Below are 52,855 nucleotides of genomic sequence, written 5' to 3' on the forward strand. Positions count from 1 at the left end.
CGCCCCCGGCCGCCAACACAGACCCCCCCCTCCCCCACCCGTGGGGCCCTCCCCGCCCGCCCCGGTTGCGGCCCCGCAGGTGTGTTCTCTGCACGTCATCCAGGCGTGGCGTGCGGCCGCGTCAGGAGACGACGTCCCGGACCGGCTTCCCCTCCAGGTGCTCCACCACGTTCTGCACCGCCGCCAGCGCGATACGGACGAGGGTTTCCCTGGTGACGCCTGCGACGTGTGGGGAGAGCACCACGTTCGGGGCCTTCAGGAGGCGGAGGGCGGCGGTGGGGGGTTCGGGGTCGAAGACGTCGATTCCGGCGCCCGCCAGGGTGCCTGCCGTGAGGGCGTCGGCGAGGGCGTCCTGGTCGATGAGGGCGCCGCGTGCCGTGTTGATCACGAAGGCCGTGGGTTTGAGCAGGGCGAGACGGGGTGCGTCGAGGAGGTGGTGGGTGTCCTCGGTGAGGGGGGCGTGCAGGGATACGTAGTCGGAGGTGCGCAGCAGCTCGTCGAGGGGGACGTGGCGGGCGTTGCCGAGGCGGGCGGCCACCTCGGGGGCGACGGGGTTCGGACCCGCGTACACGATGTTCATGTCGAACACGACGGCGCGGCGGGCGACTTCCTCGCCGATGTGGCCGAGGCCGACGATGCCGAGGGTCTTGCCGGAGAGTTCGGTGATCGACTGCTGCAGTCGGGGCAGCGCCCAGTCCGCCTCGGTGAGCGCGGTATGGGCGGGCACGAGCTGCTTGGCGAGGGCCAGCATGAGGGCGAAGGTCTGCTCGGCGACGTTCTGCTTCTCGGCGCCGCTGGAGCCGATGTTGCACACGTGCACGGAGTGTTGGCGGGCCGCTTCCAGGTCGACGTAGTCGAAGCCGTGGCTGGCGCACTGGACGAGTTCGAGGTCGGGGGCGGCGGCGAAGTGCTCGGCGGTGACGGGGCCCAGGCCGGTGATGATGACGTGGGCGGAGCGCAGCGCTTCGGGGTTCTCGTCGGTGGTCTCCACGACGGTGACGTGGGCCTGCTCCGGGAAGACCGACGCGAGCGCCGCGCCGACGGAACGGCCGCCCACGTGGGGCGAGATGACGGCGAGAACGTTCTTGGTGTTCGTCGAGTTCGTCGTGTTGTTGGTGTTCGTGGTCATGCGGGGTCCTCGGTCAGGTCGTCGGGGGTGAGGCTGGCCGGCGAGGCGTGGCCCGACAGGGCCAGGGTCAGGTCGAGTTCGGCGAGCAGGCAGCGGAGCACGTGGTCGACGCCCGCCTGTCCGTCGAGGCCGAGACCGTACGCGTACGGGCGGCCGACAAGCACCGAATCGGCGCCCAGGGCAAGGGCCTTGACGATGTCGTCCCCGGTGCGGATGCCGCTGTCGAAGAGGACGGTGAGCCGGTCCCCGACGGCCTCGACGACGCGCGGCAGGGCGTCGGCGGCGGCGACGGAGCCCGCGACCTGGCGGCCGCCGTGGTTGGAGACGACGACGCCGTCCATCCCCGCGTCGGCGGCGCGGTGCGCGTCGTCGGGGTGCAGGATGCCCTTCAGGACGATCGGGCCGTCCCAGTTCTCGCGGAGGAAGGCGAGGTCCGGCCAGGTCTTGGCGGGATCGGAGAACATCCCCACGAAGTGCATGACGGCGGCGTTCGGGTCCTCGTGGACGGGCTTGGCGAGCCCGGCCTGGAAGGCGGGGTCGGTGAAGTAGTTGGCGGTGCCCACGCCGTGCAGGAACGGCAGATACGCCTGGTCGAGGTCGCGGGGCCGCCAGGCGAGCAGCGGGGTGTCGAGCGTGACGAACAGCGCGCTGAACCCGGCGGCCTTCGCCCGGTCGAGGAAGCTCTTGGTGACGTCGCGGTCCTTGGCCCAGTACAGCTGGAACCACCGCTGCCCCTCCCCCATCGCCTCGGCGACCTGCTCCATGGGCGTGCTGGAGGCGGAGGAGAGGATGAACGGGATGCCCCGGGCCGCGGCGGCGCGCGCGGCGGCTGACTCCCCCTCCGGGTGCATGATCGACAGGACGCCGACGGGGGCGAGGGCCAGCGGCGCGGGCAGCCGGTGGCCCAACACCTCGACGGACAGGTCGCGTTCGTGGACGTCGCGCAGCATGCGCGGCACGATGCGGCGGCGGCGCAGGGCCTCCCGGTTGGCGCGGGCGGTGCTGCCGTCGCCCGCGCTGCCCGCGACATAGCCGACCGGGCCGGGACCGAGCCGCTGCTCGGTGAGCTCCTCCAGGCGGGTCAGGTCGGTGGGCAGCCGCGGCACCGCCCCGGTCATGCCGTTGAGGTAGATCTCGTACTGGAAGTCAGCCCAGTTCGCCGCCATGCAAGGGTCCCGTCTCTCGTCACTGGTCTTCACGCTGGGACTGCGATCTGCGATCTGCGATCTGTGATGTGCGATGTGCGATCTGCTGGCCACGATCCTGCTCACCCCGCTCCCTCCCGTCCATGGCCGTGCGCACCCCTTTCCGATGGGACTATCACTGTGTGATGAACAAGCGCGACCAGATCCGCCGGGAACTGCTCTCCGACCCCGCCGTCGTCGCGGCCGTCGTGGAAGCCGTGCACGAACGGGTTCCCGCCTACACGGCACTCGACGGCAGCCGCCTGCCCGAGGTGCGCGCCATCACCGCGTGGGGCCTCGAACGCCTCCTCGACCTGTGGGTCACGGAGGGCGAGGTCAGCCGCGACGACCTGCGCCGCTTCCGCGGGATCGCGGCGGCGCGGGCGGCGGACGGGCGGCCGCTGCCCGCCGTCCTGCGGGCCTACCGGGTCGCGGCCACGGTCCTCGCCGACCAGGTCGCCGCCCGCGCCCCGCGCCTCCCGGCCCGCGACGCCCTCGCCCTGGCCCGTCTCCTCCTCGCCGCCGTCGACACCATCTCGGAGGAGATGACCACGGCGTACGCGGCCACGGCCGACCGCCTCACCGCGGACCGCGACCGCGCCCTCCACCTCCTCCTCGACGACCTGATCGCAGGCCGCCACGCCTCACTCGGGGCCCTCACGGACAGAGCGTCCCGCCTGGACGTCCAACTCCCCGAGCGCTACTGCCTGTTGGCGGCGGAACCGGGCGCACCGGACGAGCCGGAGGTGTCGCTCGCGGCGGCGATGGGGCTGCTGGCGGGGCTGGCCCCGCGGGCCGCGACCGCCCCCACCCCCGACAGCGCCCAGCCTCCCGGCCCCACCGTCGCACTGGCCACCACCCACGGCTCGCGTGCCGTCCTGCTGCTGCCCGCCGGCGCCGCCGAGGCCGTGCCCGGCGTCCTGCGGGCGCAGGGCTGGCGGGGGTGCGTGATCGCCGGCGAGAGCCTCGACCGGGTCGCCGTCGCGCACCGGCTCGCGGCCGGGGCCCTGGACACCGCTCCCCCGCACGCCCACCGGGCCGACCGGGTCCTCACCGACGCCGACGCACACGTCCTCGCGCTGCTCGCCGGGCACCCGGTGGCCGGGCCCGAGCGGATCGGCCGGATCGTCCTCGGTCCGCTCGCCGAACCCGGCCAGAGGCACCTTCTCGACGCCCTCACGGCCTACATCGACACGGGCTCCGCCAACGCCGCCGCCCGCGCCCTGCACCTCCACCCCCAGTCGGTCCGCTACCGGCTGCGCCGTGTCCGGGCCGTCACGGGCCGCGACCCGCAGGACCCGTGGCAGCGGCTGACCTTCGACATCGCCCGCACCATCGCGTCGGGCGCACGGCCGGGTGGCGCCGCACGCCGGTGAGCCGCCCGTGGTCCGGCACCGGGCTCATCACCATCACGGGCCTTATCAAGAGGTGATGAAGCCCGTCAGCCGACCGGGGCCGACCCAGCCGGGGCCGGTCCGACCGGGGCCAGCCGCCACAGCGACGTCACCTCCGCCGCACGGGCGACGCGCAGCGGATCGTCGGGGTCGGGGTCCACCGCGCGCGGGTGCCGTGGCCGGACGTCGGACCGGTCGACGACCCGCAGCCCCGCCCCCGCCACGGCGTCCAGCAGCTCCCGCCGCGTCCGCAGCCCGAGGTGCTCGGCCAGGTCCGAGAGGATCAGCCAGCCCTCGCCGCCCGGTTCGAGGTGCGCGCTGAGGCCGTCGAGGAAGGCGTGGAACATGCGGCCGCCCGGATCGTAGACGCCCTGTTCCAGGGTGGAGCTCGGACGGGCCGGAATCCAGGGCGGGTTGCAGACGACGAGTCCGGCACGGCCCTCCGGGTAGAGGGCGGTGTCGCGTACGTCCACGCGGTCCGCGAGCCCGAGCCGGTCCATGGTGGCGCGGGCGCAGGCCAGGGCGCGCGGCGAGATGTCGGTCGCCACGACGCGGGCGACGCCGCGGCGGGCGAGCACGGCCGCCAGTACCCCGGTTCCCGTTCCCAGGTCGAAGGCCGTACGGGTGCCCGGGCCGCCGCTCCGCACAGCAGCGGGCAGCGGTGCCCGGGCCACCAGGTCCACGTACTCGCCCCGTACCGGCGAGAACACTCCGTAGTGGGGGTGCACGCGGGCGCCGAGCGCGGGCACCTCAACTCCCTTGGTACGCCACTGATGTGCGCCGAGCACACCGAGCAACTCGGTGAGCGCGACCCCGACGGGCTCACCCGGCGGCGGCCCGTACGCCTCGGCGCACGCCTGCCGGACGTCGGGCGCCCGCCGCAGGGCGAGGGTGTGGTCACCCTCGAGGAGGACCAGGAGCATGCCGAGGACGCGGGCGCGGTGGCGGCGCGCGCGGCGCTGGGCGTGGAACACCTCGGCGGGGCTCGGCCCCTCGCCCGTGCCGGGCCCCGCCGCAGCGGCCCCGGCCCCCTTCCGGTCCACGCGCCGCGCCAGCGCGCTCAGCAGCTGGCGCGCCCCGTGATAGTCGCCCCGCCACAGCAGGGCGGTGCCTTCGCAGGCGAGGCGGTAGGCGTGGTCGGCCTTCATGCGGTCGTCGGCGACGACGACACGGCGGGGCGGGCGGGACTCGTTCTCGGAATGCCAGCGGGCGGACCGGGCGGCTTCGGCCTCGGTCCAGTGGAACCTGGACACCAGGTACTCCTCGTGATCGACGTGATCGAACGTGCGGGGCACGAAGAGCACTTCGACGGGAGCACACGGAACCACCCGGCGCGGGGGCCGGTTTCGCGGGCGTGCGAAAGGGGTGGGTCAGAGGGAGTGGTGACGGCTCCGCGTCGAAGCGCTCGAGGAGCGGTCGTCCAGGACCATCCCCTGGACCACGCCTGCGACGATGCCGTGCGTCACGAACTGCCCTTTCAGAGAACCACTGAACTTCAGCGAAACGAGAAGACGAAGAAGCTTTCCGGACCTTCTCACGAGGGTCGGGCGCCGGGCAAACCTCTCACCCCGCTCACCTCTCTCGCTTCTCACAGCCCGAGCTGCGCCCGCCCCCGCTCGTTGAGGTCCGCGGTGCGGGCGCGGCCGGACCAGTTCGCCTCGTAGTCCTCGGGGGCGAAGTCGCCGGGGCTCGTGCCCCGCAGGAAGCGCTCGCCGCACTCGCGGGCGTACGCGGCGTTCTTCTCGCAGTGCGGGGAGGCCGGGATGTACATGACGTTGCCCCAGCGCTCGGGGTTGCTGCCGTCGGCCACGGAGTGGACCAGGTCGCCGTGCCACCACACCGTGTCGCCGGGCTCGACGGCCGGGATCGGGGTGAGCGCGGGGAGGAGCACGGAGTGGTGGAGCTCTGTGACCGGCAGGGCCTGGCCGTTGACGGCACCGCACAGGTCGTCCTCGGCGATGTCGTCCTGCAGGGCGCGCAGCAGCATGTACGCCATGGCGGAGGGGATCGGCACGACGTTCAGGACGCCGTCGGTGGGGCGCATCTCCGAGAGCGCGGTCCAGCCCTGGAAGGTACGGAACGCCGAGCACATCACGGTGGAGGGGAACTCGTCGACCTCCGTGCGGTGGGCCCCGTCCCACGGGTCGTACGCGCTGACGTTCCCGGAGAACACGTGCCGGAACACCCGCTGGTACGCGGGCAGCAGCCAGCGCTCGACCGAGCCCGAGTCGGTGTGCGGGGACAGGCCGAGCGAGGCGGAGCCGGGCTCGCGGCGGCGGATGCGGTCCGGGTAGCCGGTGTCGCGGTCGGGGTCGAACCAGACGCGGCCCTCGGAGGCGTGCTTCCAGAAGGAGTTGAGGAAGGAGCGCACGGCGCTCATGCGGTCGTCCTGGCGAGCCTGCATCTGTGGCTTCGACCAGTACACGGGGTAGATCTGCGGGCGGCTGGAGGCCAGCCCGGCGAAGACGTCGTCGGCGGGGCCGCGGTACGCGGCGGCGAAGCCGTTCTCCCCCAGGTACGCGGCGAGTTCGGCGTCCCACGCCTCGGCGCGCTCGCGCGGAAAGGTGCCCCTGACGACGGCGCAGCCCCGGCGGCGTACCGCCTCGACCGTCTCGGCGGGCACCGTCCCGGCCGCGATGTCCGCGTACCGGACGACGGGGAAGACCTCCCGGCCCGCGTCCCGTTCGGCGACGACCGCGGCGACCTCGGACCGCATCAGCGCCTCCGCCTCGGCCAGCGCGGCGGCCGGGTCACCGAGCCGGGCGCGCAGCTCGCGCTTGGCCGCCGTAATGGCCGCGGGCATGTCGGCGGGGACCGGGGACGGGGTGCGCGGCGTCGTGGTCGCGGGGCTCATGAGCTGCCTCCACCATTTAGTAAGGAGTGGTAACTAGAACCATTGATACGCTGCCCGGACCCCGTTCCGCAACCCCCTGGGGACCGCCGTGACCGCCCGTGAACCAGCCGCCCCACCCCCCGGGTCCGCCCCATCGGCCACCGCGCGGAACGGCGCGGCAAGCCACCCTGAAGGCCCCGCGGAAGGCCGCCCCGAAGACCGCGCTCAAGGCCGCGGCGACGGCCGCTCCCTGCCGCGTCTCGCGCTGCTGCGCGACATGACGGACCGTGCCGTCCTGGACCGGGTCCTCGCCGTCGGCCGCACCACCCGGGCGGCCCTCGCCGAGGAGACGGGGATCTCCAAGCCGACGATCTCGGAGTCGGTGCGGCGCCTGGCGGCCGCGGGGCTGCTGCGGGCCACCGGCACCGACGACACCGGACGCCGCGGCCGGGTCGCCACCTTCTACGAACTCGCCCCCGACGCCGGGCACGTCCTCGCCGTCGAGGTCAGCCAGCACGGCGTCCGCACCCTGGCCGCGGACCTCGCCGGCGCCGACCTGGGCGCGCAGCACCTGACCACGCCGGCACCCGGCGACACCGCCGCCCTCGCCGACGCGCTGCGCGCGGCGGTGCGCGACGCCGGGGCCGAGCACGCCGCGCACGGGCCGCTGCGCGCCCTGGCCGTCTCGGTGGCCGGCCCGGTCGCCCCGCAGACCCGTGCGCTCATCTCGCTGCCCGACTCCCCCTTCCCCGAGAACACCCTTGATCCGCAGGACGTCCTCGCCGAACTCGCCCCCGCCACCTGCCTGGTGGACAACGACGTCAACTACGCGGCCCTCGCCGAACGCAGGGGCGGCGCGGCGGCGGGCGCGCACAGCTTCCTGTACGTGTACGTGGGTGCCGGGCTCGGGCTCAGCCTCTACGTCGGGGACCAGCTCATCCGGGGCGCCCACGGTCTGGCCGGGGAGATCGGCTATCTCAACACCACGGGCTCGAACCCCCCGGTGTTCCTCTCCCACGCCCTGGCCCGGCAGGGCTTCGGGCGGCCCGGGAGCGCGGCCCTGGACGTCGAGGCGGCCGTCGGCGTGCTGGAGCGCGCGGCGGCGGGCGAGGCGGAGGCGGTGGCCGCGGTCGAGGTCCTGACCGGGGCGGTGGGCCAGGCCGTGGCGGCGGCCTGCACCATCGTCGATCCCGAACTCGTCCTGCTAGGCGGCCCGTTGGGCGGGCGCCGGGAGGTGCTCGGGCCGATCCGCGACACCGTGGCGGGTGCGGCGTTCGCCCCCGTCCGCGTCGAGCACGGCAGCGTCACGGACTCCCCCTCGCTGCGCGGTGCGCTGCTCGCGGCGGCCGACGCGGGGCGGGCGGGACTGCTGGGCTGACCGAGGCCCTGCACCGTGACGACCACCGGCCTTTCGGCCGCGCCCTCACGCAGTCACCCTGACGGCCCATCATGCCTGCCCGCCGATTCCCCCCTTTCCCCCTTTCCCCCTGCCCCCGATCCCCCGAGTCCCTGAGTTCCCCGAGTCGTCCCTGAGTCCCCCTCAGATCCCGCTGTCGCTCCCCCAGTTCCCCGGTTCCCCCAGTCCCCCCTGGTCCTCCTCGGCTCCCCCGGGCGCCGGCTCCCCCTCGTCCTCCCCTCCGTCCGGTCAACCCATCAGCAGCGGGCCGGCCCGGATACCCGTAGCGGATCCGGCCCTCTTCCGGGGACCGTTCGCGTCAACTGAGCGGGGCTCTGCGGTACTTGTGTCACTCTGTGCCATGCAGGTGCTCCTTCATTGGGGGCACTGGGGCTGTCCGCCACTGTCCGGCCTGCAAGTTCCGACGGTGGCGGGCAGTCGGGCGGCTAGCGGTTGGCCAGCCGTTCCTGACGCCGTCTGCGCTCGACTCGTTTGCCGCGCACCGGCATCGAGCCGTACTCGAGGAAGCGGTGGCGCACGGCGAACGCCACCGCGGTGAGGGGCCCGACCAGGCTCGCGACCACGCCCCGGTGTTCCCACACCAGGCCCGTGACGACGATGCCGGCCATCCAGAACAGGCTCTCCACGGTCCACCGGGGAACCGGGGGGCGGGCCCGCCTGGGCCCGCCGGAGCAGCGGAAGTCCGGTGGCGCGGCGCTGAGGGGCCGCTCGGGCGGGCTGCCACCCGCCCTGAGGCGGGTCACTTCCTCCCGAACGTAGATGCGTCGCTGGTCTCTGAGGCTCGCCTGCTTGTAGATGCGGTTCAGATCGTCATCGAGGCGGAATCCATGGTCACCCCGGCGGGTGTCCGTGCACTGCCCCTGCGGCAGCCCTTCCTCGGCCATCTGCATCAACTCCTTCTCATGACCTTGGAGAGGAACTCGGTCAGTTCCTCGACATCGACGCCGACCTTCATGAGGTCCCGTCTGGCCTTGCAGTAGTACGTCCGCAGCGCCCCCTGGCCCACGCCGAGGACCCTCGCGGCCTCCTTCCAGTCGAGATCGAAGACGGCGCGGGCGTGGAACGCCTCGCGGCGGCGCGGAGGCAGCCGGTCCACCTCGTACAGGGACTCCACGAGCGCCTTGCCGCTGCCCCGGCCCCCCACCTCCTGGGCGCCCGCCCAGGTGCCGAAGATCGGCGCGAGGTCCTCGCAGTTCGGCCGCGTGTACCGGGGGTCGGGCAGGTTGTCGCGGTAGTCGGCCGCCAGGTCCATGACGGCCTCGTAGAGGTGGCGCCGGATCTCCTCCGCGCGGTAGTCCTCCCAGCGGGCGAAGACCTCCGCGACGGCCTGCAGCGTGACCCGCTCGCTGTCGACGAGGAGGTGCCCGAACTCGCGGTATGCCTCGCGCTTCAACCAGGGGAAGAAGTCGTCGAGCAGTTCGTCCTGCTCCGCCTGTACGTCCGGCGGGAGCGGGGCCCGCCGACGCGCGGGCAGTAGCCGCTCGCCGTCGCCCGATTGCGGTTCAGGGATCACGGCGGTACCTCCTTGACCGTTCCCGTGCGCCGCCGTGACGCCCGGTTGGTCCCAGAAGGTAGCGGTGGTCTCCGCGAGGTGTTGCTCCGTCAGATATATGCACCGCGCATGTGCGTGGGGTGCGGGGCCACGTACGGGGGACGCGGCGGCGGGCGCCCATGTCCCCCGTACGGGCACGTCAGCGGCAGCGCAGGCGGTCGCCCGTCACCGGGGCGCCCTCCACACTGCTGCGGTCGTACGTCACCTTCGCCACACGCTGCGGCGCGGCACCCAACGCGACCCGGAACTCCCGCCCCTGGCCCGGCACTTGGTGCAGCCGGGCGCCGGGGAGCGCGGTGGCGAGGGTGGCGGCGTAGCGCTCCATGGCCGGGTCGTACGTGATGACGGTCGGGCCCTTGGCCGGGGAGCCCTGCCGCGGGATGGCGGTCACGTCGAAGCCGTCCGCGCGCAGGGCCTCGGCGGTGGCGGCGTCGTCGACGCGGACGCGCACCCAGGCCGGGGGCATGTCGACGGGGGCGGGCTCGGCGCCGGTGCGCGGGGTGACCAGGGGGCGGTCCTCGCGCAGGGCCGTGAACAGTGCGCGGGCGCGGGGCGCGTCCCACAGCAGGGTGGAGCCCCAGTCGGGGACGCGGTGGTCGAAGTCGGAGATCGGCACGGTCGCGAACTCGGTGCGCTCGGCGGTGAGTTCACGCATCGACCAGGCGAGCGCGGCCAGCTCGCCCGGGCCGGTGTGCGGGTCGGTGCGGACGTGCTCGTACAGGGCGCGGGCGGCGTAGGCCGAGGCGTAGGGGTTGCGCAGCGCCCCCGCGTCGGCGAGCCGGTCGAGCATGCCGAGGACGAGCCGCTGCTGGCGCCGGACGCGGCCGAGGTCGCCCGGCGGCGAGACGTGCCGGGCGCGCACGTAGCGCAGCGCCTTGCGGCCGTCGATGCGGTGGGTGCCGGGGGCGAGCTTGAGCCCGGAGCCGAGGTCGCGCAGCGGCTTGTCGGTGCAGACCTGGGCGCCGCCGAAGCGGTCGACGGCGCTCGCGAAGCCGCGGAAGTCGGTCTCCAGGTAGTGGTCGACGCGCAGCCCCGTGGCCCGCTCCACGGTGCGCACGGCGAGGTCGGGGCCGCCTTCCTTGTACGCGCCGTTGATCTTGCCCGAGCGCGCAGGAGCGCCCTCGGGGGCGGCGAAGGGAACGTACGAGTCGCGCGGGATCGACACGACGCTGAGCCGACGCCGGTCGGCCGCGAGGTGCACCAGCATCATCACGTCGGTGCAGTTGCACTCCTGGCCGCCTACGTGGAAGTGCTGGATCTCCTCCTTGCTCATGCCGCTGCGCCGGTCGAGCCCGACGACGAGGATGTTGGTGCCCTTGCCGCCGCGCGGGGCGGGCGGGTCGGCGGGCGCGGTCGCAGCGGCGACGGACGCGCCGCAGACCAGCGCGGTCGCCAGGAGCGCGGCGACGCCCCGGCGGCGCGGAATCCGGTGGCGCCTGGAGGGAGTTGGCGGCGGCGGGGCCATCTGCGTCGAGGTGGGTGCGGGCGGGGTCGGCACGGGCGCCTCCGGCTGGTCAGCGGGTTCTGCGTGGCCGCAGGCTAGGCCCGCGCCCTCCTCCGGTTCGCCCTCCGCAGCCCCCGTGTCCGCCATTTCACCGGCTTGCGCGTACCAGGTCCGCGACACCGCGCCGGGGAGGCGGGGGCGCCGCACGCCCCCGCAGGCCCCCGCACGGCTCAGAGGGTCTTGACCGTGCCGCCGTCGATGACGTGGTCGGCGCCGACGATGTTCGCCGCGGCGTCGGAGAGCAGGAAGGTGATCAGGGCGGCGACCTCGTCGGGCTCGGTGATCCGGCCAGAGGTGATGCCGAACACCTCCGGTATCTGCCGCAGGAACGCGCCGTGCTCCGCGCCCGCCCCGGCCGCGACCTTGCCGCCGAAGCCCTCGGGGTCCTCCCAGATGGCGGTGCGCACCACGCCGGGCGAGACGGTGTTGACGCGTACGCCGCGCGGCCCGAACTCCTCGGCGAGGGACTTGCCGAGCGCGGCGAGGGCGGCCTTGGCGGCGCTGTAGGGGGCCGGACCTGCCGCGGGCAGACGGGAGTTGATCGAGGAGACGTTGACGACGGAGCCGCGCCGCTCGATCAGCCCGGGCAGCGCGGCGCGGGTGACGCGGACGGCGCTGAGCAGGTTCAGCGCGAGGACGGCCTCCCACTGCGCGTCGGTGGCGTCGAGGAACCCGACGGGCTCGACGTCGTCCCCGCCGCCGACGTTGTTGACCAGGAGGTCGATGCCGCCCAGCTCCGCGTGGGCGGTGTCGATGAGGGCGGCGACGCCTTCGGGGGTGGCGAGGTCGGCGGCGACGGCGGCCGCGGCGACCTCCTTGAGCTCGGGGGTGACGGTGCGCGCGGCGCCGACGACGCGGACGCCCTCGGCGGTCAGGGCCCGGACGGTGGCGAGGCCGATGCCGCGGCTGGCGCCGGTGACGACGGCGGTCTTGCCGGTGAGGTGCAGCTGCATGGTGCGGTGCTCCGACTTCTTGACGTAATTATTGACCTAGAGGTACAGAAAATGGGTACGGGTGCCCCAACCGCCGTACAGGAAAAGGGTGTCGAGGAGGCTTCCGCCTTCCGCCTTCCGCCTTCCGCCTTCCGCCTTCCGCTACAAAGCGTCGAGCAGTGCGTCGACCGCTCGCGTCAGCCGGTCGGGACCCTGCTCGACCCGGGCCACGAGCCGCAGCCCGACGAGGGTGCTGAGGATCAGGCTGGCCTGGGCGCGGGGGTCGCGCCCAGGGGTCAACTCCCCGGCGCGCTGCCCCTCTTCGACGGCGGCGCGGAACGCCTCCTCGGTGCGGTCGAACATGCGCCGCACCAGGTCGGTCGCCTCCTCGTCCGAACTCCCCATCTCGGCCGCCGTGTTGACGGCCAGGCAGCCCCTGCGGTCCACGTCGGCGAGGTCCATCTCGACGAGGAGCAGCAGGGCCTTGCGGAGCCGGGCCCGGACGGGGCCCGGCTCTTCGAGGAGTTCGATGAGGGCGAGCGCCTGACTGTCGCGGTAGCGGCGCAGGGCCAGGTGGAAGAGGGCGTTCTTGCTCCCGAAGGCGTTGTAGAGGCTGCCCTTGCCGATACCCAGCGCGTCGACGAGGTCCTGGGGCGTCGTGGCCGCGTACCCCTTCCGCCAGAACACCTCCATGGCCTGCTCGACGGCTGCGTCCGGATCGAACTGCTTCGGCCTTCCCATGACCGGAACAGTAGCACTATTGTTGACCTGTAGGTCAAGAACTCTTCTCCGTACCTCTCATGCACTCTCGCGCTCCACCGGGACCCAGAGCTCCGCGTCCGCCTCCGTGCCGTCGTCCGACAGGCTGGTCCGCAGGATCTCGGGGCCGGACCTGCTGCGGTACGGGTTGGAGGGGAACCACTGCGTGAACACGTCCCGCCACAGGTACTGGAGCGTCTTGGGAAACTCCCCCGAGCTCTCGAAGACCGCCCAGGTCCCGGCGGGGACGACGAGCTCGTCCAGATCCTCCGGGGCGGGACGCCCGCTCAACACCGCGTGGTAGTAGTCGAGTTCGGTGCCCTCCTGCCGGGAGGCCGCGAGGTCGTCGCTCACGGAGACGATGCCGCGCGGCTCCTGGTCGCCGAGCGCCTCGATGCGGCGCAGCGTGTCCTTGTCGACGCTCCGGATGAACGACGCGATCTGCGGGTTCACCCCCTCGTGGACGAGCGGGACCCGCGCCTTCTTGCCGACCACCCGGAACTCCGGCTTCTCCACGATCCGATAGCGCATGCTGTCGCTCCCTTCGACGATGAGGCGGAAGGACATCCGGGGCTGGGAGCGCAGCGCCGCGCCGGTCCGGCGGGCCTCCTGCGGCCCGACGCCGTGCAGGGCGCGGAACGCGCGCGCGAACGCCTCGCCGGAGCCGTAGCCGTGCGCGATCGCGATGTCGAGCAGACCCCGCTGCCCCGCGAGCACCTCGGCGCCCGCGACGGTCAGCCGCCTGCGCCGGACGTACTCGGACAGCGGGATGCCCGCGAGCGCGGAGAACATCCGCCGGAAGTGGTACTCCGACGTCACTGCGATCCGGGCGAGTTCGGCCCCGTCGATCGGCTCGTCGAGGTGGTCCTCGATGTACTCCATGGCCTGGTTGAGGCGGTCCAGCACTCCAGGCCCTCCTTCCTGATTACGTCCACCACGCTAGGAAGGATCATCTTCGCGGACCCGACATGCTGTGCCCGGTGCGGTCGGGTGCCGCCGGGTCCGCTGCATGTGTCGCTCAGTTCGCGGCCGGCTTGAATTTCTTCGCTCGCGCCTTGAACGTATTCTGGGCAAGGAGCAGGTGATCCGCTATCGAGTTGGCGGAAACCTTTGTCGGCCACGTGTTCATCATCGCGTACAGGAAGCTCTCGAACTCGGGCGGGAACTTCACCTTTTCCGCATCCAGCAACCCGGGCTTCTGACCGGGGGGAAGCGCCGCATTCTCTTCCCTCTTGGCCAGCCACATGCTCTTCATGGACTCGGGTATGGCCGCTTCCAGCCGCTCGGCCGCACCTTGGACCCTCTTGAGCGGGCTGGCCAGCTTGCCCTTGCCGTCGAGCTTTTCGATCTGCTTGTCCAGTGCGCCGGCAGAGATGTCGAGGCGGGTCATGACCAGCTTCTTCATCTCGAAGTCACCCTGCGTCAGGTCCCTGATCTTCTGACGCAGGGCATCAGGGAATTCCTTCTCATACCGACCGCCCTTCCCCGTACGGGCTTCGACCTCTGCCCAGAAATCTTCTCCTGCCGCGCTGCGCAATTCGGGTACCGTCTCCTCCTCGAACGCCAGCCTCCTCGCCTCGGCCCTCGCCTTCAGCTCCGCATCCCGTTCGGCCTTCAGCTCCTTCGCGCTCGGCCCCTGAGCGCCCATCGGGTTGCCGATGCGGAGCGCGGAGGTCTGCGACACCAGTCCCGACTCGTCGATGTCCTCGGCCTCGCTGTTGGAGGGGGTGTCGTCCTTCACCAGGATCTCGGTGCCGGACGGGATCACGCGGACGGTCTCGCCCTTCTTGTTCTTCTGCTCCGGCACCGTGTACCGCTGCTCCGTACCACCCCCGGCTCCCCGCTCGGGTTCCTCGAGGCCGTGGCCGGCCGGTGCGGGGGTCGCATGCCGCGGCGCCGACGCGTACATCAGGCGCTCCGGGTCACCCATGTGCTCGCGCAAGTGCTCGCCGACGTCCGCAGTCCCCGACTCGTCATACCCGGAGAGGTTCCGGATGCCGCTGTCCTCTGCTTCCTTGTAGAGCTGGTTCCCGCGGCGGTTGTAGACCAGATGGAGACCGACCTTCTCCTCGAAATAGCGCAGCATGGCGAGACAGGCGTCGCACGGCCTTTTCGTACCGCGGATGTGGATGGGGTCATGGGGCGTATCCGCGTCGAATTCCGCGTTCTGCAGGAACTGCAGCAGCTTCTGCTCCGCATGCAACTTCTCCGCCCCATCACCGTTGTGCACCAGGTAGGCGTAGCCCGAGAATTTCCCCGGTGCGAGCAGATCGGCCAGATATTTCCGGTACGACGGGTTCTTCGCTTTCTCATTGGAAACGTCGACGAGGCGAATGTGTGAGGTCGCGCGCAGCGCCTTCAACGTGGCGTTGTCCCGCTTGAACCCGCCGCTCTCCGCCTCGTCCACGTCCATGGCATCCGGGTCCACCGCCTCCAGGGCCCGCACCTGTGCCATGAATCCCTCACGGACCTTCAGCAGGGCCTGCCGGTTCCGCCGGGTCCCCTCCTCCTTCAGCACCTGCCTGCTGCTCTTCGGCGCGCCGTCCTCCGCGTCCTTCTCGGTGCGGCGGCGCTTCGAGTCCTTGTCGGCACTCGCCCCCGCGGCCCGTTTGCCCTTGCCCTTGCTCGCGTCGGCCAGGGCGGGCACATCCTCGGCCTCGGAGTCCGACTCGCTGTCGTCCGATACGCCTTCCTGGTCGCCGAAGTCCGTCGTCAGCAGCTCCTGAAGGGCGTCGCCGCCCACCACGTCCCCCTCGTCGCCGCCGCCACTCAGTTCCCGCAGCATCTCGAAGAACCGCCGCATGGACTGGTTGTAGTTGCTGGCGAAGACCAGGTGCCCGTTGGCCGTCGCTGCCTGGATCTCCTGCTCCACGACCGCCTGAGCGGACTTCCTCGCCCCGGCATCACCCGACGCGCCCGCCTTCTCCTTGCCCTTGCCCCCGGCCGACGCCGCCCCCTCCCTTTCCCTTCCCTCCGCGTCGTGCACGGCGGCGAGCGCCTGGCGGACGATGTGCCGCAGGCTCTGCGCCTCGCGCTCTTTCGAGTAGTCGCGGGTGTAGCGGATCGCTATCTGCTTGACGAGCCGGCCCCACTGCTTCTTGTTCTGCTTGCACGTGCAGAGCTCGGCGAGCCGGTCGAGTTCGGCCAGGATCTCCGTGCGGCTGGGGGCCTTGCCGCTCGCCGCCGCCGGGGGCTGCGCGGCCTTGGAGCTGCTGCCCCTGCTCGTGGAGCCTTTGTCCCTGGAGGACTTGCTCTCCTTGGAGGACTTGCTGTCTCTGGAGGACTTGCCCGAGGACTTGCTGTCCTTCGAGGACTTGCTCGAGGACTTGCTGCTCTTGGAGGACTTCTCGTCCTTCGCCCGGGCCACGACCAGGCCACCCGTGGGGACCACGGAGCGCTGCGCGGGCATGCCCAGGCCCCCGCTGTCCAGGCCCCCGCTGTCCATGGCTCCGCCGGGCCGGGCCGGCGGGCGCGGGCCCCTCGACGGCGGGCTGCTCGCCCCCGCGGCGAACGCCGCACCGTTGGCCACTGCCTTGCGCTCGGAGCCCTGCCCCGGGTCGGTGACGGTGACGCCCGAGCTGTTGGTGTTCCCCGTCTCCTTCAGCCCGGAGAGGTTGTCGCTCACGTGACTCAGCTCGTGGCCGACGATGTCCTTCTTCTGGGCCGCCTGCGGTGGCAGGAAGATGTGGTGGCCGATCGTCATCGCCTCGGCCCCCATCGCCGCGGTGGCCCGCTGAGCGACGGTGTCGCTGTGGACGCGGGCCGGTGACAGGTCGGTCTGGTAGAACGCCTCCGCCTCCTTGCGGACCGGGTCGGCGATCGGCTGGCTCGGAGAGTTGATGGCGTCGTTGAGCAGCGCCACCTGGTCGACCGGCTCGCTCTCCGCGGCCGCTCCCACGTCGCCCTTCGCCCCGCCCGTGTGACCGTGCCCGCAGCCGGCGCCGTGGACGTGCCGCTCCTCCTTGAGCAGGCGCGCGACCACGTGATTGCCCACCAGACCCTGGAGCGCGGTGGCCCGCCCTGCGCTCATCGGCCCCTGGTCCACGCCCCCGGACACGGAAGCCGCCCGCCGCGCACCGCTTCCCGGCGTCCCCTCCTGCTTCTCGCTACGTTTCTCGTGCGCGTGCATGGCATTACCTCTTCGGTCCGGTGGCAGCGGGACGGCGTTTCCGGCGTACGCCCCCGTCGCTGTTGTAGCTGTCCACTCCCGGGGGCGAACAGGGCCGCCGGGGCAGTCTTGGGGGCAGACCGTCAGGAGGTCCGCACGTCCCAGCGCCGGACGACGCCCCCTTCGTACGGGCTGTGCATGGTGAGGAAGCGGACCTCCAGGTCGGACTCCAGGTAGTCCATGCGCCGCTCCCAGAACGCCCTCATGTGCGGCAGGGCCAGGTGGGCGTCGAGATCCGCCTGGGAACGCCACGCCTCGTAGAAGACGAAGACTCCGGGTTCGTTCCGGTCTTCGTGGAAGTGGTACTCCAGGCAACCGGCCTCCTGGCGGGTCGGCTCGACGAACGAGAGCAGCAACTCCTTGAGTTCCGCGGCCCGTTCGGGCTTGGGGCGGGCGGTGCCGACGAGCGTGAAGGGCTGGGCCATGGACTTCCTCCGGTGGGTACGCCAGCAGGTGCGTACGGCTGTTGAGGCGCACCTATTGAGGTATGACAGTGTTCGAACCTCCCGCACGCTAGCCAGCCTCCGAGGTACGATGCAAGTCGTACCTAGCAGTCCACCACCCTGAAGCCGCCACGAGGGAGCCACCGAATGCCCGACGACGAAGGCCACCCGGCCGTCGAGGAGATCGAGCTCGGCCCGGTGCTCGCCGCACTCGCCGACCCGCTGCGCCGCCGCGTGGTGCGCGAGCTGGCCCTCGCACCCGACGACACGGCGCGGACCTGCAGTTCGTTCGCGCTGCCGGTGTCCAAGGCGACCATCACCCACCACTTCCGCGCCCTGCGCGAGTCCGGGCTGATCCGGCAGGTCGACCGGGGCAACAGCCGGATGGCCAGCCTCCGCCGGACCGACATCGAGCAGCTCTTTCCCGGTCTGCTGGGCATCGTGGCGGACGAGGACCCTCCTCATGCCTGATACGGCATGAGGAGATAGCGAATTTGGTCGTGGAAGGCATCTTCGGCCCGCACTAGCCTCGACGGCATCCACCGGGTCTCGACATGCGGGAGAAGAGCGATGAGCGAGCAATCAAGCGCTGCGCAGGGCGTTTTCGTCAGTTACGTGGAGGCCCTCCTCGATGCGCTGGGCGAGGAGCCGGCGCGGGACATCATCACCACGGCCGAGGGGCAGGTGATCGGCGCGGGAGAGTTCCGGGACCGGGTGTACCGGCTGGGCGGGGAGCTGGCCGAGCGCGGGGTGGCGCGTGGGACCACCGTCACGCTGCTCACCGGCAACACCCCCGAGGCCCTCGTCGCCCGCTATGCCGCCAACCTCGCCGGTGGCCGCATCGTCAGCCTCTACGAGGGGATGAGCCCGGCGACCATGGCCCGCATCATGGAGAGCGTGGACTGCGCCCTCCTGCTGGCCGACGGCCAACGGCAGGACACCGCACAGGAGTTGCTGCAGATCGACGGTGTTCCGCCGCTGCTCGGCCTCGGGGCGGGCGACGTCGCCGAGGACGTGCTGGCCGTGGCCGACCGGCGGCCGGCGCGGCCGCTGGGCGGGCTCGTCGGGCCGGACGACGACTGGCGCATCGGGCACACCGGCGGCACCACCGGCATCCCCAAGGGCATTCAGATGACCCACGGCTCGCACCGGACCGGCCTGGACGACCGGATGGCGGGGGCGGGCGATCCGCCCCGCTTCCTCGCCTGCACCTCCCTCTCCCATCTCGCCGGATTCCTCATCGACCGGACGCTCCACCAGGGCGGCTCCGTCGTCCTGCAGCACGGCTTCGAGCCGGGCGCGGTCCTGGCCGCCATCGCGCGCGAACGCATCACCCACACCTGGCTGTTGCCGCCGCTGATCTACCAGCTCCTCGACCACCACGACCTGACCGGCACCGACCTGTCGAGCCTCAGCCGGATCACCTACGGCGGCACCGCCGCCTCACCGGCCAGGCTGCGCCAGGCGACCAAGGCCATCGGGCCCGTGCTCTACGGCATCTACGGCCAGGCCGAGACCCAGCACATCACCGAAGTCTCCCCCGAGGAGCAGGAGTTGACCGGGCGCGGCGGGCGGCTGACCGTCGGGCGCGCGATACCCGGCGTGGAGATCGCCGTCCGGGACGCCGACGGCGCCGCCCTGCCGCCCGGGGAGCCGGGCGAGGTCCTGGTGCGCTCGCCGCACGCGATGAGCGGCTACTGGAAGCAGCCCGAGCTCACCGCCCAGGTGCTGCGCGACGGCTGGGTGCACACCGGCGACGTGGGGCACCTCGACGAGGACGGCTATCTGTACCTCGTGGACCGGATCAAGGAGATGATCGTGGTCGTCGGGGGCCATGTCTATCCGGCGGAGCTGGAGGACCTGCTCCTGAGCCACCCCGCCGTCGCCCAGTGCGCGGTCTTCGGCACCACGGACGCGGAGTCGGTGGAGCATGTCCACGCGGCCGTCGTGCCCGCCGCCGGACAGAGCCCCTCACTGGAGGAGGTCCGGGACTTCGTCGCCGGCCGCAAGGGACGCCTCTACCGGCCCGACGCCCTGCACCTGGTCCCCGCCATTCCGCTGACGGCGGCGGGCAAGCCGGACAAGAAGCGGCTGGCGTCCCAGCTGTCCGCCGGCTGACGCGGTCGCCGCGTGCTGCGGCGCGGTACCACGGCGGTTGTACGCCCGCGCCACGTAGACCCCACGCGGTATGCCGGGCTCCACCCGCTGCGGGATTCGCCGGGGGCGATCACGCCCGTACGTTCGGGACCTTCTCACGCTGCTTCCGCCTGCGAGAACCGAGAGGGAACCGAACCATGCGAAGAGGAACGACACGAAGAACGCGCGCGGCCCGAACCGACGTGCTCCGCAGGGCACTTGGGATTATCGCCGTGGCCGCCGCGGCCGTCCTCGGCCTCCAGCCCGCCACCCCGGCCGGCGCGGCCCCCGCCGCCGCCTCCGCCCTGCCCCCGCTGCCCCGGCCGAACTCCAACGGCCTCACCTACCAGGGCTGGGTCCCCGCCCCCGGCTCCGGCAGCGGGCGTGCCGGGGACCTGACCGTGACCACCTCCGCGGTGTTCACGCCGCGCGGGGCGAGCGGCGACGTCACGAAGCCGGTCAAGGTGCGCATCCTGTTGCCCGCCGGATACCAGACCGACCCCGCCGAGCCGTACGACGTCCTGTATCTCCTGCACGGCGGGCGCGGGGACTTCGAGCAGTGGTCGAAGACGGACGCGGGCAACGTGGAGGCGGCCCTCGCGGGCTCCGCGTTCAAGGGCATCGTCGTGATGCCCGAGGGCGGCAAGGCGGGCTGGTACAGCGACTGGGCCGGGAAGACCGACGGCGGCTTCGCGCCCCTGTGGGAGACCTTCCACATCAAGCAGCTCGTGCCGTACATCGACGCCAACTTCAATACGAAGAAGACGCGTTCGGGGCGGGCCGTCGCGGGGGCCTCGATGGGCGGGTACGGCGCGCTGCGCTACGCGGGCCGCCATCCCGACCTCTTCTCGGCCGTCGGCACGTTCTCCGGCGGCACGGACATCCACCAGTCCAACGCCCAGAAGATCATCGACGACTCCATGTGGGTCTATGGAGCGGCGTTCTACTGGACCGGGGTGCTCGACGGCGCCTACCGGGTCACCGCGTCGACGCAGGGCCGCATGGAAACGGTCTTCGGCCCCTCGTCGACCTGGCCGTCCCTCAACCCGGTCAACCTCGCACTCGACGACAAGTACGCCCCGTACACAGGGAAGTTCGCGATGTACGCGGGCACCGGGGAGACCGACGTCCAGGGCTGGAACCAGAGCCTGCACGCCGACCTGAACAGCCGCAAGGTGACCCACGAGTTCTGCACGGGCACGGGCACCCACGACTGGAAGTACTGGGTCCAGGACCTCAAGGACTTCGCCGCGTACGTCTACGGCGGGGAGAAGGGCACCTGCCCCCATGGGTGGGGTGCGCCGGTGAAGTAGGAAGCGGAGGGGCACAGAGGGAGGGGGCCCGGGGACCGGCCCCCTCCGCGGCGGCCGGGGAACGGCCGCCGCAACGGCGCGCTCTCAGCCGGTGCGCGTCAGACGCGCTCCAGCACCACCACCGGGATCTCCCGGTCCGTCTTCTTCCGGTACTCGTCGTAGTCCGGCCACACGGCGGCCATCTTCGGCCACAGTTCGGCCCGCTCGGCGGCGTCGGCGGTGCGGGCCCGGGCCTGGAACCTGTCGGCCTTGACCTGGACGCGGACTTCGGGGTCGGCCTGGAGGTTCAGGTACCAGCCGGGGTGCTCCGGGGCGCCGCCCTTGGACGCCACGATCACGTACGCGCCCTCGTGCTCCTGGTAGATCAGCGGGAACTTGCGGTCCTCGCCGGTCTTGCGGCCCTTGGTGGTCAGGATGAGGATGGGCGCGCCCTTCTCCCAGTCGTGCCCGACCTCCCCGTCGGTCTCCTCGTAACGGCGCACGTGCTCGTCACCGAACAGCATGGGTCCTCTTCTCGTCTTTCGTCGCGGGGGTCTCGCACGCTGCACAACACAGGCCGTGCGCTGGTTAATCCAACCGGAATCCCTCCCACCGTCGAAGCACCGCCAACCCATCGGAGAGACCCTTGAGCAACTCCTGCCCCCGCCCCACCCGCAGGTCCGTCCTCAAGTCCGCGGGCGGGCTTTCCGCCGCCCTGGCGCTCGGCGCCGGGAGCGTCGTGGCCTCCGCCTCGTCGGCCCGTGCGGCCGACGACGGATTCGGGCTGCACATCGTGGAGCGCAACGAGAGCGACCCCCGCATGTGGTTCTACCGCGTGCAGACCGCCGAGGTCGGCTGGAATCCAGGGGTCGGCGTGAACGTGCTGCTGCCCGACGACTACCACTCCAGCGGACGCACGTACCCCGTCCTCTACCTCTTCCACGGAGGCGGCACCGACCAGGACTTCATCACCTTCGACCGCGCGGGCATCCGCGACTGGACCGCGGGCAAGCCGCTGATCGTGGTCATGCCCGACGGCGGTCACGCGGGCTGGTACTCCAACCCGGTCGCCTCCAACGTGGGCCCCCGCAACTGGGAGACGTTCCACATCAACCAGCTGCTCCCGTGGATCGACGCCAACTTCCGTACGTACGCGGAGTACGACGGCCGCGCGGTATCCGGGTTCTCCATGGGCGGGTTCGGTGCGCTGAAGTACGCGGCGAAGTACTACGGGCACTTCGCGTCGGTGAGCGCCCATTCCGGTCCGGCGAGCCTGCGGCGTGACGGGGGCCTGGTCGTGCACTGGGCGAACGTGTCCTCGGGGGCGCTGGACCTGGCGGGCGGCACGGTCTACGGGGCGCCGCTGTGGGACGAGGCCCGGGTCAGCGCCGACAACCCCGTGCAGCGCGTGGAGAGCTACCGGAACAAGCGGGTCTTCCTCGTGGCCGGGACCAGCCCCGACCCCGTCAACTGGTTCGACACCGCCAACGAGACGCAAGTCCTCGCCGGGCAACGGGAGTTCCGTGCGCTGCTCGACGGCGCCGGAATCCCGTACGAGGCGCATGAGGAGCCCGGCGGCCACATCATCCGCGAGAGAATGTTCCGGGCCGACCTGGAGGGCATCGTGGAGCGGCTCCGCAAGGCGGGGTAGCACGTGCGCCGCACGGGGGGGGCGCAAGCCGACCAGATCAGGCTGCCGCCGTGGCACGCAGTTCCGCCGCGCCGAACGACACACTGAAGCGCTCGCACCAGATCGAGACGCTCGTCAGGTCGTCGAGGTCGGCCGAGGCGGGCAGGGCGTAGTTCTGGTCGCCCTTGTTCCCCTTGAGGGCGCCGAGGTCGACGTACGCGCCGTCGTCGAAGACGCGCCACCCGGCCGTGCCCTGCTGCACGGGGGCATCGGTGATCCAGACGCGCAGCGCGGGCCCGTTGCTGGTGTCCAGCCCCTCCAGGCGCAACGTCCGCGATCCGTCCGCCAGTCGGAGGATCCGGACCGTGCCCCGGGTGCCGTGCTCGTGGCTGATGAACCGGCCCTCGGCGAGCGTGCGCGGGGCGGCGGCCGCGCCGTCACCCCGCGGGGCCGCGGCACCGTCACCCCGCGGGGCCGCGGCCGCCGGCAGCTCCTCCCGTACGGTCCGGTCGGTCCACAGCTTCCACGGCTGGAACCAGTAGAGGCCCGCCCCGGCCACCACCAGGCCGAGCAGCAGGGTGCCGATGATCACCGGCTTGCTGAGGAATCGTCGTCCGCGCATGTCTGCCTCCGAGGTGGTTGAGGTCGCGTGCTCGTTTCTCAGCCGTCACGCGTCACCGGTTCAACGGCGGTGCGGCGACGTGGCCTCCCGGATGCAGATGACGAAACCCTTACGGCGCGCCCCGGACCAGGCAATCCCTCACCGGCGACGGGCCCCGTGCGGCCCACCTCACCGCCCCTGGCATCCTGGCGCCGTGCCCCTCACCCGACCCGCTCCGATCACCGCCGAGGCCCCCGCGCCCATCCACACCCCGCTCCTCACCCAGGAGTGGCTCGACCTCTGCTTCGTGCACTGGGCCGTCGACCCGGACGTCGTGGCGCCGCTCCTGCCCGCCGGGACCGTGCCGGACACGCACGAGGGCGTCACCTACGTGGGACTCGTGGCCTTCCGGATGCACCGCGTGGGCTGGTTCCGGCTGCCCGGCGTGCCGTACCTGGGGTCGTTCCCGGAGACCAACGTGCGCCTGTACTCGGTGGACGCACACGGTCGGCGCGGGGTCGTGTTCCTGTCCATGGACGCCGCGCGGCTGATTCCGGTGGCGATGGGCCGCGCCGGATTCCGGCTGCCGTACCTGTGGTCACGGATGTCCGTCCGCTCCGAGAGCGAGACCGTCACCTACACGAGCACACGGCGCCGGCCCGGCCCGCGCGGCGCGTCCTGCCGCATCGTCGTACGTCCCGGTGAACGCATCGACGAGCCCACCGACCTCGAGCACTTCCTGACCGCCCGCTGGGGCATGCACAACGCGTTCTTCGGCGGCGCGGCATACCTGTCCAACCACCACCCCCGCTGGCCGCTGCACCGCGCCGAACTCACGCTGTGCGAGGAGAACTTGATCGAGGCCGCCGGCCTGCCCGCCCCCACCACCCCTCCGGCGAGCGTCCTGTACTCCCCGGGCGTCCCGGTCCGCCTCGGCCGCACAACGCTTCCGGCGGGGATCCCCACGCCCTGAGGTGAACGTCCGGGACGGCTGCGGACGGGGGGACCAGTGGTCTACATGGGGGCGGCCATCGCGGCCGTGGTCGCCATCCTGGTCGCCTCGATCATGGTGCTCGTGCGCCGGGAGCGGCGACGGATGCCTCTCCGTCCCGAGACGCATCGGATCGAGACGACGGCCACCAGGGGACTGCGCGACGCCCGCCGGCAGGCTCACGCCTACCAGCACTTCTCCGACGCCCAGGGCCTCAGCGCGCTCCGGGACCGGGACGCCCGGCCCTAGCCACGTCGCACTCCGCTCTGCGTCAGCCGCCGCGTGATCCGGTCGAACAGGTCCGTCAGCGGCTCGCTGACGTCCCGGCCGAACTCCGTGAGCCCGTACGTGACTTGGGGCGGCGTCGTCGGCTCCACCTTGCGCCAGACCAGGCCGTCCCGGACCAGGGCGCGCAGGGTCTGGGCGAGCATCTTCTCGCTGACGCCCTGGATGCTGTCGCGCAGCTCGTAGAAGCGAAGGTCGTTGCTCCGCAAGGAGATCAGGACCCAGATGCCCCACCTGCTGGTCACATGGTCGACCATGTCGCGCGCGGGGCAGTCGGTGTGAAACACCTCATACCGACGGGCCGTCTCGGGCTGTGTCAGCTGCGCGCCTTCCCTCATGTCCGGAGCTTACCTCTGGGTATGTTCTTACGGAAAGTAAGCCCCCGCTTCTAGCGTCAAGCTCCGCACTGCACAACGGACTTGGAGCTGAACATGATTGTGGTGACCGGAGCCACCGGGAACGTGGGACGGCCTCTGACGCGGGCCCTGACCGAGGCGGGCGAGCAGGTGACCGCGGTGTCGCGGAGCGCGGTGGCGGTGCCGGAGGGAGTCCGGCATGTGGTGGCCGATCTGGCCGAACCGGCGGGACTCGCCCCCGTGTTGGACGGGGCCAAGGCGCTGTTCCTTCTGCTGTCCGGGGACCTGCACTCCCCCGAAGCCAGGCCGGCCGACCTCATCGACCTGGCCGTGACCCATGGGGTCCGGCGGGTCGTGCTGCTGTCCTCGCAGGGCGTGGCGACCAGGCCGCTCGGCCCTACGCGGGTCGCGATGCGCGCGCTGGAGGACGCGTTGCGGGAGTCCGGCCTGGACTGGGCCGTCCTGCGGCCGGGGGGTTTCGCCTCCAATGCCTTCGCCTGGGCCGAGTCCGTCCGCACGCAAGGGGTGGTTGCCGCGCCCTTCGGCGATGTGGGGGTACCGGTCGTCGATCCCGAGGACATCGCTGCGGTCGCGGCGGCCTGCCTCGTCGATGACCGGCACACCGGCGGGGTGTACGAGCTGACCGGGCCGGAGGTCGTCACGCCGCGTCAGCAAGCGGCGGCGATCGCCGCCCAACTCGCCTCGCCCGTACGGTTCCACGAGCTCACCCGCGACGAGGCCAGGGCCGCGATGACCCGTTTCGTACCGGCGGAGCTCGCCGACGACACCCTGGACATCATCTCCGCCCCGAACCCGGCCGAGCTGCGGATCAGCCCGGACGTGGAACGCGTCCTCGGCCGCGCCCCGCACACCTTCAGCGACTGGGTCGCCCGCAACATCGCCGCTTTCCGCTGAGGCACGACTCGGCCGGCCGTCACCGCACCGGCCCCGGACCCGGCCCATCCCGCAGCAGTGTCTTGGTCGCCATGTCCACGAAATCGAGTACCGGGGCCTCCCGGAGGTCCTCGGCCAGGGCCAGGCACGTCCTGATCGGCTCGGCGTCCGTGACGGGGATGTGGACGAGGTCGGGGCGGGTGTAGGAGCGGGCGACGCTCCGGGGGGCGACGGCGATTCCGTGGCCGGAGGCGATGAGCTCGAACTTCTCCTCCACCGACGACGTGCGGCGCTGGTGCATGTCGAGGATCTGCTCGCCCTCCAGGTCCGCCATGCGCAGGGTGCGGCGGCGGGCCAGGGGGTGGGTCCTGGGGAGGCAGGCGGCGCGGGGCTCGTCGCCCAGCGGAATGATGCGCAGGCCCGTCTCGTCGAACGGGCGCCTCAGGTAGCCGACTTGGGCGCGGCCGTCGCGCAGCGGGGCCTCCCGTTCCCGCCAGTGGGAGGGGACCAGGTCGATCTCCGTGTCCGGGTACTTCTCCTTGAACGCCAGGATCGCCTCGGAGACGGGGAGTCCGGGCGAGAAGGCGACGGCGATCCGCCGGATGCCGCGGTCGACGTCGTGGACGCGCCGGATCGCCGTGTCGACGGCCGTGAGGAGCGTGCGCGCCTCCTCGCGGAGTCGGCGGCCCGCCGGGGTCAGCTCCACACTGCGCGTGGTCCGCTCGAAGAGCGTGCAGCCCAACTCCTGCTCGAACGCACGGATTTGGCGGCTCAGCACGGGCTGCGCGATGTAGAGCTGCTCGGCCGCCCGGCCGAAGTGCCGGTGATCCGCCACCGCGGCGAAGTAGCGGAGCTTGCGCAGATCCAGATCCATACCCGGAGCGTATCAATCGGCGAAGAAGGGTATTGGACGCCGAAATCGGCCGGGGCCAAGACTGGTCGCATGATGGTGATCACGACTCCTACGGGAGACATCGGCAGCCAGGTGCTGCGCATCCTGCTCGACCGGGCCCCCGTCCACGGCGAGAAGCTCCGCGTCATCGTGCGCGACCCCGCACGGCTCCCCGACTCGGTCCGCGAGCACGGCCTCGTCGACGTCGTGACCGGTTCGCACAACGACCCCGAGGTCCTCGACCGGGCCTTCGCCGGTGCGGACGCGGTCTTCTGGGTCGTCCCGCCGAACCCGCACGCCCCCACCCTGGAGGCCGCCTTCGCCGGGTTCACCCGGCCCGCCGCCGAGGCGTTCACGGCCCATGGCGTCCGGCACGTCGTCGGCGTCTCGGCGCTCGGCCGCGGCACCGCCGTCGCCGGCCGCGCCGGGTTCGTCACGGCGTCCCTCGCCATGGACGAGCTGATCGCGGGCACCGGCGTCGCCTACCGGGCCCTCGACAACCCGTCGTTCATGGACAACCTGCTGCGCCAGGTGGACTCGATCCGCGACGACGGCGTGTTCACGGACACCCTCCCCGGCGACCGCAAGGTCCCGTCGGCCGCCACCCGCGACATCGCCGCGGCCGCCGTCGAGCTGCTGCTCGACCGGTCGTGGACGGGTACGGGAAGCGTGCCCGTCCTCGGCCCCGAGGACATCTCGCCGGACGACATGGCGCGCATCATGTCCGAGGTCCTCGGCCGGCCGGTCCGCCACGAACGCGAGTCCCTCGACGCCCTCGGGGCCCGCCTCACCTCGTACGGGCTGGGGTCCGCGTACGTCCAGGGCATGGTCGACATGATGCGGGCCAAGAACGAGGGCCTGGACGAGGCCCTCGACCGCACGGCGCAGGGCTCAAGCCCGACGTCCTTCCGGGAGTGGTGCGAGCAGGTGCTCAAGCCGGCGGTGGCGGGCGGCCGCTGAGGCGACGGGGAGAGGCAGTCGCCGAGGGGGCCCGCTCGGACGGCTGTCCCGCTCGGACGACTGTCCCACTCAGGCGGCTGTCCCGCTCAGGCGGCAGCCGCGCCGGCTCGCCACTCCGGAGCCAGGACCGCCCAGACCTCCTTGTCGTGGCGGACGCCCTCGAAGGGCCAGGACTGCCGCCGTACACCTTCAAGGGTCATGCCGAGACGCCGGGCGACCGCCGAGCTCCGGTCGTTGTCGGCGCGGCAGTGCCACTCGGCACGGAAGAGGCCCCGGGTCGTGAACGCCCAGTCCAGCAGGGCGCCGCACGCCTGGGTGACCAGGCCGTGGCCCTCGCCCGCGGGCTCCGTCCAGCAGCCGATCTCGCAGGAGCCCGCGGCGGTGCTGAAGTCCGTGAACATCACGCCGCCGACCAGCGTGCCGCCGAGCCGGATGCCGTAGAGGCGGGCGCCGTCCGCGGCCTGCCGCTCGGCGTAGCGGGCGAGGGTGCCGCGGGCGCCGTCGAGGTCATCGGTGACGAACGCGGGACCGACCCAGGGCCGGATGTGGTCGCGCGCCCGGTCCAGGTGGGCGGCGAACTCGTCGGCGTGCCAGATCTCCAGCGGTTCGAGGCGGGCGTCGCCGCGCAGCGGGAGGGAGAACATGATGACCCCATTCGCATAACAAGCGTTACGAGTATGTACGGTAGCAGCATGCCACGCACCAAGGGGGACCACGAAGCCCGCCGCCGCGACGTCTCCGAAGCGGTCTGGCGGGTGCTGGCCGCGCACGGGTTCGGCGGTCTGACGCTGCGGGCGGTCGCCACCGAACTGGGCGCCACGACCGGCCTGCTCACGCACTACTTCCCGGCCAAGCGCGACCTGGTCGCCCACGCCCTCGACCTGCTGGAACAGCGCAGCGCGGCCCGCCCCCGGCGCACCGCCGACGAGGGTCTGCCGGCGGTGCGGGCCGCGCTGCTCGACATCCTGCCGCTGACCCCCGAGGCCATCGACGCCAACCGCATCTGGGTCTCCTCCTGGGACGTCGCCCTCGCCGACCCCGGCCTGAGCGCCGACCACGCCCGCCGCTACGCCGAGAGCCGCACCAGGCTCACCGGCCTGGTCGCGACGGCCCAGGACCGCGGCGAACTCCCCCCGGGCGACCCGGCCCGCGTCGCGGCGGCCGCCCAGTCCTTCGTCCTGGGACTGGTGGTGCAGGCGCTGTTCGCCCCGGGGGAGTTCACGCCCGGGCGCCAGGTGGAGCTGGTGGACGGCTATCTGGCGTCGCTGAGCTCCTGATGCGTTGCCGAGTCCCTGGCGGCGACGGGCCTTTGGTCCTGTTTATTCGGGCCTTATTCACCTCACCCGCACCCCGGCCATCTGCGAACTTTGCCGATACATGACCCATGAGCGGTCATGCGTTGACCAAAGGAGCACTCCATGGCCACCTCGGCGGCCCCCGTGCGCGAGCGCATGCGGACCTTGATCGATCTGGTCGGCGGCGCCGGCAACGTCGCCTCCGTGACGCACTGCCTGACCCGCCTCCGGTTCGTCCTGAACGACCCGGCGGTGCCGGACATCAAGGCGATCGAGCAGCTCGACGGGGTCAAGGGGTGCTTCGCCAGCGGCGGGCAGTTCCAGGTCGTGATCGGCAACGAAGTCGAGGAGTACCACCGGGAGTTGGTGGGGCTGCTCGGCGAGGGGGCGGCCGCCTCCAAGGACGACGTCAAGGCCGCCGCCCGCGCCCACATGAAGTGGTGGGAGCGCGGCATCTCCCACCTCGCCGAGATCTTCGTGCCGCTGCTGCCCGCGATCATCGCCGGCGGTCTGATCCTCGGCTTCCGCAATCTGATCGGCGACGTCGCGCTCTTCGGCGACAAGCCGCTCACCGACGGCTCCACCTTCTGGCAGGGCACCTACGACTTCCTGTGGCTGATCGGCGAGGCGATCTTCCACTTCCTGCCCGTCGCCGTCTGCTGGTCGACGGTGCGCAAGCTCGGCGGCACGCCCGTCCTCGGCATCGTGCTCGGCATCACGCTCGTCTCGCCGCAGCTCATGAACGCGTACGAACTCGGCGCGAAGAAGCCCGAGGCGTGGGACTTCGGCTTCTTCACCATGGAGAAGGTCGGCTACCAGGCTCAGGTCATCCCGGCGATCCTCGCGGGCCTCGCCCTCGCCCTGACCGAGCGCTGGCTGAAGAAGGCCGTGCCCACCGTCCTGCACCAGGTGATCGTGCCGCTCGGCGCGCTGCTCGTGACCGTCTTCCTCGCACACGCCGTGCTCGGGCCCGTCGGGCGCGAGGCGGGCGAACTGGTCGGGCACGCCGCGAAGGCCGCGATGACCGGGAGCTTCGCGCCCGTCGGGGCGATGGTCTTCGGGTTCCTCTACGCGCCCCTGGTAATCACCGGCCTGCACCACACCACCAACGCCGTCGACCTCCAGCTCATCCAGGACATGGGCGGCACCCCGATCTTCCCGCTGCTCGCCCTGTCGAACATCGCGCAGGCGTCGGCCGTCGTCGGCGTCATCATCGTGGCCAAGCGCGCCAAGGACCGCGAGATCGGGATTCCGGCCGCCATCTCCGCGTACCTCGGCGTCACCGAGCCCGCCCTGTACGGCGTGAACCTGAAGTTCCGCTGGCCCATGCTCGCCGCGATGGTCGGCTCCTCGCTCGCGGCCCTCGTCTGCGGGCTCGGCGGCGTCCTCGCCAACAGCATCGGCAACGGCGGTCCACTCGGGATCCTGTCCGTGCAGCCGCGCTACTGGGGCTGGTTCTCGCTCGCGATGGCCGTCGCGATCGCGGTGCCGATCCTGCTGACCGTGGCCCTCGCGCGCCGCGCCTCGGCCCGGGCGATGCTCGGCGAGGCAGAGACAGCGGCACCGTCACCGACACCAGCAGCGGCACCGGCACCCATTCCGGGCGACGGCGGGACGGCTTCCGCCCCCGACCCCTCCCCCTCCCCCGCGGTCAACGCCGCCGCCGCTGCCGCCGCCGGTGCCTCCACCGCGGCAACCGCCGCCAACTGACCGGCAATTGACCTCCAGGAAAAGGGACATGACGTACGAGAAGCACAGCCGCTCCGCCTCGCTGCCGGAGGTCGACCAGGAGTGGTGGCGGTCGGCGACGATCTACCAGATCTATCCCAAGTCCTTCCAGGACACGACCGGTTCGGGCACGGGCGACCTGCGCGGCGTCATCGAGCGCATCGACCATCTCGTCGACCTCGGCGTGGACGCGGTGTGGTTGACGCCCGTGTACGCCTCGCCGCAGGTCGACAACGGGTACGACATCGCCGACTACCGCGCCATCGACCCGGCGTACGGCACGATGGCCGACTTCGAGGCGCTCGTCGACGCCCTGCACGCGCACGGCATCCGGCTCGTGCTGGACATGGTCCTCAACCACACGTCCACCGCCCACGCCTGGTTCCAGTCCGCGCTCGCCGACCCGACCGGGCCCTACCGCGACTACTACATCTGGCGCGACCCGGCCCCGGACGGCGGCGTACCCAACAACTGGGCGTCCAAGTTCGGCGGCAGCGCCTGGGCCCTGGACGAGGCGAGCAACCAGTACTACCTGCACCTGTTCGCGGTCGAGCAGGCCGACCTCAACTGGGAGAATCCCCGGGTGCGTTCGGAGCTGTACGACGTGGTGCGGTTCTGGGCGGGCAAGGGCGTCGACGGGGTGCGGCTCGACGTGGTGAACCTGGTGTCGAAGGCGCCCGGACTGCCCGACGCCCCCGGCACCGACGGCCGGGAGTTCTATACCGACGGGCCGCGCGTGCACGAGTTCCTGCGCGAGCTGAGCGAGGAAGTGCTGCGGCCGCACGGCCTGATGAGCGTCGGCGAGATGTCGTCGACGACCCTGGACCACTGTGTCCAGTACGCCGCGAACGACGGCGCCGAGCTGTCCATGACCTTCAACTTCCACCACCTGAAGGTGGATTACGTCGCCGGGGAGAAGTGGACCGTCGCGCCGCGCGACCTCGTCGACCTGAAGCGCCTCATGGGCCGCTGGCAGGACGGCATGCACGGCAAGGCGTGGAACGCGCTGTTCTGGTGCAACCACGACCAGCCCCGCATCGTCTCGCGCTTCGGCGACGACGGCGCCCTGCACGGCCCCTCCGCGAAGGCCCTCGCCATCGCGCTGCACGGGCTGCAGGGCACGCCGTACGTGTACCAGGGCGAGGAGTTCGGCGCCCCGAACCCCGGCTACACGGCGATCCGCGAGTACCGGGACGTGGAGAGCCTCAACCTGTACGAGGCGTGGCGGGCCGACGGGGTGCCGGTGCGCGAGATCATGACGGTGCTCGCCGCCAAGTCCCGCGACAACAGCCGCGCCCCGATGCGCTGGGACGACTCGGTGGGCGGCGGATTCTCCACGGGCACGCCCTGGCTGCCGCCGAGCCGCCGCACCGACATCAACGCAGCGGCCGCCCGCAAGGACCCCGACTCGGTCTTCCACACGTACAAGCGCCTGATCGCGCTGCGCAAGGAGCACCCGGTGCTGGTGCACGGCGACTACACGGACGTGACGTTCGACGACCCCGCGGTGTGGGCCTACACCCGGCGCCACGACGACGCGGAACTGCTGGTCGTGGCCAACCTGACGGGCGAGCCGCAGCCGTGGTTCCGCCCCGACAAGGTGCCGTCGTCGGGGTGGCGGGTCCTGGCCGCCTCGTACGTCGACATCGTCAACGAGCAGCCGCTGTCGGCGGTGCTCGCGCCGTTCCAGGCGGCGATGTGGGTGCGGGCGGACCGCTGAACAATGAGCGTGAGCCCTCTTCGGACACCGAAGGGGGCTCGCTCGCACCGGGTCCCGGCAAGAAGGCCCCGCCCCCCCGTTCGGGACGTGACCCACTCGTAGCGCCCGAGGGAACGTGACGCGCTAGTACTGACGCTGATCACACGTCGCCCCTGTAGCCTCCGCGCCATGGAGATGGACGACGCAACGCGTTTACAGAAGGAATGGAAAGCCAAGGGCTCTCCCGCATGTGATCACCCACATGTGGAGAAGGAGCGCGTCAACGGCGCTGACACCGGCGACAAGGTCTGCACGACGTGCGGGCAGACCTTCTTCAATGGAAAGCCCGTCTGAGATGGAGCACCCTGCTCTCCGATGAGAGCGGGGCGTTGTCACGCACGAAGGACACATCTCGGCAGCGCCTCTCCCCACGTTCATCGGTTCCGTCCTACTGTGTCCCGATGGCTCAACCCTGGGGGGATGTATGCGTGTTCACGCATCCGCAGTCACGGCCGCCCTACTCGCCGCTGCACTCACTGCGTGCGGCGGCGACGATGACGAGCCAGCCAAGCAGCAGCCCACCAAGGCGTCCTCACCCCAGGAGGCGAGTCACGACGCCGACGCCAAGACGTTGAAGCTCGGCGAGCCTGCGCAGACGACCGGCGATGGCGGGACAGGGGTCCTGCAGATCACGCCCGACACGGTCGTGTTCAGAAAGAAGGCGTCTGGCGAATCCGCCAAGTACGGGATCTTCGTAGTGGTCACGATGAAGGACAAGGCGATGACCGCAGCCGCAGCGGATGAGGTAGCGCCGATCAGCGGGGGTGGCTGGTCGTGGATTGCTCCAGACGGAGAGACGATCGGCTTCGACAGCGGTAACTCAACCATGGTCACGATGGACAGGTACGACAACGCCGACCCCGTACAACCCGGCACCTACCAGTGGCGCGCCCAAGTCTTCGACCTGACTCCGGCCCAGGCGAAGGGCGGCACGCTCCTGTACACGGACGGGGAAGAGGCCGCCTATCGGTGGAAGATGCCGTCCTCAGACTCAGGGCCTCGCGTGGCCGAGGTGAAGAAGCAGTTGCAGTACTGACACTCCAGAGCACCCAGCCCTCCCGAAGGAAGGTGGGCGCTGGATATCGCGGTCGGCCTTCGCAGCATGAGTCAACCGACACTCCGTCGGCACATGTCAACCCGCCCCTTACGCTGCACTCATCACCATGGGCACAGTGCGCGACGCGATCCCCGCCCTCCATCACTGGCCGCACGAGGTCCGGCAAGGTGCCGTCGCCGTCGAGGAGATACGCAAGGGTGGCATGAGCCACGAAGGAGTCGCCCGATGGATGACCTTGCACAATGGCTCGGCAGGCAGCTCGACGAGGACGCGCGCAACGCGAGCAGTTGGCACACCCTCGACTGCGACATTCACGCCTATCTCCAGGGAGACGCGGATTCCGTGAAGGCAACCATGTCGATGTTCCATGCAGCGCCGGGTGCCGTCTGCGACTGCGACGTACCGGCCCGGGTGCTGCGCGAGATCGACGCCAAGCGGCGGATCATTGCCGAGCACGCGACCGGCAGGCCAACCATGGAGGCCCACGGCCTGGCCCGCGCCACCACCCGAACATGGGACGAGGAGGCCAACGAGGCGAACTGTCTGACCCTCCGCCTGCTCGCCCTGCCATACAGCGACCGAGGGGGCTACAAGAAGAGGTGGCGACCGTGACGTTCGCCGTCTTCCGCGTTCACGCCTCGCTCCCACCCGACGGGGCACACGCAGTTCAGGAGCAGCTGGCGCCCGCGCATTCGAGGCACACGGGGCTCCCGTCGATCGCCACGCTCTCATCGGAGGCCGCCTCGCAAATGCCCGGCGCGTCGGGGTGGTTGGCCCAGCAGTGGCACGTGCAGGTTTCCGTCACTGCTTCCAGCTCCGCCTCGCGCTGGGGCGCCAGCCCCATGCGGATGTCATGGCAGTTGCGGCACATCGGAACGTGGTGAACGGTCAGTCCGGGTTCGGCATGGCTGCTGCACGAGCCGGGGAACTCCGGATGCGTGCCGCACCGGCAGTCGCACGCGTCGAGATCGGACCGGCGGAGAGCAGAGGGCTGCCCGCACACATCAATGATCGGTGTCATCGCTCGTCGGAGCGCCTCGGCGAAAGCGTGGAAATGCTCCGCGTTCGGCGCCGGTGCGTTCTCGGAGATGAGTTCGGTGCGCGGCATCACGATCCCCCTGCCCTGATGGCCCAGGCCACCACGGTAGCGCGATGTGCTCAGCCGACCAGTGCGCCGCCCGCCAGGGCGGCCGCGCGCCGTCGCCGGACGTGCGCGCGGCGTCCGGCGATCAGGGTGAGGGCGGTCCAGACGCCGACTCCCGTGATCAGGGAGCCGAGTTGGCCGCTCGCGTCCACGTCCGCGGCGGGTTCGAGGGGCACGACCCTCTCCGGGTCGCGGAGGATCTCCAGGCGGTCCCCCACCTCGTGCCCGGGGCTGGCGCCGTCGTAGGTGAGGGTCTCGTCCAGCCTGCCGTCCGGGCCGCGCAGGGTGAACTCATGACTGCTGCGGGAGATCGCCTTGTGCTCGACGATCGTGACCTGTTCGCGGATGCCGCGGCGCTCCAGGGCGGCCTCGGGCGCGTACTGGACGGAGCCCACGAGCACGAGCACACCCGCCGCGGCGGCGAGGAGGAGCGTCCACAGCACCTCGTGCAGCAGGTGCAGCGCGATCACGAACACGAAGCCGCCGACGCAGCCGGTCGCGACCGGGATCCAGTCGGTGCCGAGCGTCGCGTACGCGATGCCGGTGTTGCCGGCCGCCGCGACCCAGCCGATCACCAGCACCACGGCCGTACCGATGAGGCCCGCCCGCCTCGAGGACGCCTTGTCCGTCCGACCGGCGCTCGCACCGGAACCGGAGCCCCCACCACCACGTATGTGCACTGCATCCATGGCGGTGATCCTAAGTGCCGCGCGGATCGAGGCGACCCCCGGTTCGGGCCCGGGCCGCCCTCAGCCGATGTCGAGCACCGCCTTGCCGTGCAGGCGGCGTTCGAGCAGGGCCCCGGTCGCCTCGGCGGCCTGGTGCCAGCTGCCGCGCCAGGAGATCTGCGGGTCGAGTTCGCCGGCGGCGACGCGGCTCGCGAGCCAGGTCAGATCGGGGCCGAGGCCGGTGCAGGCGGGCAGGAAGAAGGTGGTGAGGGAGCGGTCGTGCCGCCCCTGGTCGCCGAAGAGCGCCCCGAACGGGAAGCTCTCGCCCTGCCCGGTCGCGTGCCCCACGGCGACCAGCGTGCCGCGCTCGCCCAACCTCTCGTAGGCGTCGACGAGTTGGGACCCGCCCACCATGTCGACGACCCCGTCCACCGGTGCGTCGAGCGCGGCGGGTCCGGCGACCACCTCGTGGGCGCCGAGGGCGCGGAGGCCGTCGCCGTGCGCGGCGGGGTTGCCGGTGGACGCGATGACGTGCGCGCCGCCGAGCCGGGCGAGCTGCACGGCGTACCGGCCGACGCCGCCGGTGGCCCCGGTGACGAGGACCCGTCGGCCGAGGATCGGGCCCAGGCGGTGCAGGGCGCGCAGGGCGCTGGCGCCCGCGACGGGAACGGTGCTGACCGCCCCGAGATCGGCGTCGCCCGGCACCTCCCCCGTCACGTCGGTGTCCACGGCGCAGAGTTCGGCCCAGGCGCCGCCGTCGGCGAGGGCCACCACCGGGGTGCCGACGGCGGGGCCCGAACCGTCGGCGGCCGCCCGCTCCACGACTCCGGCCACGTCCCAGCCGAGGACGGCGCCGTCGGGTGCGCCCGCCAGGCCGTGCCGGACCTCACCGAAGTTGAGCGAGGTGGCGGCGGTCCGGATCACGGCCTGATGCGGGGCGGGGTCGGGTTCGGGGGCCTCTGCGAGGCGCAGTCCGGCGGGAGTTGAGCGGTCGGCGAGCAGGGCACGCATGGGTGCGGACCTTTCGGCAGGGTGGGGTACGGACGTGGCCGGGAAGGGCCGCGATCAGTTATGCCACTGAGTGGCATTAGCGTGCAAGAGGCGTTCGCGCCCTCGGGGCGCCACGAGGTACGCTGCCGCCATGCCGGAATCCAAGAAGGAGCCGCAGGGGCCGAAGACACCGCCGGAGCCGCAGGGTCCGACCGCGCGGACACGGGCGCAGGACCAACTCCCGCTGCGCGAGCGCAAGAAGCTCCGCACCCGTCAGACGCTGATCGACACGGCCCTGGAGCGCTTCACCGAGCGCGGCTTCGACGCCACGACGCTCGATGAGCTCTGTGATGCGGTGGACGTCTCCAAGCGCACGTTCTTCCGCAACTTCACCAGCAAGGAAGACGTGGCGATGGCGCCGACCCAGGATCTCTGGACGGCCTTCCTCGACGAGCTCGCGACCCGCGACCTCACCGGCCCCACGCTCCTGGAAGTACTGCAGGACACGCTTCTGGACACCCTCGGCAGGATGACGGCCGAGGAGTGGGCGCGGCGCGTGCTGCTCAGCCGCCGCCTCGCGGAGAAGACGCCCTCGATGGGCGCGCACGGCCTCGAGTTCTGCGACCGCACCTGCCGCGCGGCCCTCACCGTCCTGCACCGCAGGCTCGACCTCGCCGAGGCCGGAGACCTCCGCCCCAGACTCGCCCTGGACGTGGTGCTCGCCGCGTTCCACTGCGCCCTGGACACCTGGACCGCACGCGAGGGCACTCCCGAACGCGCCGACCTCGCCGCCGACTTGCGCACCGCGTTCGCCGCCGTCCCCGGCAGCCTGACGATGACCGCGACACCACGACCGGCCACGGACCGACCCGTGGGACGACCGCCGCTCAGCGCTCGTTCAACGCGGCGCTGATCTCCACGAGGCGCGGGGCGGGCAACGTGAAGAGGTTCTCCGGGTTACGGAAGCTGTGGGCCCCGTCGCAGACCCATGTGCCGTTGCCCTGGCTCCAGTTGGACGCTCCCCACTGGCCCTGTCGGCGCAGGAGGAGGGGCGCGAGATCCTCGGGGCGCTCGACGACGGTCAGGGCCGCCAGCGCCGAGGCGAGGCGGGAGGCCGCGTGCTCGGGCACGGCGTCACCGCGACGCGTGGATGCCCGCGAGCCGGATCAGCCCGGACTCGCCCTTGCCTTCGCCGACGCCGCCGACGCCGCCCCCGACCCACACGTACACCGTGTAGGTCCACCCCCGCTCCGCCGCGTACTCCTTGGTCCAGGTGAGGAGTTCCTCGATGTCGACCTCGTCCAGGACCTCGTACTCGTACGAGGTCCTGGACTCGCCCTCGGACCCGCCCTCCCAGAAGTAGACGCGGTACGCGGCGTGGTCCTGTTCCCAGGTGGTGTCACGGGGGTCGACGAGGCGTATGTGCATGGGGCCAGCCTAGTGCCGCGGCTCCGGCCGCCCCTCCGGCCCTAGGCGGCGTCGAAGTAGTGGCCCTTGTCGAGGTCTTCGAGGAGGCCGATGTGGGTCGGCTGCCAGTCCAGGAGGTCGCGGGTCAGGGTGTTCGACGCCCGGTTGTCGAGGGAGACGAGGGGGCCGAGCCAGCCGAAGTGGCCGGCCGCGGCCTCGGCGGCGACGGAGGTCACCGGCATGTCGAGGTGGCGGCCGATCACCTCGGCGACGTCGCGGAGCGAGACGCCTTCCTCGGCGACCCCGTGCAGCACCGACCCCGCCGGGGCCTTCTCCACCGCGAGGCGGAACAGGCGGGCGGCGTCGAGGCGGTGGACGGCGGGCCAGCGGGCGGCGCCCTCGCCGACGTAGCCGGAGACCCCCTTGGCGCGGGCGACACCGATCAGCGCGGGCATGAAGCCGTTGTCGCCCTGCCCGTGGCAGGTCGGGGACAGCCGCACCACGGAGGAACGCACCCCGTGCGGGGCGAGGGCGAGCGTCGCCTGGGCGGTGGTCTGCCGCATCGAGAACGGCGAGCCGTCGACGGCGGGCACGTCCTGCTCGGTCGCGAGCGCGCCCGGCTTGATGCCCAGCGCGCCGGAGGCGAGGACGAAGGGGCGGTCGGTCCCGGCGAGGGCGTCCCCGAACGTGTCGACCGCGCGGCGGTCGGCCTCGGCGGCGCCCTGGAAGTCGCCGCTGAAGGCGATGTCGTGCTTGAAGGCGAGGTGGATCACGCCGTCCGTGGCGGCGGCGGTCCTCCCCAGGACGTCGAGGTCGTCGAGGGTCCCGCGGACCACCTCCGCCCCGGCCTCGGTGAGGGCGGCGGCAGAGGCGTCGGAGCGGGCGAGCCCGACGACCTGGTGGCCCGCCTCGAGGAGTTCGGGGACGACGGCGGATCCGATCCAGCCGGACGCTCCGGTCACAAAGATGCGCATGAGAAGACTCCAGGGAACTGGTGAGGTGGCGAGTGGCGAGTGGCGAGTGGTGAGTGGTGAGGCGGCGAGCACGTGAATTGCCGCGCCAGTGAGCCGATGAGCACGTGAATTGCCGCGCCAGCGAGCCGGCCAGCCGATGTCAGAGACTGACATCGATAACCTCGACGGTACACCTGATGTCAGGCTCTGTCATCACGTAGGATCCGGCCATGGGTAGATGGCAGCCTGACGCGCGCGGACGCCTGGCCACGGCGGCGATGGAGCTCTACAGCGAGCGCGGCTACGACCAGACGACGGTCGCCGAGATCGCCAAGCGGGCCGGTCTCACCGAGCGCACCTTCTTCCGGCACTACGCGGACAAGCGCGAGGTGCTGTTCGGCGGCGCCGGGGAGCTGCAGCAGCTGTTCACCGACGCGGTCAGCGAGGCCCCGCCGTCCGCGGCACCGATCGACGCCGTCGCGGCGGGACTTGAGGCCCTCGCCGACTCCTTCAAGGGGCGGCGCGATTTCGCCCGGCAGCGCCAGGCCGTCATCACCTCGAACGCCGAACTCCAGGAGCGCGAACTCATCAAGCTCGCCTCGATGTCCGCCGCCCTCGCCGAGGCCCTGCGCGGACGGGGCGTCGGCGCACCGGCCGCGAGCCTGGCCGCCGAGGCGGGGGTCGCCGTCTTCAAGGTCGGCTTCGAGCGCTGGATCGCGGAAGGCACCGAGGACCCGGAAGGCACGGACAGCACAGAGGGCACACAGGGCACGGAGAGCACGCAAGACGAGGAGGCGGGCATGGGTCCGCTGCTGCGGGACGCGCTCGACGAGCTCAAGGCCGTGATCGTGGGGCGCGGCGAGGCGCGATGAGCCGGGCGGGCAGGGGCCCCGTCGACGACGGACGAGGCGAGGCCCACGCCCCCACCGACTACCGCGAACCGCTGCCGCGAACCGACTACCGGGAGCGGTGCTCCCAGCCCCGGTCGGTGCGCGTGAGCTCCTGGAATCCCGCCGCCACGAGGCGGTCGATCGCCGCCCCGTCCCCGGCCGTCTCGTAGGCCGCCAGCCGGTCCACGCCGCACAGCCGGAGCCACTCCCCTGCCTGCGCCAGCAGCCAGCCCTCCAGGCCCGCGCCCTCGTGGGCCGGGTCGACGTGGAGGTTGCCGATGTCGGCGAGGCCCGCCGAGCGGCTGTGGCGTTCGGCGCGGGCCAAGGCGGTGTCGACCTCGACGAAGCCGAGCGCGCCTCCGTCGTCGTACGCCGTGAAGCGCGTGCCGCACTCGCCCAGCGTCCGCTCGACCGTCACCCCCGGGCGGGGTGCGCAGGCAGGCAGGTCGGCCGTCCGCGCGATGAGGACGACCTCCGTACCTCCGACGTGGCGGAAGCCCGCGCCCTCGTAAAGGGCGCGGATGTGGGGCCAGTTGCGGGGCAGGCCGTACACGAGCGGGGCGGGCAGCCCGCCGTCGGCGTACCGGACACGGACGCGCCAGCGCGCGAGCTGGGCCAGGCAGGCGGACATGAGCAGGCGTGCCGCCTCGTCCGAGTCCGGCCAGAAGGAGGCCGGCGGCCGGAAGACGAACCAGGCGATCTCGCCCGCGTCCCGGAAGTGCTCGCCCACGTCGCCGTCGGCACGGTGGCGCAGCAGGTGCGCCGCGGCCACCACGGACCGGCGCTGCTCGGCGACGAGCGTGATCCGCTCGCCCACCCAGGGATCGGTGATGAACTCCTCGGGCTGCCGCTCCAGGCCGCTGAGCACGGTGTTGACGGACACGGAGACGCCGGGGACGACGGCGGCGACGTGCTGGTTGACCAGTTCGGTGAGCTGATCGCGGTCGTCGCGGCGGAAGGGACGCACGGTGAGGGCGGGGGCGGGCATACGTGACCTCCGGTGAGGATCATCGAGGATCGTTGAGGAGGCCGCCACGCGATGCGGTACTCGGCCGATGATACGGGAGCCCCGGGCCCCGGCCTCCGGGCCCCGGCCGCCTTTCCTCCGCTTTCCTCCACCGCCCTTGATCGCAAGCGGACTTGAGGTTCTGCGGTCGTCCCGTCAGGTTGGCCCGGTTCGGGGAGGCACAGCGCCATGCACACCGCCACACAGATCAAGGACCGGGCTCGTGGCCCGCCTGACGACGTACGAGGATCTCGGCCTCGACTTCGACGAGGTCTTCGACGGCCTCGTCGCTCGTGGCTGGATGACGGAGGACGGCGCGGGGACCTTCACGCTCACCGAGGCCGGTGAGGCCAGTGAGGCCGGGCGGCTGCGCGCTCGGGAGCGCAACCTCCAGGTGCACCGGCAGATGCACGAAGGCATCGACACCGACGACTACGTGACGGCCATCAGCGTCCTGCGCCGCCTCGTCGCCAACCTGGGCGGCGACAGCGACCTCCCTTCCTGACGCGGCGCCCGCCGTCAGGCGGCCGGGCGCCCTCCCGCCAGCTCCAGGCGCTCACCCCTGAACTCCCGTACGTAGCCCCGGTCGTGGGAGACCACCACGAGCGTCCCCTGGTATGCGTCGAGCGCTTCCTCCAGTTCGTCCACCAAGGTCGGTTCGAGGTGGTTCGTGGGCTCGTCCAGGACGAGGAGGTCGGCGGGCCGGGTCACCAGGCGGGCCAGTTGGAGGCGGCGGCGCTGGCCGACCGACAGGGCGGTGACCGCGACGGTGAGGTCCTCCTCGCGGAAGAGGCCGAGTGCGAGGAGGGCGTCGGCGTGTTCGTCCGGCGGGCCGGACAGACCGGCGGCGAAGGCCGCGAGGAGCGGCTGTCGGGCGCCGGGGGCCGCCCCGGTCTCCTGAGGAAGGTAACCGAGGCGCGCGGTGCGCCGGACGGTCCCCGCCGCGGGCGCGAGGTCACCGGCGATGACCCTCAACAGCGTTGACTTTCCTGCCCCGTTGGGCCCGGTGACCAGAAGTCGTTGCCCTGCCCCAAGGCTGAGCGTGGGGACGTCGAGCCGACCCGGCACCACGACGTCGGTGACTTCGAGGGCCGGTGCACCACCCGCTGCCCCGGCGCCGGCCGTATCGGGCACCGCGTCGAACCGCAGGGGCCGGGGCGGCGCCGGTACGGGGTTTCGGCGCAGCTCGTGCACGCGCTGCCGGGCCGCGCGCACCTGGCCGCCGAGCTTCGCCTCGTGGGAGCGGCGGTGCTTGCCGAAGCCCTGGCGCGGGTCCTTGCCGGTGCCGGCCAGACGGCGGCCCGCGGCCTCGACGAGTTCCAGGGTGCGGGCCAGCTCCGCCTGCCACTCGTCGTGGCGCTGCGCCCAGCGCTGCCGGGCCGCGGCCTTCGCGGCGCGGTAGCCGCCGAGGCCGTCGCCGTGGCGGAGCACCGCGTGGGTGTCGCGGTCGACCTCCAGGAGGATGGCGGTGACCGCGGCGAGGAACTCCCGGTCGTGGGTGACCACGACGACGGTCCCCCGGTACGCGGCCAGGTGCTGCTGCAGCCACGTCACGGCCTGGTCGTCGAGGTGGTTGGTGGGCTCGTCGAGGAGCAGCAGTTCCGGGGCGGCGGCCAGGACGCAGGCCAGCGCGAGCCGGGACTGCTCGCCGCCCGACAGGGAGCCGAGCGGCCGGGCGCGGTCGAGCCCCGGCAGGCCGAGACCGTGCAGGGCGGCGTCGACGCGCGTGTCGGCGGTATAGCCGCCGCGCTCCTCATAGGCCGTCAACAGCTCGCCGTACGCGACGAGTTCGGCCTCGTCCACGGTCTCGGAGGCGAGCCGCTGTTCGGCGGCGCGCAGTCCGCGCTCCAGTTCGCGCAGGTCGGCGAGCGCCTGGTCCACGGCGTCCTGGACGGTGGCCGTCGCGGGCAGGTCGAGGCGCTGGGCGAGGTACCCGATGCCGCCGGGAAAGCGGACGCGGACCTCCCCGCCGTCGGGCTGCTCGACGCCCGCGAGCAGGCGCAGCAAGGTGGACTTTCCGGAGCCGTTCTCGCCGATGACGCCCACCTTGCCGCCGGGCCGGACGGTGAAGGAGACCTGGTCGAGGACGGTGCGGGTGCCATAGGTCCTGGTGACGTCCTTCAGGGCGAGCTGGGAGGAGGTGCCGGGGTGGCCGGACGGCGTGGATCCGGTGCCGGAGGCGGTGGCGGGGGTGGCCGCGGGCAGGGTCGTATGGGCGCGTTCGCGCATGGTGCTTCTTCCTCAGGGATACGACGATGCGGCGCCGCAGGCATGGGCGTACGCGTACGCGTGCGTGTGCGGCGGGTCGGCAGACCGTCGGGGTGGCCGGGGCTGGGGAGATGGGGACGGCGGGCCGCGGCACACTCACGTGCCGCCTCGCCTCGCGTCCGCGCGCCCGGTATCAGCGGAAGAAGTAGTACGAACTCATGCGGCAACCGTAACAAGACGTATCGTCTCGCGCCACCCCTTTTCCGGCCCGGCGGGCGCCACCCGCCCGCACCAGGCATGCTCGATCCCGTGAGACAGGGGCAGCGACGCGCACAGAGCCGTCGCGACGGAGCCCACCGAGACGCCCGACAAGGAGCGCGCATGATCACCCATCTCGCCTTCGCCACCCTCTATGTGGCGGACCAGCAGGAGACCCTGGACTTCTTCGTGGGCACGCTCGGGTTCACGGTCCGCACCGACGCCGAGATGGCGCCCGGCAAGCGGTGGCTCGAAGTCGAGCTGCCCGGGGCGCGGACCCGCGTCGTGATCGCCAAGGCCGCGGACTTCGGCATCACCCCGGACCCGAAGCGCGGCGCCGGATTCAACCTCGCGTGCGACGACGTCATGGCCACCCACACCCAGCTGGCCGCCGCGGGGGCCTCGGTGAGCGACCCGGTCATCGAGCCGTGGGGCTCGTTCGTGACGGTGTCGGCGCCGGACGGCATGGAGATCATGATCTCCCAGGCGGACCCGGCCTGAGGCGGATCTCACGGACCCGGCCCAGGGGACCTAGGGCCTGTCGGCCGCCATCGGAAAGCGGTCCGGCGACAGCGAACTCGGCGGCGGCAGGGGCATGTTGGCCGCATCGGCGCGGAACGACTGGAGCAGGTAGGCGACCAGGCGCCGGGAGGCCGCGCCGTCGTCCGGCAGCGCGGTCACCAGACCGCAGTGGGCCACCAGGGCCACGGCGAGGTCGGACGGGTGGAAGTCGGCCCGCAGCGCGCCCGCCGCCTGGGCCCTGCGCACCAGGGTCATGAGGTCCCGCTCGGCGTGCTCCCGGGCCTGCGTGTGGTGTGCCGCGCCGTCCGGGAAGGCCGCGGCGAACGCGGCCGGGAATCCCCGCTCCTCGCGCTGGAGCGCGCAGACCGTCTCGACCAGCCGCTGAAAGCCCCGCCAGGGGTCGGGGTCGGCCAGGGCCTCGGCGAGCGTCCGCGCGCAGGTGTCCATCTGCTGCGTGAACGCGCTTCGGACCAGGGCGTCCCGGGTCGGGAAGTGCCGGTACAGCGTGGCCACGCCGACCCCGGCCCGGCGGGCCACCGTCGCCATCGGTGTGTCGATCCCGCGCTCGGCGAAGACCGCGCGGGCGGCGACCAGGACGCGCTCGCGGTTGCGCCGGGCGTCCGCCCGCAGGCCGCCCGGGCCGGGGATCCGAGAGGATTCCGTCATCGCTGCCTCTCACTTCGGAGCCAAGTGGACGATCTCGTCCGCTTACGAGCCTACGGTCGGAAGCACGGACCGCCACATCCCCGTGTGGTCTTCGGCCGCAGCGGCAGAACGCAGAGGTGGAGCGATGAACGACGACCGCACGACGATGAAGGCAGTGCTCTTCGACCGCTACGGCGGCCCCGACGTGCTGTACGTGGACCGGGTGCCGCGCCCCGAGCCGGGACCGGGAGAAGTGCTCGTGCGGATGCGCGCGTTCAGCGTCAACGGCGGCGAGCTGTCGGCCCGCGCGGGCCGCATCCGCCTCCTGACCGGCCGGAAGTTCCCCCAGCGCATCGGGCTGGACCTCACCGGCGAGGTCGCCGCGCTGGGCCCGGGTGCGACGGGGGTCGCGGTCGGCGACCGGGTCTGGGGCGTCCTGGGCCGCACCTCCGGGTTCGGCAGCGCCGCCGAGTACGTGGCCGTGCCCGCCGAGCGGCTCGGCCGGGTCCCCGACGGGCTGGACCCGGTGGACGCCGCCGCACTGCCGGTGGCCACCACGGCCGTCACCGCCCTGCGGGCCAAGGCCGGGCTGCGCCCCGGTGAACGCCTCCTGGTGCGGGGCGCGGCGGGCGGCGTCGGCAACGCCGCCGTGCAGCTCGGCCGGGCGTACGGCGCCGAGGTCACGGCCCTCGCCCGCGCCGCCAACCTCGACTTCGTCCGCGGCCTCGGCGCGCACAAGGCCGTCGACCACCGGGCTGTCCCGCCGGGCGAACTGGGCCGCTTCGACGTGGTCCTGGACACCGCGGGGACCGACCTGCGTACCTTCCGGCACCTGCTGAACCCCGGCGGGCGCATGGTCACCATCGCCTTCGACCCGACCCGGGCCGCCGCGACGCTGGGCTACATCGCGGCCAGCACGGTGCACGGACGCGGCCGGGTGCGCTTCTTCAGCGGCGACCCCGGACGCGCGGATCTGGACGACCTCGCCCGCCACGTGACCGAGGGAAAGCTGCGCCCGGCGGTGGACACCGTCTTCCCTTTGGAGGAGACGGCCGCGGCACACCGTGCCCTGGAGGCGGGCGGTGTGCGGGGCAAGTACGTGGTCAGGGTCGCGTAGGAGCCACGGAACCGCCGGGCGGGGGATGTCCCCTCGGTGCGTCAGTGCCCCTTGATCTGGACGCGCTTGATGTTCACCGGCAGCGTCGGGAAGCCGTCACCGGGACCGTTCTGGTCGTCCTCGCCCGCCGCCGCGATCTTCTCCAGGACGTCGAGTCCGTCGGTGACACGGCCGAACGGCGTGTACTTCGGGGAGAGTTTCGTGTCCTTCCACACGAAGAAGAACTGGCTGCCGTTGGTGTCCGGGCCCGCGTTGGCCATCGCCACCGTGCCCGCCGGGTAGGTCGCGCCCTCGAGGTTCTCGTCGGGGAAGGAGTAGCCGGGGCCGCCGCTGCCCGTGCCGGTCGGGTCGCCGCACTGGAGGACGAAGATGCGGGCCGTGGTGAGGCGGTGGCAGTGCGAGCGGTTGAAGTACTTCCGCTCGGCGAGGAAGCGGAAGGAGAACGTGGTGCAGGGAGCCTTGTCCGTCAGCGCCTTGAACGTGACGGTGCCCTGGCTGGTGCGGAGCTTGGCGCTGTAGGGGCGGGCCGCCTGCTTCGGGTCGAATTCCGGGATGCCCTTGAAGTTGTCGGCGGGAACGGCCGGCGTGTAGGTGCAGGCGGTGGCCGCGGCCCGTGCGGGCGAGGCGTCGGCGGCGCGCGCCGTCCCCGCCGGTCCGGACGACCCGTCGGCGGCGGCGCCCGCGCTGGCCGGTGCCGACGCCCCGAACGTCAGGACGGCGGTGGCAGCGGCGGTGGCAGCGAGCAACGCACGGTGTTTACGGAGCACTTGAGGTCCCTCCCCCAACATCCCTGGCATGACCGCAACATCTTTGCGGCTGAGGTCACGCACCACCAGCCCCCAAAATCAGATGCGGCCGCACCCTGCTCATCCCTAGCCTGCGCCCATGGACTCCGTACAGGTCAGGCCCCTGCGCGCGGACGATCTCCCGGCGGCGGAACGGGCGTCGGCGGTGACGTTCCTGGACGCGGACCGGCTCAGCCGCCGGGTCAGCGACCCGGAGCCGGAGCTGCGTCCGGCGGTCGCCGCCAAGCGGTGGATCGAGCGGAACCGCTATTTCCTGGACGTGGATCCGGGAGGCTGCTGGATCGCGGTGGATCCGGCCGCCGACCCCACCGGACCGGCCGGCCAGGTGGTGGGGTTCGGCATCTCACAGAACCGCGACGGCCTGTGGTTCCTCGGGACGTACGGCGTGCTGCCGAGCCATCAAGGGCGCGGTGTCGGGGCGCGGTTGATGGACGCCGTGCTCGCCCACGCCGGTGAGCGCCCCGGCATCTTCTCCTCCAGCGTCCACCCCGGCGCCACCCGCCGCTACCGCCTCGCGGGCTTCTCGCTGCACCCGCAGATGCGGATGGTCGGCACCGTGGACCGCGCCACGCTCCCCGCGGTCGAGGGCCTGCGCGAGGGCGACGCCGACGACTTCGCATGGATGGACCGGCTCGACCGGGAGTTGCGCGTCGCGGGCCACGGACCGGACCACGGCTACCTGCTCGGCACCCTGCGCCTGGTGGTGAGCCGGGACCGGACGCGGCCCGGATACGTGTACGTCGACGGCCACGGACAGGCGTCCCTGCTGGCCGCCGCGCACCCCGAGACCGCGCAGCGGCTGCTGTGGGAGGCCCTGGCCTCGGCGCGCGGCGACACGGTGGTCAACTGCATCACCACGCCCAACGAATGGGCCGTCGACGTGGGCCTCGCGGCCCGGCTCGACATCGGCCAGGAAGGCTACATCGCCGTGCGCGGCATGGACGTCCCCGCACCCTACCTGGCCAGCGGCCAGTTCCTCTGAGCCGCGGCGGGCCCGAACTCCCGTCAGGGCCGGGCCAGTTCCTCCTCGACGACCGCGATGACCGTGCTGACGGCGTCGAAGTCGTGGGTGAGCCGGTTCTTGGCCAGGGCGAAGCCGATGCCGTGGGCGCGGTCGCCGTACGCGAACGTGCCGCCCGCTCCGCCGATGCCGTACACCGCCCGGCTCGTCCCGGTGAGTTCGCCCGAGACGCCGCCGATCGCGTAGCCGGGGCCCCAGGTGCTCGGCATGCCGAAGCAGATCTCGTCCACGATGCCCAGGGGCACCGCGATCTCCTCGTGCAGCAGCTGCGCGGCGCATCACCTCGCCGAGGACGTAGCCGAAGGTGTAGGCGTGGTAGCCGGCCTTGGTGCCCGGCTCCCACCACAGTTCGGACGCGGCGATCGCGGCGCACATCGCGTGCCAGTCGCAGAGGTCCTCGACGGTGGTGTCCAGGGGGATCCCCGGCACGCCCGCGGTGTGGTTCAGGACGTGCCGCACGGTCACCTTGTCCTTGCCCTGGGCGGCGAACTCCGGCCACAGCTCCGCGACCGGGGTGTCGTAGCCGAACAGCCCGCGCTCGGCGCCCGACGCCAAGAGTCCGTCGATGGTCTCCTGCACCCGCCGCTGCACATCGCTCATGACGCTGCCCTCTCCCCTGCTGAAGCCTGTCGCCGCCCGGACCGCATGTGCGGCCGGAACTCATCGGTGCGGGCCCCGGCAGTTTCAGGGGGAGCGGGGAGCGGGGGGCTGAGCGCTCAGGGGGCGATGGGCAGTTGGCGCTTGTGGTCCGTGAGGCGGTAGCGGTTGACGATCGTGTCGAAGGCGCGCGGGTCCACCGGCTTGCCCTCCAGGAAGTCGTCGATGTCGTCGTACGTGACGCCGAGCGCGTCCTCGTCGGCCTTGCCCGGGTCGAGTGTCTCCAGGTCGGCGGTCGGGACCTTCCACACCAGCTCGGCGGGGGCGCCGAGGGTTTCCGCTACGGTGCGCACCCGGCGCTTGGTCAGACCCGTGAGCGGGACGAGGTCGGCGGCGCCGTCGCCGAACTTGGTGAAGAAGCCGGAGACCGCCTCGGCGGCGTGGTCGGTGCCGACGACCAGGCCGTCGTGGGCGCCCGCCACCGCGTACTGGGCGATCATGCGCTGGCGTGCCTTGATGTTGCCGGTCACGAAGTCCTGGTGGTGGGCGTCGCGGAAGGCGGCCCCGGCGGCCAGCGTGGCCGCCAGCGCGGCGTCGCTCGCGGGCTTGATGTCGACGGTCAGGACCTCGTCGGCGCGGATGAAGGAGAGCGCGAGCTGGGCGTCGTGCTCGTCGGCCTGGACGCCGTAGGGCAGCCGCATCGCGTAGAAGCGGGCCTCGTGCCCGGCCTCCCGGGCGCGCTCGACGGCGAGCTGGCAGAGCCGGCCGGTGGTGGTGGAGTCGACGCCGCCGCTGATGCCGAGCACGAGGGAGCGCAGTCCGGTGGAGGTGAGCCGCCCGGTGAGGAAGGCGACCCGGCGCTCGATCTCCCGCTCGGCCTCGAAGACCTCGGCGACCTGGAGTTCCCGGGCGATCTCCTGCTGCAGGGCGGTGGACGCCGACTCGCTCACGTCTGCTCCTCGTTCGACTGACCCTGGGTAGGGTGGGCTGTTCCGCCCACCCTACCCAGGGTCAGTCTGACAATTAATCGGGGTACGGATCCCGGTGGGGCTCAGTGGCCCGCGGGCCGGTTGAAGGTCCGCTTGGCCCAGACGTAGCCGATCAGGGTCAGACCCGCGATCCAGGCCAGGGCGGCCCAGCCGCTGTTGCCGATCGCCGACCCCATGAGCAGTCCGCGCAGGGTCTCGATGACCGGGGTGAAGGGCTGGTACTCGGCGAACCAGCGCAGCCCGGTGGGCATCGAGTCGGTGGGCACGATGGCGCTGCCGAGGAAGGGCAGGAACTGCAGCGGCATGGGGATGTTGCTGGCCGACTCGACGGTCTTGGCGACCAGGCCGATCCCGGCGGCCAGCCAGGTGAGGGCGACCGTGAGGAAGGTCAACAGGCCCGCGGCGGCGAGCCATTCGAGGGGTGTGGCGCTCGGGCGGAAGCCCATCGCGAGGGCCGCGGCGATGACGAGGACGACGCCGGTGAGGGTCTGCAGGGCGTTGCCGATCACATGGCCGCTCAGGAACGCGGACGGTGAGATCCGCAGCGTGCGGAAGCGCTTGACGATGCCCTCGGTCACGTCGACGCAGACGCTGATGGCCCCGGTGAGCGCACCGGCGGTCACGGCCATGAGGATGATGCCGGGCGCGACGTAGTCGATGTACTCGCCGCCGCCCTCCGCGGCTCCGATGCCGTTGCCGAGCGCGCTGCCGAAGGCGTAGTTGAACAGCAGCAGCATCATCACCGGCATGGCGACGACCGCGAGAGTCAGGGAGGGGTAGCGGCGGGCGCGCTTGAGGTTGCGCCCGAGCATGGTCAGGGTGTCGCGGACGGCGTACGAGGGGGCGGGGGTCGTGACGCTCATCAGTGGCTCTCCGTAAAGGAGTTGGCGGCGGGGTCGGACTTGCCGGTGAGGGCGAGGAAGACGTCGTCGAGGTCCGGGGTGCGCACGAGGAGGGTCTCCGCGCGCAGTCCCGCGTCGTCGAGGATGTCGAGGACGGCGCGCACGGTCGCGGCGGATCCGTCGCTGGGAACCTGCAGGGCGAACGTCTCGAAGTCGGTGGTGACGGAGGCGAAGAGCCCGGCGGCGGCCATGAGGCTGCCCGCGTCCCCGAACTCCAGGCGGATGTGTCCGCCGGGGACGCGCCGCTTGAGCTCGTCGGCGGTGCCCTGCGCGATGAGCCTGCCGTGGTCGAGCACCGCGATGTGGTCCGCGAGTTGGTCGGCCTCCTCCAGGTACTGCGTGGTGAGGAAGACCGTGACGCCCTCGTCGGCGACCAGGCTGCGGATGATCTCCCACATGGTGCGGCGGCTGCGCGGGTCGAGGCCGGTGGTGGGCTCGTCGAGGAAGATGATCCGCGGCCGGCCGACCAGCGTCATGGCGAGGTCCAGCTTGCGGCGCATGCCGCCGGAGAAGGTGCTGGCGGGCTTGCGGGCGGCCTCGGTGAGATCGAAGCGTTCGAGCAGCTCGGCGGCGCGGCGCTGACCCTCGGCGCGGTCGAGGTGGTGCAGCCGCGCCATCAGGGTGAGGTTCTCCTCTGCGGTCAACAGGCCGTCGACAGCGGCGAATTGACCGGTGACACCGATCGCTCCGCGCACCCCGTCGGGGTCCTTCGCCAGGTCGCGGCCGGCGAGGGTGGCCTGGCCGGCGTCGGCGGGCAGAAGGGTGGAGAGTATCTCCACGGTCGTGGTCTTGCCCGCGCCGTTCGGGCCGAGCAGCGCGAAGACGGTGCCTTCGGGGATGTGCAGGTCGATGCCGTCGAGGACGACCTTCTCCCCGTACGACTTGCGCAGTCCGGTCGCGGTGACGGCCGCGGCGCGGGTGGCGGTGGCTGAGGGGCTCATGGGGTGCGCTCCTTGGTCCTTCCTGAGTCCGCGGCGACGGCTCAGACGTCGGTGTCGATGTCGGCTTCGGTGGCGGTGCCGGTCGTGGCGGTGGCGCGGCGGACGGTGATGTCGCCGACTCCGGTGTGCGCCCGGACCTCGACGCTGCCCTCGGCCTTGTCGGGGCCTTCGGTGGAGTCGAGCAGATGGCGGACGTGCCCGAACTTGGAGCGGACGTCGAGCCAGGCGGCGGTGCCCTCGCGGATGCCGATCTCGATGTTTCCGGTGCTGGTCTCGAGCCGGGAGCTGCCGCTGGAGAGCTCGTCGACGCGGATGGAGCCGTTGGCGGTCTTGGCCTCGACCCCGGCGTGGGCGCGGCCGACGACGATGGCGCCGTTGGCGGCCTTGGCGTGGATCTCGCCGGTGACCTCGCCCAGGTGGGTCTCGCCGTTGGAGTTGGAGACGGTGGCGGCGCCGTCGATCGCGCCGACGCGCAGGCGGCCGCCGCCGGAGATCTCGGCGTCGCCGCCGATGCGGTCCACGAGGATGTCGCCGTGCCCCAGGGAGAGGCGGGCGGTGCCGATGTGCGTCATGTGGAGGTCGCCCACGCCGATGTCGGCGCGGCAGGTGTCCAGCTGTCCCTCGGACACGATGGTGCCGACGCCCGTACGGCCGTTGAGGCGCGAGTGCGCGGGCAGCTCGATGACGACGTCGACCGACCCCGGGTTCTTGAAGGAGAGGCCCTTCCTGGGGCAGCGCACCGTCAGCTGCCCGCCGGAGTAGGTGACCGTGGTCCGCTCGGCGGCGCGCACGTCGGCGTCCTTGTCGGCCTCCGTCGGCCGGACCGTGACTGCGGTGTCGGTGCGCTTCCCGGCCACGATCGTGGCGCCGCCGACTTCGAGATGGAGGGTGACGGAGATCGGCTCGGGGGTCTCGAAGGTCTCGGAAAAAGACATGGCTGTCGCGTCCTCAGGACTAGTAGTGGGGTCGTGGTGGGTGTGCTGACGAGTGGGGCGGAGGAGGTGCGGCGGGGGTGTGGCGGGGTCAGTGCACCCAGCCGGTGAAGCCCTTGGCTCCGGCGCCGCGGTGGCGTGGGGCGGGCCCCGTGGGTCCGGCGGCGGGCGCGAGCGCCTCGGAGACGGCGCGCACCATCCAGGCGTTGACGGAGAGGCCGCTCTGGCTCGCCGCCTCTTCGACCCGGGCCTTGAGGGGCGCCGGGAGGCGGAAGTTGATGCGGGAGGTGGCACCCTCGTCGCCCTCGAACGGAGCGGGCGGCGCTGCCGGAGGCGCCAAGAGTGACGCCATCGTGGCACCAGCCTGCGCCACCACCTCCTCGTACGGCTCGGCCGCGGGCGGCGGCGTCACCACGAACTGGGGGTCCAGGCCGCGCAGCCGCACGTCCACCGACCCGGGAGCGAGCTCGAGCGTGACCTCGTCCATCGCCGCGGACAGGGCGTCCAGCAGGACGAGGCGGGACGCCGACTCCAGGGGGGCGGTGAGCCGGTCGGCCAGCTCACGGGCTTCGTCCCCCCCGGCGGCCGCGGCCACCGCGAGCTCCTCGCGAAGGTGATTGACATAGGGCGTGAGGTCCATGGCTTCACTATGGCGCCATAGTGGCGCCACGTCAAGCGAGAGTGGCGCCATGCGGCACCACGTGGCACCACGCCTCAACAGGAGCTGTCTGGTCGGGCCAACTGTCCCAGTGGGACATTTTTAGGTGTACGCTGAATCCATGAGCAGCGAGGAAGGCCGCAGGGTCCGCAAGGTGCAGCAGAGCCGGGAGGCCATGGCGCGGGCCGCCGCGGATCTCGCCCTCACGGGCGGGCTCGACCGCGTCACGGTGGAGGCCATCAGCGACCGCGTCGACGTCTCCCGGCGCACCTTCTCCCGGTACTTCTCCGGCAAGGAGGACGCCGTGGTCGACTCCCTGCGCGCCGACTACGCCCGCATCAACGCCGCGCTCGCCGCCCGCCCCGCCGACGAGGAGCCGCTCACCGCCTACTACCGGGCGCTGCGCGGCTGGCTCGGCGACGAGCCGACCGCCTGGCACCAGCAGCCGCGCTCCGCCGATCTGCTGCGCCTGCTCCACCAGGAGCCCGCCCTGCTCCCGGCCTATCTGCGGGTGCAGGACGAGGCCCAGGGCGAGTCGGTGGCGATCGTCGCGCGCCGCCTCGGCCTCGACGCCGAGCACGATCTGCGCCCGGCGCTCGCCGTCTCGCTCGCGGTCGGCGCGTTCGGTACGGCGGTGCGGTTCTGGATCGCACCGGGTGCGGCCACCGCCTCCCTGCCCCGGCTCATCGACGCGGCGTTCACGGCCGTGGCCGCCGAGCCGACGGCCGGACTGACCCGATCGGCCACCGCACCCACCTCAACCAGCCCCACCAGCAAGTGAATTCAGGTACTGCCATGTCCCTCACGCCCAACACCGAGAGCACCACCACCGCGACCGACGCCGCGACCGCCACTGCCACCGCGACCGGGGCCGCCACCAGCAGGGCGGGCGAGTTCGCCGGGAAGACCGCCTTCGTGACCGGTGCCGCCTCCGGCATCGGCCGGGAGGTCGCCCGCCGCCTCGCCGCCGCTCAAGCAGCCGTCGTGGTCGCCGACTTCGACGAACGCGG

At 72.1% G+C, this 52,855-nt stretch carries 57 protein-coding genes and 1 pseudogene (1 of these 58 cut by a window edge); 24 read left to right on the forward strand and 34 right to left on the reverse strand.

Annotated features, from left to right (window positions below; translation table 11 throughout):
- Positions 1-121 precede the first annotated feature (121 nt).
- Together ACFWYM_RS25370 and ACFWYM_RS25375 are read right to left on the reverse strand one after the other, a co-directional pair.
- The gene (locus tag ACFWYM_RS25370) at positions 122-1,129 is read right to left on the reverse strand and encodes a 2-hydroxyacid dehydrogenase (RefSeq protein ID WP_384841513.1); all 1,008 of its coding nucleotides are present in this window, start codon (positions 1,127-1,129) and stop codon (positions 122-124) included.
- Complete coding sequence (locus ACFWYM_RS25375; RefSeq protein WP_384841516.1) at positions 1,126-2,295, reverse strand: lactate 2-monooxygenase; 1,170 nt, start codon at positions 2,293-2,295, stop codon at positions 1,126-1,128. The genes ACFWYM_RS25370 and ACFWYM_RS25375 overlap by 4 nt, the downstream gene beginning before the upstream one ends.
- A gap of 164 nt (positions 2,296-2,459) precedes the next feature.
- Between ACFWYM_RS25375 and ACFWYM_RS25380 the strand changes: the two genes are divergently transcribed.
- Positions 2,460-3,689, forward strand: a complete 1,230-nt coding sequence (locus tag ACFWYM_RS25380) for a PucR family transcriptional regulator (RefSeq protein ID WP_384841519.1) — start codon at positions 2,460-2,462, stop codon at positions 3,687-3,689.
- Between the two features lie 65 nt (positions 3,690-3,754).
- Here the strand turns inward: ACFWYM_RS25380 and ACFWYM_RS25385 are convergent, their stop codons facing one another.
- Positions 3,755-4,960, reverse strand: a complete 1,206-nt coding sequence (locus ACFWYM_RS25385) for a methyltransferase (RefSeq protein ID WP_384841522.1) — start codon at positions 4,958-4,960, stop codon at positions 3,755-3,757.
- A 335-nt stretch (positions 4,961-5,295) separates the two neighbouring features.
- Positions 5,296-6,561: a YbiU family protein gene (locus tag ACFWYM_RS25390; RefSeq protein WP_384841524.1), complete on the reverse strand. Its 1,266-nt coding sequence runs from the start codon at positions 6,559-6,561 to the stop codon at positions 5,296-5,298.
- A 256-nt stretch (positions 6,562-6,817) separates the two neighbouring features.
- Here ACFWYM_RS25390 and ACFWYM_RS25395 point away from each other — a divergent pair, with 256 nt between their 5' ends.
- Complete coding sequence (locus tag ACFWYM_RS25395) at positions 6,818-7,918, forward strand: ROK family protein (RefSeq protein WP_384841527.1); 1,101 nt, start codon at positions 6,818-6,820, stop codon at positions 7,916-7,918.
- Positions 7,919-8,382: 464 nt separating this feature from the next.
- On the opposite strand, the gene ACFWYM_RS25400 is transcribed toward ACFWYM_RS25395, so the two are convergent.
- The 8 genes from ACFWYM_RS25400 to ACFWYM_RS25435 form a co-directional block, all read right to left on the reverse strand.
- The gene (locus tag ACFWYM_RS25400) at positions 8,383-8,841 is read right to left on the reverse strand and encodes a hypothetical protein (RefSeq protein WP_384841530.1); all 459 of its coding nucleotides are present in this window, start codon (positions 8,839-8,841) and stop codon (positions 8,383-8,385) included.
- A gap of 5 nt (positions 8,842-8,846) precedes the next feature.
- Positions 8,847-9,470, reverse strand: coding sequence for an RNA polymerase sigma factor (locus ACFWYM_RS25405; RefSeq protein ID WP_384841533.1), 624 nt, complete (start codon positions 9,468-9,470; stop codon positions 8,847-8,849).
- A 178-nt stretch (positions 9,471-9,648) separates the two neighbouring features.
- Positions 9,649-11,007, reverse strand: coding sequence for an LCP family protein (locus ACFWYM_RS25410; RefSeq protein ID WP_384841536.1), 1,359 nt, complete (start codon positions 11,005-11,007; stop codon positions 9,649-9,651).
- Between the two features lie 176 nt (positions 11,008-11,183).
- Complete coding sequence (locus ACFWYM_RS25415; protein ID WP_384841538.1) at positions 11,184-11,966, reverse strand: oxidoreductase; 783 nt, start codon at positions 11,964-11,966, stop codon at positions 11,184-11,186.
- Between the two features lie 141 nt (positions 11,967-12,107).
- Complete coding sequence (locus tag ACFWYM_RS25420; protein ID WP_384841540.1) at positions 12,108-12,686, reverse strand: TetR/AcrR family transcriptional regulator; 579 nt, start codon at positions 12,684-12,686, stop codon at positions 12,108-12,110.
- Between the two features lie 57 nt (positions 12,687-12,743).
- Complete coding sequence (locus tag ACFWYM_RS25425) at positions 12,744-13,610, reverse strand: GyrI-like domain-containing protein (RefSeq protein WP_384841543.1); 867 nt, start codon at positions 13,608-13,610, stop codon at positions 12,744-12,746.
- 112 nt (positions 13,611-13,722) lie between these two features.
- Complete coding sequence (locus ACFWYM_RS25430) at positions 13,723-16,734, reverse strand: DUF4157 domain-containing protein (RefSeq protein ID WP_384841545.1); 3,012 nt, start codon at positions 16,732-16,734, stop codon at positions 13,723-13,725.
- 221 nt (positions 16,735-16,955) lie between these two features.
- The gene (locus ACFWYM_RS25435) at positions 16,956-17,297 is read right to left on the reverse strand and encodes a putative quinol monooxygenase (protein WP_384841548.1); all 342 of its coding nucleotides are present in this window, start codon (positions 17,295-17,297) and stop codon (positions 16,956-16,958) included.
- Positions 17,298-17,462: 165 nt separating this feature from the next.
- Between ACFWYM_RS25435 and ACFWYM_RS25440 the strand changes: the two genes are divergently transcribed.
- The 3 genes from ACFWYM_RS25440 to ACFWYM_RS25450 all read left to right on the forward strand — a co-directional run bounded on the left by ACFWYM_RS25440 (position 17,463) and on the right by ACFWYM_RS25450 (position 20,764).
- Positions 17,463-17,786 (forward strand): ArsR/SmtB family transcription factor, encoded by a 324-nt coding sequence (locus ACFWYM_RS25440; protein ID WP_384841550.1) that lies wholly within the window; start codon positions 17,463-17,465, stop codon positions 17,784-17,786.
- 99 nt (positions 17,787-17,885) lie between these two features.
- A complete protein-coding gene (locus ACFWYM_RS25445; RefSeq protein ID WP_384841553.1) occupies positions 17,886-19,433 on the forward strand; it encodes an AMP-binding protein in 1,548 nt (515 codons plus the stop codon).
- A 251-nt stretch (positions 19,434-19,684) separates the two neighbouring features.
- Positions 19,685-20,764: an alpha/beta hydrolase gene (locus ACFWYM_RS25450; protein WP_384841556.1), complete on the forward strand. Its 1,080-nt coding sequence runs from the start codon at positions 19,685-19,687 to the stop codon at positions 20,762-20,764.
- Between the two features lie 98 nt (positions 20,765-20,862).
- On the opposite strand, the gene ACFWYM_RS25455 is transcribed toward ACFWYM_RS25450, so the two are convergent.
- A complete protein-coding gene (locus ACFWYM_RS25455) occupies positions 20,863-21,267 on the reverse strand; it encodes a nitroreductase family deazaflavin-dependent oxidoreductase (RefSeq protein ID WP_384841559.1) in 405 nt (134 codons plus the stop codon).
- A 122-nt stretch (positions 21,268-21,389) separates the two neighbouring features.
- Between ACFWYM_RS25455 and ACFWYM_RS25460 the strand changes: the two genes are divergently transcribed.
- Positions 21,390-22,394: an alpha/beta hydrolase gene (locus ACFWYM_RS25460; RefSeq protein ID WP_384841562.1), complete on the forward strand. Its 1,005-nt coding sequence runs from the start codon at positions 21,390-21,392 to the stop codon at positions 22,392-22,394.
- A 37-nt stretch (positions 22,395-22,431) separates the two neighbouring features.
- Here the strand turns inward: ACFWYM_RS25460 and ACFWYM_RS25465 are convergent, their stop codons facing one another.
- Complete coding sequence (locus tag ACFWYM_RS25465; RefSeq protein WP_384841565.1) at positions 22,432-22,995, reverse strand: DM13 domain-containing protein; 564 nt, start codon at positions 22,993-22,995, stop codon at positions 22,432-22,434.
- Between the two features lie 193 nt (positions 22,996-23,188).
- Between ACFWYM_RS25465 and ACFWYM_RS25470 the strand changes: the two genes are divergently transcribed.
- Together ACFWYM_RS25470 and ACFWYM_RS25475 are read left to right on the forward strand one after the other, a co-directional pair.
- Positions 23,189-23,947 carry a YqjF family protein gene (locus ACFWYM_RS25470; RefSeq protein ID WP_384841568.1) on the forward strand — a complete coding sequence of 253 codons (759 nt, stop codon included), beginning with the start codon at positions 23,189-23,191 and terminating at the stop codon, positions 23,945-23,947.
- 45 nt (positions 23,948-23,992) lie between these two features.
- Positions 23,993-24,214, forward strand: coding sequence for a hypothetical protein (locus tag ACFWYM_RS25475; protein ID WP_384841570.1), 222 nt, complete (start codon positions 23,993-23,995; stop codon positions 24,212-24,214).
- Here the strand turns inward: ACFWYM_RS25475 and ACFWYM_RS25480 are convergent.
- Positions 24,211-24,588, reverse strand: coding sequence for a winged helix-turn-helix transcriptional regulator (locus tag ACFWYM_RS25480; protein ID WP_384841573.1), 378 nt, complete (start codon positions 24,586-24,588; stop codon positions 24,211-24,213). The genes ACFWYM_RS25475 and ACFWYM_RS25480 overlap by 4 nt on opposite strands.
- 93 nt (positions 24,589-24,681) lie before the next feature.
- On the opposite strand from ACFWYM_RS25480, the gene ACFWYM_RS25485 reads away from it, so the two are divergent.
- The gene (locus ACFWYM_RS25485; protein ID WP_384841576.1) at positions 24,682-25,521 is read left to right on the forward strand and encodes an SDR family oxidoreductase; all 840 of its coding nucleotides are present in this window, start codon (positions 24,682-24,684) and stop codon (positions 25,519-25,521) included.
- A gap of 19 nt (positions 25,522-25,540) precedes the next feature.
- Here ACFWYM_RS25485 and ACFWYM_RS25490 read toward each other — a convergent pair whose 3' ends face one another.
- The gene (locus ACFWYM_RS25490; protein ID WP_384841579.1) at positions 25,541-26,374 is read right to left on the reverse strand and encodes a LysR family transcriptional regulator; all 834 of its coding nucleotides are present in this window, start codon (positions 26,372-26,374) and stop codon (positions 25,541-25,543) included.
- Between the two features lie 69 nt (positions 26,375-26,443).
- On the opposite strand from ACFWYM_RS25490, the gene ACFWYM_RS25495 reads away from it, so the two are divergent.
- Complete coding sequence (locus tag ACFWYM_RS25495; protein WP_384841582.1) at positions 26,444-27,352, forward strand: NAD(P)H-binding protein; 909 nt, start codon at positions 26,444-26,446, stop codon at positions 27,350-27,352.
- Between the two features lie 86 nt (positions 27,353-27,438).
- Here the strand turns inward: ACFWYM_RS25495 and ACFWYM_RS25500 are convergent, their stop codons facing one another.
- Positions 27,439-27,996 (reverse strand): GNAT family N-acetyltransferase, encoded by a 558-nt coding sequence (locus tag ACFWYM_RS25500; RefSeq protein WP_384841584.1) that lies wholly within the window; start codon positions 27,994-27,996, stop codon positions 27,439-27,441.
- A gap of 48 nt (positions 27,997-28,044) precedes the next feature.
- Between ACFWYM_RS25500 and ACFWYM_RS25505 the strand changes: the two genes are divergently transcribed.
- The 6 genes from ACFWYM_RS25505 (at position 28,045) to ACFWYM_RS25530 (ending at position 33,803) form a co-directional block, all read left to right on the forward strand.
- Positions 28,045-28,629: a TetR/AcrR family transcriptional regulator gene (locus tag ACFWYM_RS25505; RefSeq protein ID WP_384841587.1), complete on the forward strand. Its 585-nt coding sequence runs from the start codon at positions 28,045-28,047 to the stop codon at positions 28,627-28,629.
- Between the two features lie 141 nt (positions 28,630-28,770).
- Positions 28,771-30,357 (forward strand): PTS trehalose transporter subunit IIBC, encoded by a 1,587-nt coding sequence (gene treB / locus ACFWYM_RS25510; RefSeq protein ID WP_384841592.1) that lies wholly within the window; start codon positions 28,771-28,773, stop codon positions 30,355-30,357.
- A gap of 28 nt (positions 30,358-30,385) precedes the next feature.
- On the forward strand, positions 30,386-32,095 hold the full coding sequence (locus tag ACFWYM_RS25515) for an alpha,alpha-phosphotrehalase (RefSeq protein ID WP_384841595.1): 1,710 nt from the start codon (positions 30,386-30,388) through the stop codon (positions 32,093-32,095).
- 168 nt (positions 32,096-32,263) lie between these two features.
- A complete protein-coding gene (locus tag ACFWYM_RS25520; RefSeq protein WP_384841598.1) occupies positions 32,264-32,428 on the forward strand; it encodes a hypothetical protein in 165 nt (54 codons plus the stop codon).
- 130 nt (positions 32,429-32,558) lie between these two features.
- Positions 32,559-33,170 (forward strand): hypothetical protein, encoded by a 612-nt coding sequence (locus ACFWYM_RS25525; RefSeq protein WP_384841601.1) that lies wholly within the window; start codon positions 32,559-32,561, stop codon positions 33,168-33,170.
- A gap of 246 nt (positions 33,171-33,416) precedes the next feature.
- On the forward strand, positions 33,417-33,803 hold the full coding sequence (locus ACFWYM_RS25530; RefSeq protein ID WP_384841604.1) for a DUF6221 family protein: 387 nt from the start codon (positions 33,417-33,419) through the stop codon (positions 33,801-33,803).
- A 55-nt stretch (positions 33,804-33,858) separates the two neighbouring features.
- Here ACFWYM_RS25530 and ACFWYM_RS25535 read toward each other — a convergent pair whose 3' ends face one another.
- The 3 genes from ACFWYM_RS25535 to ACFWYM_RS25545 are packed head-to-tail and all read right to left on the reverse strand — an operon-like array spanning position 33,859 to position 36,014.
- Positions 33,859-34,299, reverse strand: a complete 441-nt coding sequence (locus tag ACFWYM_RS25535) for a hypothetical protein (RefSeq protein ID WP_384841607.1) — start codon at positions 34,297-34,299, stop codon at positions 33,859-33,861.
- 50 nt (positions 34,300-34,349) lie between these two features.
- The gene (locus ACFWYM_RS25540; protein WP_384841610.1) at positions 34,350-35,024 is read right to left on the reverse strand and encodes a hypothetical protein; all 675 of its coding nucleotides are present in this window, start codon (positions 35,022-35,024) and stop codon (positions 34,350-34,352) included.
- Between the two features lie 60 nt (positions 35,025-35,084).
- The gene (locus tag ACFWYM_RS25545; protein ID WP_384841613.1) at positions 35,085-36,014 is read right to left on the reverse strand and encodes a zinc-binding dehydrogenase; all 930 of its coding nucleotides are present in this window, start codon (positions 36,012-36,014) and stop codon (positions 35,085-35,087) included.
- Between the two features lie 130 nt (positions 36,015-36,144).
- Between ACFWYM_RS25545 and ACFWYM_RS25550 the strand changes: the two genes are divergently transcribed.
- Positions 36,145-36,906 (forward strand): TetR/AcrR family transcriptional regulator, encoded by a 762-nt coding sequence (locus ACFWYM_RS25550; protein WP_384841616.1) that lies wholly within the window; start codon positions 36,145-36,147, stop codon positions 36,904-36,906.
- Here ACFWYM_RS25550 and ACFWYM_RS25555 read toward each other — a convergent pair.
- From ACFWYM_RS25555 to ACFWYM_RS25565, 3 genes are read right to left on the reverse strand one after another with little or no spacing between them, the layout of a single operon-like run.
- A complete protein-coding gene (locus ACFWYM_RS25555) occupies positions 36,881-37,123 on the reverse strand; it encodes a hypothetical protein (RefSeq protein ID WP_384841619.1) in 243 nt (80 codons plus the stop codon). The two genes, ACFWYM_RS25550 and ACFWYM_RS25555, sit on opposite strands and share 26 nt — an antisense overlap.
- 4 nt (positions 37,124-37,127) lie before the next feature.
- Entirely contained in the window at positions 37,128-37,421 is a 294-nt protein-coding gene (locus ACFWYM_RS25560) for a hypothetical protein (RefSeq protein ID WP_384841622.1), read from the reverse strand.
- Between the two features lie 41 nt (positions 37,422-37,462).
- Positions 37,463-38,374 (reverse strand): SDR family oxidoreductase, encoded by a 912-nt coding sequence (locus ACFWYM_RS25565; RefSeq protein ID WP_384841624.1) that lies wholly within the window; start codon positions 38,372-38,374, stop codon positions 37,463-37,465.
- Between the two features lie 209 nt (positions 38,375-38,583).
- Here ACFWYM_RS25565 and ACFWYM_RS25570 point away from each other — a divergent pair, with 209 nt between their 5' ends.
- Complete coding sequence (locus ACFWYM_RS25570; RefSeq protein WP_384841627.1) at positions 38,584-39,225, forward strand: TetR/AcrR family transcriptional regulator; 642 nt, start codon at positions 38,584-38,586, stop codon at positions 39,223-39,225.
- 85 nt (positions 39,226-39,310) lie between these two features.
- Here the strand turns inward: ACFWYM_RS25570 and ACFWYM_RS25575 are convergent, their stop codons facing one another.
- On the reverse strand, positions 39,311-40,231 hold the full coding sequence (locus ACFWYM_RS25575) for a GNAT family N-acetyltransferase (RefSeq protein ID WP_384841630.1): 921 nt from the start codon (positions 40,229-40,231) through the stop codon (positions 39,311-39,313).
- Between the two features lie 241 nt (positions 40,232-40,472).
- Here ACFWYM_RS25575 and ACFWYM_RS25580 point away from each other — a divergent pair, with 241 nt between their 5' ends.
- Positions 40,473-40,754: a hypothetical protein gene (locus ACFWYM_RS25580; RefSeq protein WP_384841633.1), complete on the forward strand. Its 282-nt coding sequence runs from the start codon at positions 40,473-40,475 to the stop codon at positions 40,752-40,754.
- 14 nt (positions 40,755-40,768) lie between these two features.
- On the opposite strand, the gene abc-f is transcribed toward ACFWYM_RS25580, so the two are convergent.
- On the reverse strand, positions 40,769-42,478 hold the full coding sequence (gene abc-f, locus ACFWYM_RS25585) for a ribosomal protection-like ABC-F family protein (protein WP_384841636.1): 1,710 nt from the start codon (positions 42,476-42,478) through the stop codon (positions 40,769-40,771).
- A 360-nt stretch (positions 42,479-42,838) separates the two neighbouring features.
- On the opposite strand from abc-f, the gene ACFWYM_RS25590 reads away from it, so the two are divergent.
- Positions 42,839-43,216, forward strand: coding sequence for a VOC family protein (locus ACFWYM_RS25590; protein WP_384841639.1), 378 nt, complete (start codon positions 42,839-42,841; stop codon positions 43,214-43,216).
- A 30-nt stretch (positions 43,217-43,246) separates the two neighbouring features.
- On the opposite strand, the gene ACFWYM_RS25595 is transcribed toward ACFWYM_RS25590, so the two are convergent.
- A complete protein-coding gene (locus ACFWYM_RS25595; protein WP_384841642.1) occupies positions 43,247-43,903 on the reverse strand; it encodes a TetR/AcrR family transcriptional regulator in 657 nt (218 codons plus the stop codon).
- A gap of 124 nt (positions 43,904-44,027) precedes the next feature.
- On the opposite strand from ACFWYM_RS25595, the gene ACFWYM_RS25600 reads away from it, so the two are divergent.
- Positions 44,028-44,999, forward strand: coding sequence for an NAD(P)-dependent alcohol dehydrogenase (locus ACFWYM_RS25600; protein ID WP_384841645.1), 972 nt, complete (start codon positions 44,028-44,030; stop codon positions 44,997-44,999).
- A gap of 41 nt (positions 45,000-45,040) precedes the next feature.
- On the opposite strand, the gene ACFWYM_RS25605 is transcribed toward ACFWYM_RS25600, so the two are convergent.
- A complete protein-coding gene (locus ACFWYM_RS25605; protein WP_384841648.1) occupies positions 45,041-45,745 on the reverse strand; it encodes a peptidylprolyl isomerase in 705 nt (234 codons plus the stop codon).
- A 139-nt stretch (positions 45,746-45,884) separates the two neighbouring features.
- On the opposite strand from ACFWYM_RS25605, the gene ACFWYM_RS25610 reads away from it, so the two are divergent.
- Positions 45,885-46,787, forward strand: a complete 903-nt coding sequence (locus tag ACFWYM_RS25610; RefSeq protein WP_384841651.1) for a GNAT family N-acetyltransferase — start codon at positions 45,885-45,887, stop codon at positions 46,785-46,787.
- Between the two features lie 23 nt (positions 46,788-46,810).
- Here the strand turns inward: ACFWYM_RS25610 and ACFWYM_RS25615 are convergent, their stop codons facing one another.
- From ACFWYM_RS25615 to ACFWYM_RS25645, 7 genes and pseudogenes are all read right to left on the reverse strand, one after another.
- The gene (locus ACFWYM_RS25615; protein WP_384841654.1) at positions 46,811-47,071 is read right to left on the reverse strand and encodes a hypothetical protein; all 261 of its coding nucleotides are present in this window, start codon (positions 47,069-47,071) and stop codon (positions 46,811-46,813) included.
- A 70-nt stretch (positions 47,072-47,141) separates the two neighbouring features.
- Positions 47,142-47,426 (reverse strand): annotated as a pseudogene (locus ACFWYM_RS25620) (serine hydrolase domain-containing protein); the annotation flags it as partial.
- Between the two features lie 116 nt (positions 47,427-47,542).
- Positions 47,543-48,373 carry an ammonia-dependent NAD(+) synthetase gene (gene nadE / locus ACFWYM_RS25625; protein ID WP_384841657.1) on the reverse strand — a complete coding sequence of 277 codons (831 nt, stop codon included), beginning with the start codon at positions 48,371-48,373 and terminating at the stop codon, positions 47,543-47,545.
- A gap of 101 nt (positions 48,374-48,474) precedes the next feature.
- On the reverse strand, positions 48,475-49,275 hold the full coding sequence (locus ACFWYM_RS25630) for an ABC transporter permease (protein WP_384841660.1): 801 nt from the start codon (positions 49,273-49,275) through the stop codon (positions 48,475-48,477).
- Positions 49,275-50,255 (reverse strand): ATP-binding cassette domain-containing protein, encoded by a 981-nt coding sequence (locus ACFWYM_RS25635; protein WP_384841663.1) that lies wholly within the window; start codon positions 50,253-50,255, stop codon positions 49,275-49,277. Before ACFWYM_RS25635 ends, ACFWYM_RS25630 begins: the two co-directional genes overlap by 1 nt.
- Positions 50,256-50,296: 41 nt before the next feature.
- Positions 50,297-51,190 (reverse strand): DUF4097 domain-containing protein, encoded by an 894-nt coding sequence (locus ACFWYM_RS25640; RefSeq protein ID WP_384841666.1) that lies wholly within the window; start codon positions 51,188-51,190, stop codon positions 50,297-50,299.
- Between the two features lie 88 nt (positions 51,191-51,278).
- Positions 51,279-51,827, reverse strand: a complete 549-nt coding sequence (locus ACFWYM_RS25645) for a hypothetical protein (protein ID WP_384841669.1) — start codon at positions 51,825-51,827, stop codon at positions 51,279-51,281.
- A gap of 139 nt (positions 51,828-51,966) precedes the next feature.
- On the opposite strand from ACFWYM_RS25645, the gene ACFWYM_RS25650 reads away from it, so the two are divergent.
- Positions 51,967-52,626, forward strand: coding sequence for a TetR family transcriptional regulator (locus ACFWYM_RS25650; RefSeq protein ID WP_384841672.1), 660 nt, complete (start codon positions 51,967-51,969; stop codon positions 52,624-52,626).
- A 14-nt stretch (positions 52,627-52,640) separates the two neighbouring features.
- Positions 52,641-52,855: the 5' end (the start) of an SDR family NAD(P)-dependent oxidoreductase gene (locus ACFWYM_RS25655; RefSeq protein ID WP_384841675.1), read on the forward strand. It continues 622 nt past the right edge of the window; 215 of the gene's 837 nt are visible here — the first part of the coding sequence; its start codon is at positions 52,641-52,643; its stop codon lies off the right edge, out of view.

This window comes from Streptomyces sp. NPDC059009 (assembly GCF_042740175.1).
Lineage (GTDB): Bacteria > Actinomycetota > Actinomycetes > Streptomycetales > Streptomycetaceae > Streptomyces.

What these genes read in the sequence shown, in the direction of transcription:
- ACFWYM_RS25370 (WP_384841513.1), bottom strand. Translation starts at nt 1,129, where the DNA reads ATGACCACGAACACCAACAACACGACGAACTCGACGAACACCAAGAAC.
- ACFWYM_RS25375 (WP_384841516.1), bottom strand. Translation starts at nt 2,295, where the DNA reads ATGGCGGCGAACTGGGCTGACTTCCAGTACGAGATCTACCTCAACGGC.
- ACFWYM_RS25380 (WP_384841519.1), top strand. Translation starts at nt 2,460, where the DNA reads ATGAACAAGCGCGACCAGATCCGCCGGGAACTGCTCTCCGACCCCGCC.
- ACFWYM_RS25390 (WP_384841524.1), bottom strand. Translation starts at nt 6,561, where the DNA reads ATGAGCCCCGCGACCACGACGCCGCGCACCCCGTCCCCGGTCCCCGCC.
- ACFWYM_RS25395 (WP_384841527.1), top strand. Translation starts at nt 6,818, where the DNA reads ATGACGGACCGTGCCGTCCTGGACCGGGTCCTCGCCGTCGGCCGCACC.
- ACFWYM_RS25400 (WP_384841530.1), bottom strand. Translation starts at nt 8,841, where the DNA reads ATGGCCGAGGAAGGGCTGCCGCAGGGGCAGTGCACGGACACCCGCCGG.
- ACFWYM_RS25415 (WP_384841538.1), bottom strand. Translation starts at nt 11,966, where the DNA reads ATGCAGCTGCACCTCACCGGCAAGACCGCCGTCGTCACCGGCGCCAGC.
- ACFWYM_RS25420 (WP_384841540.1), bottom strand. Translation starts at nt 12,686, where the DNA reads ATGGGAAGGCCGAAGCAGTTCGATCCGGACGCAGCCGTCGAGCAGGCC.
- ACFWYM_RS25430 (WP_384841545.1), bottom strand. Translation starts at nt 16,734, where the DNA reads ATGAGCGCAGGGCGGGCCACCGCGCTCCAGGGTCTGGTGGGCAATCAC.
- ACFWYM_RS25435 (WP_384841548.1), bottom strand. Translation starts at nt 17,297, where the DNA reads ATGGCCCAGCCCTTCACGCTCGTCGGCACCGCCCGCCCCAAGCCCGAA.
- ACFWYM_RS25440 (WP_384841550.1), top strand. Translation starts at nt 17,463, where the DNA reads ATGCCCGACGACGAAGGCCACCCGGCCGTCGAGGAGATCGAGCTCGGC.
- ACFWYM_RS25445 (WP_384841553.1), top strand. Translation starts at nt 17,886, where the DNA reads ATGAGCGAGCAATCAAGCGCTGCGCAGGGCGTTTTCGTCAGTTACGTG.
- ACFWYM_RS25455 (WP_384841559.1), bottom strand. Translation starts at nt 21,267, where the DNA reads ATGCTGTTCGGTGACGAGCACGTGCGCCGTTACGAGGAGACCGACGGG.
- ACFWYM_RS25465 (WP_384841565.1), bottom strand. Translation starts at nt 22,995, where the DNA reads ATGCGCGGACGACGATTCCTCAGCAAGCCGGTGATCATCGGCACCCTG.
- ACFWYM_RS25475 (WP_384841570.1), top strand. Translation starts at nt 23,993, where the DNA reads ATGGGGGCGGCCATCGCGGCCGTGGTCGCCATCCTGGTCGCCTCGATC.
- ACFWYM_RS25480 (WP_384841573.1), bottom strand. Translation starts at nt 24,588, where the DNA reads ATGAGGGAAGGCGCGCAGCTGACACAGCCCGAGACGGCCCGTCGGTAT.
- ACFWYM_RS25485 (WP_384841576.1), top strand. Translation starts at nt 24,682, where the DNA reads ATGATTGTGGTGACCGGAGCCACCGGGAACGTGGGACGGCCTCTGACG.
- ACFWYM_RS25490 (WP_384841579.1), bottom strand. Translation starts at nt 26,374, where the DNA reads ATGGATCTGGATCTGCGCAAGCTCCGCTACTTCGCCGCGGTGGCGGAT.
- ACFWYM_RS25495 (WP_384841582.1), top strand. Translation starts at nt 26,444, where the DNA reads ATGATGGTGATCACGACTCCTACGGGAGACATCGGCAGCCAGGTGCTG.
- ACFWYM_RS25500 (WP_384841584.1), bottom strand. Translation starts at nt 27,996, where the DNA reads ATGTTCTCCCTCCCGCTGCGCGGCGACGCCCGCCTCGAACCGCTGGAG.
- ACFWYM_RS25505 (WP_384841587.1), top strand. Translation starts at nt 28,045, where the DNA reads ATGCCACGCACCAAGGGGGACCACGAAGCCCGCCGCCGCGACGTCTCC.
- treB (WP_384841592.1), top strand. Translation starts at nt 28,771, where the DNA reads ATGGCCACCTCGGCGGCCCCCGTGCGCGAGCGCATGCGGACCTTGATC.
- ACFWYM_RS25515 (WP_384841595.1), top strand. Translation starts at nt 30,386, where the DNA reads ATGACGTACGAGAAGCACAGCCGCTCCGCCTCGCTGCCGGAGGTCGAC.
- ACFWYM_RS25520 (WP_384841598.1), top strand. Translation starts at nt 32,264, where the DNA reads ATGGAGATGGACGACGCAACGCGTTTACAGAAGGAATGGAAAGCCAAG.
- ACFWYM_RS25525 (WP_384841601.1), top strand. Translation starts at nt 32,559, where the DNA reads ATGCGTGTTCACGCATCCGCAGTCACGGCCGCCCTACTCGCCGCTGCA.
- ACFWYM_RS25530 (WP_384841604.1), top strand. Translation starts at nt 33,417, where the DNA reads ATGGATGACCTTGCACAATGGCTCGGCAGGCAGCTCGACGAGGACGCG.
- ACFWYM_RS25535 (WP_384841607.1), bottom strand. Translation starts at nt 34,299, where the DNA reads ATGCCGCGCACCGAACTCATCTCCGAGAACGCACCGGCGCCGAACGCG.
- ACFWYM_RS25540 (WP_384841610.1), bottom strand. Translation starts at nt 35,024, where the DNA reads ATGGATGCAGTGCACATACGTGGTGGTGGGGGCTCCGGTTCCGGTGCG.
- ACFWYM_RS25545 (WP_384841613.1), bottom strand. Translation starts at nt 36,014, where the DNA reads ATGCGTGCCCTGCTCGCCGACCGCTCAACTCCCGCCGGACTGCGCCTC.
- ACFWYM_RS25550 (WP_384841616.1), top strand. Translation starts at nt 36,145, where the DNA reads ATGCCGGAATCCAAGAAGGAGCCGCAGGGGCCGAAGACACCGCCGGAG.
- ACFWYM_RS25560 (WP_384841622.1), bottom strand. Translation starts at nt 37,421, where the DNA reads ATGCACATACGCCTCGTCGACCCCCGTGACACCACCTGGGAACAGGAC.
- ACFWYM_RS25565 (WP_384841624.1), bottom strand. Translation starts at nt 38,374, where the DNA reads ATGCGCATCTTTGTGACCGGAGCGTCCGGCTGGATCGGATCCGCCGTC.
- ACFWYM_RS25570 (WP_384841627.1), top strand. Translation starts at nt 38,584, where the DNA reads ATGGGTAGATGGCAGCCTGACGCGCGCGGACGCCTGGCCACGGCGGCG.
- ACFWYM_RS25575 (WP_384841630.1), bottom strand. Translation starts at nt 40,231, where the DNA reads ATGCCCGCCCCCGCCCTCACCGTGCGTCCCTTCCGCCGCGACGACCGC.
- abc-f (WP_384841636.1), bottom strand. Translation starts at nt 42,478, where the DNA reads ATGCGCGAACGCGCCCATACGACCCTGCCCGCGGCCACCCCCGCCACC.
- ACFWYM_RS25590 (WP_384841639.1), top strand. Translation starts at nt 42,839, where the DNA reads ATGATCACCCATCTCGCCTTCGCCACCCTCTATGTGGCGGACCAGCAG.
- ACFWYM_RS25595 (WP_384841642.1), bottom strand. Translation starts at nt 43,903, where the DNA reads ATGACGGAATCCTCTCGGATCCCCGGCCCGGGCGGCCTGCGGGCGGAC.
- ACFWYM_RS25600 (WP_384841645.1), top strand. Translation starts at nt 44,028, where the DNA reads ATGAACGACGACCGCACGACGATGAAGGCAGTGCTCTTCGACCGCTAC.
- ACFWYM_RS25610 (WP_384841651.1), top strand. Translation starts at nt 45,885, where the DNA reads ATGGACTCCGTACAGGTCAGGCCCCTGCGCGCGGACGATCTCCCGGCG.
- ACFWYM_RS25630 (WP_384841660.1), bottom strand. Translation starts at nt 49,275, where the DNA reads ATGAGCGTCACGACCCCCGCCCCCTCGTACGCCGTCCGCGACACCCTG.
- ACFWYM_RS25635 (WP_384841663.1), bottom strand. Translation starts at nt 50,255, where the DNA reads ATGAGCCCCTCAGCCACCGCCACCCGCGCCGCGGCCGTCACCGCGACC.
- ACFWYM_RS25640 (WP_384841666.1), bottom strand. Translation starts at nt 51,190, where the DNA reads ATGTCTTTTTCCGAGACCTTCGAGACCCCCGAGCCGATCTCCGTCACC.
- ACFWYM_RS25645 (WP_384841669.1), bottom strand. Translation starts at nt 51,827, where the DNA reads ATGGACCTCACGCCCTATGTCAATCACCTTCGCGAGGAGCTCGCGGTG.
- ACFWYM_RS25650 (WP_384841672.1), top strand. Translation starts at nt 51,967, where the DNA reads ATGAGCAGCGAGGAAGGCCGCAGGGTCCGCAAGGTGCAGCAGAGCCGG.